The organism is Streptomyces sp. NPDC101165 (assembly GCF_044768135.1).
Taxonomy (GTDB): domain Bacteria; phylum Actinomycetota; class Actinomycetes; order Streptomycetales; family Streptomycetaceae; genus Streptomyces.
Genome location: NZ_JBIWPG010000022.1, coordinates 114,636 through 168,722, shown reverse-complemented (window position 1 = coordinate 168,722; position 54,087 = coordinate 114,636). Strand labels below are relative to the sequence as shown.

Sequence of the window (54,087 nt, the reverse complement as noted above, 5' to 3'; positions counted from 1 at the left end):
CCGAGGCCGAGCCCACCATCATCGCGGCCGAACCGGAGCGGGTCGTGTACGCCACGGTGATCACCGAGGCCCGGCAGGCGGTGACGGGGTTCTTCCCGGCCTACCGCAGCGACGAGCGCGCGCTGCAGCGGTTCACGCAGTCCCAGATGGCCGCGCAGATGGGCCCGGCGTGGGACGAGACGACCACGACGTGGGGCATCCAGGCCATCCGCGCGAACCTGTCCGGGCAGACCGGGCGGGGTGTGAAGGTCGCCGTTCTGGACACGGGTGTGGACACCGACCATCCGGATCTGACCGGGTGTCTGGAAGAGACCGCCTCCTTCGTGGAGGGTCAGACCGTGGAGGACGGGAAGGGGCACGGCACGCACTGCATCGGGACCGTGGCCGGTCCGGCCAGGCCCGCGCAGGGGCCCCGCTACGGCGTCGCCAACGAGGCCCGGGTGCTCGCGGGCAAGGTGCTCAACAACGCCGGCAGAGGCACCGACGGCCAGATCCTGGCGGGCATCGCCTGGGCGGTCTCGCACGGGGCGCGAGTGATCTCCATGTCGTTCGGTTCCCCGGTCGCGCGAGGTGAACTCTTCTCGCAGACCTACGAGAACGTGGCTCAGCGTGCCCTCGACGCGGGCGTCCTGCTGGTCGCTGCGGCCGGCAACGAGAGCCAGCGGCCGGGTGACGTCGAGGCCGTCGACAGTCCCGCCAACTGCCCGTCCATCATCGCCGTGGCGGCAGTCGACCGGGCGCTGGCGACCGCCTGGTTCTCCTGCGGAGCCCTCAACGGCCAGGGCGGCGAGATCAACATCGCCGGGCCCGGCGTGGACGTCCTCTCGGCCGTCCCGAACGGCGGGCTCGGCCTGAAGTCCGGCACCAGCATGGCCACACCCCATGTCGCCGGCACCCTCGCCCTCATCGCCCAGGCACACCCCGAGGCCTCGGCGGCCGACCTGAGAAACCTGCTGCTGTCCGGGGCGTCTCCGCTGTCGCAGGGCGCCGACGAGGTCGGCGCGGGTCTGCTCCAGGCCCCGTGAACAGCCCGTCACCGGGTGCGGAACCGGTCGGGGTCATTCTCTCCGTCGACCCCGGCCGGTTCGCCGACGTGGTGGAGGCGCTGCGGCGGACCGGGCTGACCGTCACCGGCGAGCAGCCGGTCCTCGGGACGCTGTCGGGCACCATCGCCGCGGACCGGATCCCGGAACTGGCACGCCTCGACGGCGTCGAGACCGTCGACCGCGAGCGTACGTACCGTCTCCCGCCGCCGGACTCGCCCGTCGAGTAGCAGGCCGAAACTTGACAAGCCTCGACGCAGGTTCAGCACGTCCGCCGACCCCGGCGTTAGCCTCAGGGCACAGACAAAGGGAGGCAGACATGGCGAAGGTTCCCAGCTCGGTGATCGCCGCGACCGGGCTCGTCGGTGGGTACGGCGTCGCCCGCTGGACCAAGAAGCGACAGCTCGGCGGGGCCGTCCTGGCCGTCGCCGGTGCCGCCGCCGCGCAGCAGTGGCGGCAGCAGGCGGGCGGTAGGGCCGCCGGTGCGCTGACCGCCGCGTACGTCGCCGCGTTCGCCGGATCCCACCCGCTGGCGAAGAAGGTCGGCGCCTGGCCGTCGGTGTTCGGCGTCGCGGGCGCCGTGGCTCTGGCCTCCTGGGCCGTCGCCGACCGCCGGGGCTGAAACATCCCCACGTCGTTCGCCGGCCGCCGGGGCCGAGTCGGCCCGGATCCGAATCAGCCCACCCCGTTCGCCGGACCGCCGGAGCCGGGTCACCCCACCCCGTTCGCCGACCGGAACGACCGCCGGTAAGCCTGCGGACTCGTACCCACCACCCGGCGGAACCGTTCCCGGAAGGCCGTCGGCGACCCGAAGCCCGCCTGGGCCGCGATCCGTTCCACCGGGTACGGCGTCGTCTCCAGCAGGTACTGCGCCCGCCGCACCCGCGCCCGGTGCAGCCACTGCAGCGGTGTCGTACCGGTCTGCTCGCGGAAGCGGCGGTTGAGGGTACGGCTGCTCATGCGGGCCTGTACCGCGATCTCGTCCAGGGTGAGGTCGCGGTCGCAGTTGTCCTCCAGCCAGGCCAGGAGCGGCTCCAGGGTCGCGCCGGCCGGGGCCGGAGGCAGGTCGTGGACGATGAACTGGGCCTGGCCGCCCTCCCGTTCCAGCGGCATCACGGCCGACCGAGCCGCATGCGCGGCGACCGCCGAGCCGTGGTCCCTGCGGATCATGTGCAGGCACATGTCCATCGCCGCGGCCGCGCCCGCCGAGGTGAGGAACTGGCCGTTGTCGACGTAGAGGACGTTCGGGTCGACGGTGATCTTCGGGTACATCGCGGCGAGGTCCCCGGCCGCCCGCCAGTGCGTCGTCGCCCGCCACCCGTCCAGCAGCCCCGTCGCCGCGAACACGAACGCGCCCACGCAGATCGATGCGACGCGTGTCCCGTTCGCCGCCGCCGCGCACACCGCCTGCGCGACCCCCGGCGGCAGCGGCACGGTCGGGTCGGCGACGCCCGGCAGCATGATCGTGTCCGCCTCCGCCAGCGCCTCCAGGCCGTATGGCGCCCGCACCGTGAAGACCCCCGCGCCCGCGCTCACCTCCCCCGCCGGGGAGCAGACCCGCACCCGGTAGGCGGGCCGCCCGTCCGGCAGCCGGGCCCAGCCGAAGGTGTCGATCGGGACGGACAGGTCGAACGGGATCACCTGGTCCAGCGCCAGGACGGCCACGGTGTGCATGGCAGGAAACTAGCCGCACGACGGATTGCCGCCAACCTGGCCGGGCAGGCCCGTCTCCCCTGATACCCGTGAACAGAGAACTGGCGAGAATCCGTCGCCGGGTGGCAATCCCGCCACTTTTCCCGTGATCCGCCGCCCGCCTAGCCTCCCCCCGTGACCAAGTTCCTCCTCGCCGTCCACGTCCTCGCCGCGATCGTCGCCATCGGGCCCGTCACCGTCGCCGCCAGCATGTTCCCGCCCGCCGCCCGCCGGGCCCTGGCCGCCCCGGACGACACCCGGGCCGCGGAGACGGTGCAGCTGCTGCACCGGATCTGCAAGGTCTACGCCGTCGCCGGTGTCGTCGTCCCGGTCTTCGGGTTCGCCACCGCCAGCAACATGGGCGTGCTCGGCAGCGCCTGGCTGATCGTGTCCATCGGACTCACGGCGCTGGCCGCCCTCGTGCTCGCCGCTCTGGTGCTGCCCGCCCAGACCGCGCTCGTGGAGGGCGAGGGGACGCGCGAGAAGACCGTACGACTGGCCATGTTCACAGGGGTGTTCAACCTGCTGTGGGCGGCCGTGACGATCCTGATGATCGTGCGGCCGGGGTCGACGACCGGAGCCTGAGCGGAACAGTGACGGCAGTCCCGGTTCCTACAGCTCCGCCTGCCCCGCGCCCTTGAGCGCGTTCAGGTCGAAGACCTCGCCCATCCTGCCGAAGCCCAGGTCGCTGGGGTGCAGATGGTCCCCGGAGTCGTACTCGTGGCGCAGGCGGCGCGGGTCGTAGGGGTCCCTGAGGGACTTGTCGAAGTCGACGACGGCGTCGTACACCCGGCCCGCCCGGATCTGCGCGTTGACCTGCTGACGCACCGCCTCCCGGGCCGGGGTCCAGCCTTGGTGGCCCTTGAACGGCATGAGCGTGGCGCCGACCACCTTCAGGCCGCGGGCGTGGGCCTGGCGGACCAGGGTGCGCAGGCCGTCGGCGATCCGGTTCGGGTCGGCGAGCTCCGGGTTGCGCAGGATGTCGTTGATGCCGAGGTCGATGACGACGACCTTGACGTTGGTCCGGGAGAGCGCGTCCCGGCCGAAACGGCCTAGGCCGCTCTCGTTCTCGGCGATGGGGGTCCCCCCTGCTCGAGTTTGTTCGAGAGCTTGGGGGAGGCCGAGGCCGTCCGCGAGGACCTGGTTGCCGCTGATGCCCTCGTTGACGATGCCGTAGCGAGGCAGCGCGTCGCCGCTCTCGACGGCCGCGCGCAAGCGGCCGGAGAGGACGTCGGTCCAACGGTGGTTGGCGCCGACGGTGGAGGTTATGCCGTCGGTGATGGAGTCGCCGAACACGACCACCGTGCCGGTGGCCTCGTTGCTCAGGACGTCGAGAGCCGTCAGATAACGCCAGTACGGGGTCTGTTCGGTGTACGGGGTACCGGTCGCGTCCTCCGTGCGGTCGCCCTGGGCGACGTACGACAGCTGCCGCGCGTGCGGATGGTACGTCACCGGGCCGGACGGAGTGGGCGAGTACGTGGTGACCAGGACGTCCGTGCCGTGCGGGATGGCCAGGCGCACGGCGTCGCTGAGCACCTGGCCGCCGGCCGGTATGACGACGCCGGTGCCGCCGTTGAAAGTGAGGCGCCGCATCGTTTCCGCGTCGGCCGCGGCGGTACCGTCACCCGCCGAGAGGGCGAGGGAGGCGTGCGAGATGGTCAGCGGGGACTGGCCGTACAGGTTGGACAGCGTGATCCGGGCGCTCGTCCCTCCGGTGCTCGCATGCACCACGTTCCGCACCGAGCGGCCGGCCAGACCCTCCGCCTCCGTGCCCGGCTCACCGCCCATGGGCGCCGTGGACCAGGCACCGACCCAGGTACCGGTCGAGGCGGGAGCGACGGACGAGTCGTGGTGCGGACGGCCGCCCGCGAAAGTGCCGCGAGAGGTGCCGTCGTCGGCCGCCACGCTGACGTAGATGGCGGCGCACACGACCACGACCAGCGCGACGAGCGCGCTGAGAACGGCATAACCACGACGCTTGGCCACGCTGCTGTTGTTCTCCCCCGGGAAATGGGAGCCCGAGGCTCCGGTCCGAAGAGCCCATGATCGCCCATGGACCCGGGAGAGCTGACAGGGCCCTGCCCAAAACCCCCTTCCAGACAGACGCCGGGAACTCCTGTTCCGTTCCGGGAGTCGGTCAGGAAGGGACAATTGTGTGCGGGATCACCGAACGGGTGGAGCTGATGGAACACACGGAGACGGAAACACCGAGCCGGACCACGTCGTACCGGACCATGACCGCCTTCACCCCGGCCGACGAGGAGCGCCGGCGCGGGGTACGGCGCATGAAGCTGACGGCGGCCGGACTACTGCTGTTCGTCGCGGTCGTCTACGTGCTGGCCACCTGGGCCTCGCACGAGGGCGCCGGCCCCTGGGCGGGCTACGTGGCCGCCGCCGCCGAAGCCGGCATGGTCGGCGCCCTGGCCGACTGGTTCGCGGTCACCGCCCTCTTCCGGCACCCGCTCGGACTGCCCATCCCACACACCGCGATCATCCCGACCAAGAAGGACCAGCTCGGCGTCTCCCTCGGCGAGTTCGTCGGCGAGAACTTCCTCTCCGAGGACGTCGTACGACAGCGACTGCGCGCCGTCGGCATCGGCAGCCGGCTCGGCGCCTGGCTCGCCGAGCCCGCCCACGCCGACCGAGTCACCGCGGAACTGGCCACCGCCGTCAGAGGCGCCCTCACCGTGCTGCGCGACTCCGACGTACAGGCGGTCGTCGGAGAAGCCATCACCCGGCGCGCCGACGCCCAGGAGATCGCACCCGGCATCGGCAAGATGCTGGAGAAGATCGTCGCCGACGGCGGCCACAAACGGGTGGTCGACCTCGTGGTCGCCCGCGCCCACGACTGGCTCGTCATCCACCGGGACGACGTGATGGTCGCCGTCGAAGGCGGCGCACCCGGCTGGACCCCGCGATTCGTGGACCGGAAGGTCGGCGAACGCGTCTACAAGGAGCTGCTGCGCTTCGCCACCGAGATGCGCGACATGCCCTCCCACCCCGCACGCGGCGCCCTCGACCGCTTCCTCACCGACTTCGCCTCCGACCTCCAGTCCGACACGGACACCCGCGCCCGGGTCGAGCGGCTCAAGGGCGAGGTGCTGGGCCGCGGCGAGGTACAGGACCTGATCGCCTCCGCCTGGACGGCCGTCCGCTCCATGATCGTCGCCGCGGCCGAGGACGAACGCAGCGAGCTGCGACTGCGGGTACGGGCCGCCCTGCTCTCCCTGGGCTCCCGGATGGCCGCCGAACCCAAGGTCCAGGAGAAGGTCGACAGCTGGGTCGAGGGCGTGGCCGTGCACATCGTCACGACCTACCGCAAGGAGATCACCTCCCTGATCACCGACACCGTGGCCGGCTGGGACGCCGAACACACCACCCGCAAGATCGAGGCCCACATCGGCCGCGACCTGCAGTTCATCCGGATCAACGGCACCGTGGTCGGCTCACTCGCGGGCCTGCTGATCTACGTGATCTCCCGCAGCCTCGGAGCCTGACCCCCGCCCCCCGAACCCCGGCCACCCAGGAATACTGACCCCCATGACCCGCCTGATCCTCGCCACCCGCAACGCCGGAAAGATCACCGAGCTGAGGGCCATCCTCGCCGAAGCCGGACTCCCCCACGAACTCGTCGGCGCGGACGCCTACCCCGACATCCCCGACGTCAAGGAAACCGGCGTCACCTTCGCCGAGAACGCCCTCCTCAAGGCCCACGCCCTGGCCCGGGCCACCGGCCTCCCCGCCGTCGCCGACGACTCCGGCCTCTGCGTCGACGTCCTGAACGGCGCCCCCGGCATCTTCTCCGCCCGCTGGGCAGGCAGCCACGGCAACGACAAGGCCAACCTGGACCTGCTGCTCGCTCAGCTCGCGGACATCGCGGAGGAACACCGGGGCGCCCACTTCGCCTGCGCGGCGGCACTGGCCCTGCCGGACGGCACGGAGCGGGTCGTCGAGGGCCAGCTGCGGGGTGTACTGCGGCATGCTCCGTCGGGGACGAACGGCTTCGGCTACGACCCGATCCTGCAGCCTGAAGGCGAGACTCGGACTTGCGCCGAGCTGAGCCCGGAGGAGAAGAACGCGATCAGCCATCGGGGGAAGGCGTTCCGGGCGTTGGTGCCGGTTGTGCGGGAGTTGTTGGGCTGAGACAAGGGAGAGGGGCCACCCAGATGGGTGGCCCCTCTCAGCGTGCGGCCGGTGGGACTCGAACCCACACGGGTGTTAACCCACTGGGACCTAAACCCAGCATGACTGCCAAATTCCATCACGGCCGCTCAAAAACGGTCATCCTGCCTGACCGAAGACGTTCAGTGTACGGGGGAACAGGTCACCCCGCGAGAGGCGCCCTCCCCTTCTGGCGACACCACGTCTCCGTCAGAGCATGGCAGTTGGGACACAGGTACCGCAGGTTCTCGCGACGATTGTCGCGCCAGTCTCCGTTGACGTGGTCGATCTGCAAGGTGATCGACTGCCCCAGCCATTCGCCAGTGTTGCCGCAACTTTCACACGCGTACGGCACTCCGATCTCGGCCAGGGCTCGGTGGAGCTGAGTCCTGTTGGCCCGCCCTGCATGGTCGGGTAGGACAATCAGTACTCGGTGGGCGGTGGGTGCGGGTGCCGGGCGCTCCGGTCGCCCCCAACTTCGGCGCTTGAAGTGGCTTGTGTCGAGGTCGAGGCGGGCTGCCGCACGCCGAACGCGCCGATGATTGGTGTCGTTCACCTCCAGGCCGAGGCCACGCATCACGTCGGCGTAACTCATGGAATCTCGTACAAGTTCTCGGATCCTGTCCTCGGGAATCGGTACACGCCGGTGAGAGAAGTGCCCCACGTCGATACCCCGAGCGTGAAGCATTCGACCCAGCGTCGCGCGTGAGCGGCTGTCGTCCGGTACACCCAGCGCGCGGGCCACGCCGCGCACGCCGGTCGCTGACGCCGCAGCTTCCTTCAGCTCCTCGGTTGTGAAGGGCAGGTCCAACTCGGCGCGATCCATACCGGGAAAGTGGCTGACGTCGATGCCCGCCGCATCGATGCGACGTCGAATGTGGGACAGAGTTCCGGTTGCCGGGGTGGCACCTAGCTTCAGAGCTACTTCGCGCAGCGACGACGACGAGGCGGCAGCCTCAGCGATGGCGGCATCCGAGTACTTGCGCCAAGGGCTGCGCTTCACGAAGTGGCTCGTGTCCAGTCCGTGTCCGGCGACTTTGTCCTGAAGCACTCGCCGCTGCCCCCCGCTCGCCTTGAGGCCGAGCCGTCGCATCAGGTCTGTCCAGTTACGGGCTTCAGGGATGATCGACGCGAGTCGTTCCCTGCTGTACGGATCCGGTAGATCCCGCTCTACCGCGCCGTGCTCATGCGTGACTCCCTGTGGCGGGTTCGATACCTGCCGCATACTCACACGCCCCTCCCCTTGCGTTCGCACGTTCGTGACCTCGTACGGAGTAACGAACCGTTTATCGGACAGTCACGCGCGGAATGAGAACGGCCCACGCCGGGGTATCCCGGGGCGGGCCGTTGGGCGGCAGAAGTGTGCCGGCTGGGGCTCAGATCGCCAGGTCCTTGATGATCTTGGCTACGTGGCCGGTCGCCTTGACGTTGTAGAGGGCTCGTTCGACCTTGCCCTCCTCGTCGACGATCACGGTGGAGCGGATGACGCCGACGACGGTCTTGCCGTAGAGCTTCTTCTCGCCGAAGGCGCCGTACGCCTCCAGGACCTTCTTGTCGGGGTCGGCGACCAGCGTGACCTTCAGGGACTCCTTCTCGCGGAACTTGGCCAGCTTCTCCGGCTTGTCGGGGGAGACGCCGATGACGTCGTAGCCGGCGGAGGCCAGGACCTCGAGGTTGTCCGTGAAGTCGCAGGCCTGCTTGGTGCAGCCGGGAGTCAGGGCCGCGGGGTAGAAGTAGACGATGACCTTGCGGCCCTTGTGGTCCGACAGGGACACCTCGTTGCCGTCGGCGTCGGGCAGGGTGAAGGCGGGGGCCACGTCACCGGGCTGGAGTCGCTCGCTCATCGGTCCAGCGTAACGGGGGGCGTTGCGGCGCGGTGGCGGCTGGAGCTGACAGACTGTCCGGGACAGTATCAGGAGACTTCGGAGGCCGTACGGTGGCGGACACGTCGGACACCAGAACCCCGGCGCAGATCGAGGCGGACATCAAGCGCCGTCGCGACGTGCTGGCCGAGACGCTCGACGAGATCGGGGTGCGGGTGCATCCGCAGACGATCGTCGCGGACGCCAGGGCCAAGGTCGTCGCCAATATCGATCACACGGTCGGGCGGGCCTACGTCCAGGTCAACCGGGTGGTGAGTGAGGTGCGGGCGCAGTTCGTGGACGAGGAGGGCGCGGCGCGGCTGGAGCGGGTCGTGCCGGTCGCGCTGGTCGTCGTCGGGGTCGTGGGGCTGCTCGCGGTGGGGTCGCGGCGGCGTAAGCGCTGACCACCCGGGGTCGTACGAGTCCGTCCGAGGCAGGTAGGTTCGAGGCGTGAGCGCCAACAGAAACAGCAACCCTCAGCACGACAAGCTGCCCATCCGGATGCTGCACGACCGGGTTCTCGTGCGGCAGGACGCCGGTGAGGGCGAGCGGCGGTCGGGTGGCGGCATCCTGATTCCCGCGACCGCGGCGGTCGGGCGGCGGCTGGCCTGGGCCGAGGTCGTCGCGGTGGGGCAGAACGTACGGACCGTGGAGCCGGGTGACCGGGTTCTGTTCGATCCGGAGGACCGGGCCGAGGTCGAGGTGCGGGGCGTGGCGTACGTGCTCATGCGGGAGCGTGATCTGCACGCGGTGGCCGCCGACCGGTTCGAGGGCGGCGAGGACTCCACCGGCCTGTACCTCTGATCAGAAGCCGAGAAGGGGCTGGTGACCGTTGTCACCAGCCCCTTTGTCGTTCCTTTGCTATGTTCGAAGGAGCCCGACGAGACGCGCCGTACCGGGATGCAGGCAAAGACGACGCACCGCAGAGAGTCGTCCGTTCGTCTCGGAGGTGTGTTGTCGTGGCCTGGGTGCTGCTTGTCGTGGCCGGTCTGCTCGAGGTCGGCTGGTCGATCGGGATGAAGTACACCGACGGGTTCACGCGGGTCGTGCCCAGTGTGCTCACCGGTGCCGGGATCGTGGCCAGCATGGTGCTGCTGTCGTACGCCGCCAGGTCGCTGCCGATCGGTACCGCCTACGGGGTGTGGGTGGGGATCGGGGCGGCCGGGGCGGCGGTGCTCGGCATGGTGGTGCTGGGTGAGCCGGTCACCGCCGCCCGGATCTTCTTCGTCTGTCTGCTGCTGGTCGCCGTCGTGGGGCTGAAGGCGACCAGCGGTCACTGACCCTTCCTAAGGTTGGCCTCCGGCGTCGCCGGTGGTGCCTGTGGTGCCACCGGGGGTTCCTCCGCCCGTGGTCGTCGTGCCGCCGCCGGGGGTGCCTCCGCCGGTGGTCGTGCCCCCGGCCGTGGTGCCGCCGGCCGTGTCGCCGCCGGTGGTGTCGCCGCCGGTGGTGGTCGTACCGCCGCCGTCCGTGGTGGTGCCGCCGCCGGGGGTGCCGCCGGTGTCCTGGCCGGCCGTGTCCTGGCCGCCGGTGGTGGTGCCGGTGGTCGGGGTCCCGGTCGGGCCGCCGTTGTCCTGGCCGCCGGTGGTGGTGGCGCCGCCGGTGTCCTGGCCGCCGGTGGTGGTGGTGCCGTCGGTCGGGGCCTGCGTGCCGGGTGCCTGGACGTCGGCGCCCTGCTGCAGCTGGAGGTCGAAGTCGGTGGCCGGCTTGCCCTTGAGGGCGTCCTTGGTGAACTGGGCCCAGATCTGGGTGGGTGCGCCGCCGCCGTTGATGCGCGGCAGACCCATCGCGCCGTACAGCGGCTTGTGGGCCGCGGTGACCGGGTCCTGGCCCATGACGGAGACGACGGTGGCGAGGTCGGGGGTGTAGCCCGCGAACCAGGCTGCGGTGTCCTCCTCGGCGGTGCCGGTCTTGCCGGCGGCGGGGCGGCCGGCGGCCTGGGCGGCGGTGGCGGTGCCGGACTGGACCACGCTCTGCAGGACGGAGGTGGTGGTGTCGGCGGCCTCGCGGCTGACGGCCTGCTTGACGGGCTCGTCGGGGAGCTTGATCTCGTCGGTGCCGGCGTTGGTGATCTTCTCGACCATCGTGTACGTGCCGTGCTTGCCGTGGTTGGCGAGGGTCGCGTACGACTCCGCCATGTCCAGGACGCTGGCGGTGGCGGTGCCGAGGGCGATGGACGGGTAGGGCTGGAGGTCCTTGGTGTCGGCGGGGACGCCGAGGGCCACGGCGGTCTGCTTGACCTTGGACGGGCCGACGTCGACGGCCATCTGCGCGTACACGGAGTTCACCGACAGGTCGGTGGCCTTGCGGACGGTGATGTCGCCGTAGGACTTGGAGTCCTCGTTCTCGGGGGCGTAGGGGCCGCCGCTCCAGCCCTGGACGGGCCGCTTGTTGGTGCCGTCGTAGTAGGTGTTCGGGGTGATGGTCTGGCCGTCCTGGGTGGTCGAGCCGTTCTGGACCGCGGAGGTGAACACGAACGGCTTGAAGGTGGAGCCGACCTGGAAGTCACCGCGGGTGGCGCCGTTGGTGTACTGCTTCACGTAGTCGACGCCGCCGTACATGGCGACGACCTTGCCGGTCTTGGGGTCGACGGAGGCGCCGCCGGCGCGGACGGCGTTGTCGACCTTGTTCTTCTTGTTCAGCTTGGACATCAGCTGGTCGTCGACGGCCTTGACGAAGGCGTCCTGCTTGTCCTTCTGGATGGTGGTGGTGATGCGGTAGCCGCCGAGGGCCAGCTTGTCGGGGTCGATGATGTTGTTGGTGGTCAGGTAGTGCTTGACCGCCTCGACGAGGTAGCCGCGCTGGCCGGAGAGGCCGGTGGAGATGGTCTGTTCCTTCGGCATGGGGAACTTCATGCCGGCGCGCTTGGTCTCGCTGAGCCAGCCCTTCGTGACCATGCCGTCCAGGACGTAGTTCCAGCGGGCGAGGGCGGCGGACTTGTTCTCGGGGTGGGCCACGACGTCGTACTCGCTCGGTGCGTTGACGAGCGCGGCGAGGTAGGCGGCGCGGGCCGGGTCGAGGTCGGCGGCGTCCACGCCGTAGTAGGCCTGGGCGGCGGCCTGGATGCCGTAGGCGTTGCGGCCGAAGTAACTGGTGTTGAGGTAGCCCTCGAGGATCTCGGCCTTGGACTTGTTGCGGTCCAGCTTCATCGAGATGAAGAACTCCTTGGCCTTACGGGTGACCGTCTGTTCCTGGGCCAGGTAGTAGTTCTTCACGTACTGCTGGGTGATCGTCGAGCCGGACTGCCTGCCCTTGCCGGTGGCGGTGTTCCAGGCGGCGCGGAGCATGGCCTTGGGGTCGACGGCGGACTCGGTGTAGAAGTCGCGGTCCTCGGCGGCCAGGACGGCGTGCTGGGCGTCCTTGGAGACCTGGGCGAGGTTGACGTTCTCGCGGTTGATCGTGCCGTCGCGGGCGAGCTGGGAGCCGTCGGCGTAGAGGTAGACGTTGCTCTGCTTGGTGGCGAGGGCGTTGGCGGGCGGGATCTTCACGAGCGAGTAGCCGAGGAAGAAGAGGCCGATGAGCAGCAGGACGCCGATCACGAAGGTGCTGAGCACCATCCGCCAGGTGGGGATGATCCGCCGCCAGCCGGTCCGCTTGGGCCGCTTGGGCTTCTTGCCCTTGCCGCCGCCGGGGCCGCCGGGACCGCCGCTGTCCGGGAGGGGGGTGGGGAGCTCGTCGGGGGTCCGGGTGGTGGAGGTGGCGCGGGCGGCGGCTGCGGCGCCGCCGGCAGATGCAGCGCCGGACGCGGCTGCGGCTCCGGCCGCGGCGGCAGCGCCTGCCGCGCCGGCGGGGGACTTCGGGGCAGCGGCGGCGGAGGCCGCGGCGGCCATGGCGGCACCGCTCGCGGAGGCGGCCGTAGCGGCGGCGCTCCCCTTGCCGGGCCGGTTCGACTGGCTCGGCCGGTTCGGCCGGCCTGCCTGGTTCGGCTGGCTCGGCCGGCGCGGCTGGGCCGACTCGGCCGACTGGCTCTGCTGGGTCGACTCGCCGCCGGGAGCCTTGACCCGGCGGAGGACCTGCGTGGTCTCGGCGGGAGCCGGAGCCTCGCCGGAGGCCTGGGAGGTGGCGGCCGCCTGGTTCCCCTCCTGGGAGGCCCGGGGTGCCTTGATACGCCGGAGAACCTGAGTGCTCTCCGCCGCGTTGGGCTGCTCGGACTTCTGAGGCCTGTCGCCCGCCTGGGCCGGCCCGGACTGCTGGGGCACTCCGGCGCGCTGGGACGTCGTGGCCGGGTCGGACTGCTTCTGGGACTCGCCGGACTTCGCCGAGCCCTGCGACTGCCCGGGGAGCCGGGAGCCCACGGACGCCTGGGCTCCCTGGGGCTTGTCGAAGGGACGCGGATCGGCGGAACCCTTGGCCTTACCGGACGCCTGCGCCCTGTCGGACGCCGAAGGCCTCTCGGGCCGACGGGACTCGGCAGAACCCTGCGGCTCCGCGGACGACCGGGGCTTCTCGGGCTTCTGGGCTTCCTCCGCCCCCGTGCCCACTTGGATTCCCCGGCCTTCCGTCCTCCCCGCACGGCTCGCCTGAGCAGCGCGACGAGCCCGCGCGGCCTGGTCGGCACCGGCACCAGCACCGACGTCCGGAAGCGACTCGCCCCCGGACGTCCGGTCCGACCTGCCCGCCTGTCCCTGGGCCGACCCGGCGGCCGAACCCGGACGGTTCTCCCCCGGGCTGCCCTGCTCCCGGTCCGCGCGCTGATCGGCCCGCGCCCCGTCCCCACCCTTCCGGTCCCCGGACCCGCCCTTCTCGGCGGGGGTGTCGCTGTCGGGCGTATTCGGAGTCCGCTCCTCGCGGCTCCGGGCGGTGGACCCCGGCTCTGCGGGCCCTTCAGCCGGCAGCGGTTCTTCTGGTGCCCCGCCCTTGGTGTGCTGCTGCGGCTGCGGCTCGTCGCTCATCTCGTGCACGGACTCCTGTTTCGCGTCGTACGTTTCCCGTACGCCTCGTACGCCTTCTGCGCCCCCAGTTTGAAGACTCTCGCACCTGGCGTTCCGTTCCCGGATTCCGGCACGCTTCCGGGGCGGAAAATGCGTGGCCGGTCGCCGGGCCTCCGGACTAGGCTCCTGCGCTTCGGTGTCGAGCGGTCCAGGGAGGTCGACTGGCGTGGGCGCGGGACGGTTGTACGTGGCCGTCGCGGCGGGGGGATTCAGACGGTACGCGACGTATCGGGCGGCCACTGCGGCAGGGGTGTTCACCAACACGGTCTTCGGACTGATTCTCGTCTACACCTATCTGGCGCTGTGGGACGAGAAACCGCACCTCGGAGGCTATGACCAGGCGCAGGCGGTCACCTTCGTGTGGCTGGGCCAGGCGCTGTACGCGACTTTGGCGATTCAGGGGGGCGGCTTCGAGACCGAGTTCATGGAACGCATCCGTACGGGTGAGGTGGCGATCGATCTGTACCGGCCGGCGGATCTCCAAGTGTGGTGGCTCGCGAACGATTTGGGGCGGGCGCTGTTCCAGCTGCTCGGGCGTGGAGTGATTCCGTTCGCCTTCGGGGCGCTCGTCTTCCCGACGGCACTCCCGGACGATCCGGGCCGGTGGCTGGCGTTCCTGGTGTCCGTCGCGCTCGCGATGATCGTCAGCTTCGGGATCCGCTACCTGGTGGCGCTGACCGGGTTCTGGCTGCTGGACGGCACGGGGGCGCTGCAGACGCTGATGGTCACGGGGATCTTCTGTTCGGGGATGGCCCTGCCGCTGAACGCCTTTCCGGGGACGCTCGGTGAGGTCGTACGGGTGCTGCCGTGGGCGGCGCAGCTCCAGGTGCCCGCGGACGTGCTGATGGGCGAGGCGGACCCGCTGCCCGCCTTCGTCTTCCAGGCTGCGTGGGCGGTGGTGCTGCTGGCGGCCGGGCGGCTGGTGCAGACGGCGGCGGCGCGACGGGTGGTGGTGCAGGGTGGCTGAGTACAACGCCCTGGCCGAGGGGGTGCGCGCCTACCGGCTGATCTCGGGGATGTGGATCCGCTCCACGCTGACCTACCGGGTGTCCTTCGCGATGACCGTGGTCGGCGGTCTGCTGGTGACCGGTCTCGACTTCGTCTCGATCCTGCTGATGTTCTCCCGGGTCGACGTGCTCGGCGGCTGGTCGCTGCCCGAGGTCGCGTTCCTGTACGGGCTGTCGGCGACCTCGTTCGGGTTCGCGGACCTGGCGATCGGCTCGGCGGGCCGGCTGGGCACCCGGGTGCGCGACGGCACGCTCGACACCCTGCTGGTGCGGCCCGCGCCGGTGCTGGCGCAGGTCGCGGCCGACCGGTTCGCGCTGCGCCGGATCAGCCGGATCATGCAGGGGTCGCTGGTGCTGGGCTACGCGCTGGTCGCGTCGGACATCGGCTGGACGCCGGTCAAGGTGCTGATGGTGCCGGGGATGCTGGTCTGCGGCGGGGTGATCTTCGCGGCGGTGTTCGTGGCGGGGGCGGCGTTCCAGTTCGTGGCGCAGGACGCGTCCGAGGTGCAGAACGCGTTCACGTACGGCGGTCAGACGCTGTTGCAGTACCCGCCGACCGTGTTCGGCAAGGAGTTGGTGCGCGGGGTGACGTTCATGCTCCCGCTGGCCTTCGTCAACTGGGTGCCGGCGGCCTACGTGCTGGGGCAGCCCTATCCGCTGGACGGCGTGCCGGAGTGGGCGGCCTTCGCGCCGCCGCTGGTGGCGGTGGTGTGCTGCGCGGCGGCGGGGCTGGTGTGGCGGGTGGGCCTTCGGTCGTATCGGAGTACAGGGAGTTAGCGGTGGACGCGTTCATCGAGGTGGACGGGGTCGAGAAGGTCTTCGAGGTGCGCCGGAAGACGGGGTTCCTGAAGCGGGAGCGGCGCGAGGTGCGGGCGGTGGACTCGATCTCCTTCACCGTGGCGCGCGGTGAGATGGTCGGCTACATCGGCCCGAACGGTGCCGGGAAGTCGACGACGATCAAGATGCTGACCGGCATCCTGATGCCGAGCGCGGGCCGGCTGCGGGTGGCGGGGATCGATCCCTCGCGGGAGCGCACGCGGCTGGCGCACCGGATAGGGGTGGTGTTCGGGCAGCGGACGACGCTGTGGTGGGACCTGCCGCTGATCGACTCCTACCGGCTGGCGCACCGCATGTACCGCATCCCGGACGTCCGTTACCGGGAGAACCTGGACCGCTGCGTGGAACTGCTGCAGCTGGAGGCCCTGTTGGACGTGCCGGTGCGGCAGCTGTCGCTGGGCCAGCGGATGCGCGGGGACATCGCGGCGGCCCTGCTGCACGATCCGGAGGTGCTGTACCTGGACGAGCCGACGATCGGCCTGGATGTGGTGTCGAAGGCGAAGGTGCGGGGTTTCCTGCGGGAGTTGAACGCCGAGCGCGGGACGACGGTGCTGCTGACGACGCACGATCTGCAGGACATCGAGCAGGTGTGCTCGCGGGTGATGGTGATCGACCACGGGCGGCTGATGTACGACGGTCCGCTCGCGGGGCTGCACGAGGCCGGGGAGGGCGAGCGGACGCTGGTGGTGGACCTGGAGCGGGAGCTGCCGCCGATCGAGGTGCCGTCGTGCCGGGTGGTGCGGGTGGAGGGGCCGCGGCAGTGGCTGGCGTTCCCTGCGGGGCAGTCGGCGGCGCCGCTGGTGGCGGCCGTCGCGGCCGAGTATCCGCTGGTGGACCTGTCGGTGCGGGAGCCGGACATCGAGGCCGTCATCGCGAAGATGTACGCCGAGAAGGCGGTCTCGTAGGTGTCTTGTCGTGGGCATCTCTTGGGCATCTCTTCGCGGGCATCTTCTCGTAGGCTTCTGCCATGACCGACGACGCAGTGCCGGAACTCCGTGCCTCCGACGCCGACCGTGAGCGGGTCGCCGAGGTCCTGCGGGACGCCCTCGCCGAGGGGCGGCTGGACATGGAGGAGTTCGAGGAGCGGCTGGAGGCGACGTACAAGGCGCGTACGTACACCGAGCTGACGCCGATCACCCGTGACCTGCCGACCGGCGGGGCCGTGGCGCCCGCTCCGGTCTCCTTCACCAAGGAGCCGGTGGAGAGCGGGAGTTGGGCGGGCCAGGTCGTCGGGGGTGAGGGGTCGTCCACGGGGGCGGTCGCCGTCCTGTCCGGCTTCCAGCGCAAGGGCCGCTGGACGGTGCCGAAGAAGTTCACCGCCTTCGCCTTCTGGGGCGGCGGCGAGATCGATCTGCGGGAGGCGGACTTCGCGGACCGCGAGGTCCACATCAACTGTGTGGCGATCATGGGCGGGATGCAGGTGACCGTGCCGCCGGGCGTCGAGGTCGTCGTGCGCGGGGTCGGCATCATGGGCGGCTTCGAGCACCCGAGGGGCGACGAGCGGGCCGAGCCGGGCGCGCCGCGGGTGGTCATCGGCGGCTTCGCCTTCTGGGGCGGGGTCGGCGTGGAGCGCAAGGTGACCCGGGCGGAGCGGCAGCGGCTGAAGGAGCAGCGGCGTCAGGAGCGGCTGGATCGCAGGGAGCGGCGCAGGCTCGGGGAGTAAGACGCCCGGTGGGTGGGGGCTGAGGTCCCTGGGGCTCCGCCCCGGACCCGGTCCTTGCCCACCCTCCCCCACGCTCGGCTGCGCTCGCGCGGGGGACCCCCATCCCGACTCGGTCGGCTGAGAAGGCGCCTACGACGTGCAGACCTTCGTCAGTTCGCCCGCCGCGTCCGTCACCGGGCTGACGTCCGGCGTGTTGTCGCCGTTCTTGATGGCCGTACGGACGTTGTCCACGGCCTTGTTCAGGTTGTCGACCGCCTTGTTGACGTCGGCGTTGTCGGTCTTGTCGCCGATCTTTTCGAGGTTCTTGTCGATCGAGGCGAGGGACTGGTCGAGCTGCGTCGGGTCGTTCGAGGCGTTCTCCACGGCCTGCTGGAGGTCGGTGACGCTGTCGGCGATGGAGTCGGCGGTCTGCACGCAGTCCAGGGCCTTGTTCACGGCGTCGCAGCCGGTGGTGAGGCCGGCGGTGAGCGCGGCGGTCGCTATGACGGCGGCGACGGCGGTGAGACGGCCTCGGCGTCGGCTGGCGGCCATGGTGGTGTTCCCTCCCCTGGTACGGCTGGCCGGGCGCACTGTGGTGGTCGTGCGCCCGTACCCATACGGACGTCGGGGAGCGGGCGGGGGTTGCCCGTCCGCACCCCCGAGTGTTGGTGCGTCCTTTACTTTTCGAGCGTGGCGGCCAGCGCGGCCTTCTGGATCGCGGTGAGTTCGGTGCAGCCGGTGACGGCGAGGTCGAGCAGGGCGTTGAGTTCCTCGCGGGCGAAGGGCTCGGCCTCGGCGGTGCCCTGGACCTCGACGAAGCGGCCGTCGCCGGTGCAGACGACGTTCATGTCGGTCTCGGCGCGCACGTCCTCCTCGTAGCAGAGGTCGAGGAGGGGAACGCCGCCGACGATGCCGACCGAGACCGCTGACACCGTGCCGGTCAGCGGCTGCCGGCCGGCCCTGATGAGCTTCCTGCCCTGGGCCCAGGAGATCGCGTCGGCGAGGGCGACGTACGCGCCGGTGATGGCCGCCGTGCGCGTGCCGCCGTCGGCCTGGAGGACGTCGCAGTCGAGGACGATGGTGTTCTCGCCGAGCGCCTTGTAGTCGATGACGGCGCGCAGGGAGCGGCCGATGAGCCGGGAGATCTCGTGGGTACGGCCGCCGATCTTGCCCTTGACGGACTCTCGGTCGCCGCGGGTGTTGGTGGCGCGGGGCAGCATGGCGTACTCCGCGGTGACCCAGCCCTCGCCGCTGCCCTTGCGCCAGCGCGGGACGCCTTCGGTGACCGAGGCGGTGCAGAAGACCTTGGTGTCGCCGAAGGAGACGAGGACGGAGCCCTCGGCGTGCTTGCTCCAGCCGCGTTCGATGGTGACCGGGCGGAGCTGTTCGGGGGTGCGGCCGTCGATTCGAGACATGGCCACGAGCCTATCCGGAGTGACGGAAGGGGCTCCTCCCGCGGTGGGAAGAGCCCCTTACAGGTGACCCCGGCTCGAACGGGGTCTCACATCATGTCTTCGATCTCCGCGGCGATCGGGTCGGCGTCGGTGCCGATGACGACCTGGATGGCGGTGCCCATCTTGACGACGCCGTGGGCGCCGGCGGCCTTCAGGGCGGCCTCGTCGACCAGCGAGGGGTCCGTGACCTCGGTGCGCAGCCGGGTGATGCAGCCCTCGATCTCCTCGATGTTGTCGATTCCGCCGAGGCCGGCGACGATCTTCTCAGCCTTGCTGGCCATGTTCCTTCTCCCTGATCCGAACCGCTTTGTCGCAGTAACCCACAGTTGGCCCATCTTTGCGAGCGGTCATGCCGTGCGTGCCGAATGATGGCGATCACGACAGCGGAACCGTCCGTCAACTGGTCTACACCACAGGCGGTACGGTCGCCAAACCGCGTCCGAGTCGAGCGGTCCGGGAGGACGTCCATGAGCGCCGACAGCACGGTCAGCCCCGCGCGCGTCCGCTGGAACACCCTCTTTCAGGGCCTGCAGAAGATGGGCCGCAGTCTCCAACTGCCGATCGCGGTGCTGCCGGCGGCGGGCATCCTCAACCGGCTGGGGCAGCCGGACGTGTTCGGGGCCTACGGCCTGGGCTGGACGAACGTCTCGAAGGTGATGAAGGGCGCGGGCGGCGCGCTGCTCGACGGCTCGATCGGCCTTCCGCTGCTGTTCTGCGTGGGCGTCGCGATCGGCATGGCCCGCAAGTCGGACGGCTCGACGGCGCTCGCGGCGGTGGCGGGCTTCCTCGTCTACTACGGCGTGCTGCACCAGTTCCCGGAACAGTGCCCGGCCGGCTCGAAGACGATCCCGGACGTCGGCTGCCAGGTCGAGGCAGGGACGGTGACCACCTTCACGTTCCAGAACCCGGGTGTCTTCGGCGGCATCGTCCTGGGCCTGCTGACCGCGTTCTTCTGGGCCCGCTTCCACCGCACCAAACTGGTGGACTGGCTGGGCTTCTTCAACGGCCGCCGCCTGGTCCCGATCATCATGTCGTTCGTCGCCATCTTCTTCGCGGCGGTGTGCCTGTGGGTCTGGCCGCCGATCGGCGACGCCCTGGAGAGCTTCAGTCACTGGCTGCGGAACGCGGGGTCGTGGGGTGCGGGCGTCTTCGGCGTCGCGAACCGGGGGCTGCTCGTCATCGGCCTGCACCAGTTCCTGAACGTGCCCATCTGGTTCCAGTTCGGCAGTTACACGACGCCCGACGGCAGGGTCGTGCACGGCGACATCAACATGTTCCTGGCGGGCGACCCGAACGCGGGCCAGTTCACCTCGGGCTTCTTCCCGATCATGATGTTCGCGCTGCCGGCGGCCGCGCTGGCGATGACCCACTGCGCGCGGCCGAACCGCCGCAAGGAGGTGGGCGGTCTGATGCTCTCGGTGGCGCTGACCTCGTTCGTGACCGGCATCACCGAACCGATCGAGTACTCGTTCATGTTCATCGCGCCCCTGCTGTACGTGGTCCACGCGGTGCTCACGGGGGTGTCGATGGCGGTGACCTGGGGGCTCGGGGTGCACGACGGCTTCAGCTTCTCGGCCGGTCTCATCGACTACATCATCAACTGGAACCTGGCCACCAAACCGTGGCTGATCATCCCGATCGGCCTGTGCTTCGCGGCCGTCTACTACGTCATCTTCCGGTTCGCCATCACGAAGTTCGACCTCAGAACGCCCGGCCGCGAACCCGAGGACCAGGTCGAGGACGTCACAAAGGCCTGACGCCCCGTCCGAGTCGGGCCCCCGGAACAGCCGTTCCGGGGGCCTTTCGACGTCCCCGCCGACGGGCCCTGTGACCAGCACAGCGTGTAACCCCACGACAGCGGATTCACGGGTTCCTTATACCGCCTTCATCGTGTACAACAGGTCTACACCACTAAGTGGTGTAGACCACAGACGCTGCCGTCCCCTTCCATGGTTCCCGGGCGGCGCCTTGCCCTCCTGGAGGAACTTGTGACCACGGCCAGCGCCGCTCCCGCGGCGGAGAAGAAGAAGGGTGTCGGGGCGATGGCTGTGCTGCAGCGCATCGGCCGCTCCCTGATGCTGCCGGTGGCGGTCCTGCCCGCCGCCGCCCTCCTGGTGCGTCTGGGCAACACGGACATGCTGGGCGACCCGAACTACCCGGCATTCCTCACGAAGATCGCCTCCTTCATGGCGGCCGGCGGCAACGCGATCCTCGACAACATGGCACTGCTGTTCGCCGTGGGCATCGCGATCGGCTTCGCGAAGAAGTCGGACGGCTCGACGGCGCTCGCCGCGGTGGTCGGCTACCTGGTCTTCAAGAACGTGCTCGGCACGTTCACCGACAAGAACCTGCCGAAGATCGCGACGGTCGTCGACGGCAAGGTCCAGATGGTGAACGCCCCGGTCGACGCGAAGGTCCTCGGCGGCGTGGTGATGGGCATCGTCGTGGCCCTGCTGTACCAGCGCTTCTACCGCACCAAGCTGCCCGACTGGGCGGGCTTCTTCGGCGGCCGCCGCCTCGTCCCGATCCTGTCCGCCTTCGCGGGCCTGCTCATCGGCATCGTCTTCGGCTACATCTGGCCGGTCCTCGGCACGGGCCTGCACAACTTCGGTGAGTGGCTGGTGGGCTCGGGCGCGGTCGGCGCGGGCATCTTCGGTGTCGCCAACCGTGCGCTGATCCCGATCGGCATGCACCACCTGCTGAACTCCTTCCCGTGGTTCCAGGCGGGCGACTACCACGGCAAGAGCGGCGACATCGCGCGCTTCCTGGCCGGTGACCCGCACGCGGGCCAGTTCATGACCGGCTTCTTCCCGATCATGATGTTCGGCCTCCCGGCCGCCTGCCTCGCCATCGTGCACTGCGCCCGCCCGGAGCGCCGCAAGGTGGTCGGCGGCATGATGTTCTCGCTCGCGCTGACCAGCTTCGTCACCGGCGTCACCGAGCCGATCGAGTTCACCTTCATGTTCATCGCGCCGGTCCTGTACGCCATCCACGCGGTTCTCACCGGCGTCTCCATGGCGCTCACCTGGTCGCTGGGCATGCGGGACGGCTTCGGCTTCTCGGCCGGCGCGGTCGACTTCGGTCTGAACTTCGGCATCGCGAGCAACCCCCTGGGGCTGGTCGTGGTCGGCCTGTGCTTCGCGGCCGTCTACTACGTGGTCTTCCGCTTCGCGATCATCAAGTTCAACCTGCCCACGCCGGGCCGCGAGTCCGACGAGGAACTCGCCGAACTGCAGAAGGCCGAGGCCAAGTAGGCCGGCCCCGCACACGCTGAAGGCCCCCGGAGCCAGTACGGCTCCGGGGGCCTTCCCGTGTGTCCGGGGGTGGGGTCAGATCTCGTACGTGACCCGCGGCGCGGCCAGCTCCACCGGCCCCGCGAAGACCTCGCGCGCGTCCGCGAGGTTGACCTGCGGATCCGTCCACGGCGGGATGTGGGTGAGGACCAGGCGGCGGGCGCCCGCGCGGGCCGCCGCCTCACCCGCCTCACGGCCGTTGAGGTGCAGGTCGGGGATGCTCTCCTTGCCGTGCGTGAACGCTGCCTCGCACAGGAACAGGTCGGTGTCCCGGGCCAGCTCGTCCAGCGCCTCACTGACGCCCGAGTCGCCGGAGTACGTCAGGGACCTTCCGCCGTGCTCGATACGGATGGCGTACGCCTCCACGGGGTGGCGGACCCGCTCGGTGTGCACGGTGAACGGGCCGATCTCGAACGTGGACGGCTTGACCGTGTGGAAGTCGAAGACCTCGCTCATGGAGGAGGCGGAGGGGGTGTCGGCGTACGCCGTGGTCAGACGGTGCTCGGTGCCCTCGGGGCCGTAGACCGGGATCGGGTCGCAGCGGCCGCCGTCGTGACGGTAGTAGCGCGCGACGAAGTACGCGCACATGTCGATGCAGTGATCGGCGTGCAGATGGCTCAGGAAGATGGCGTCGAGGTCGTAGAGACCGCAGTGGCGCTGCAACTCGCCGAGGGCGCCATTGCCCATGTCGAGCAGCAGCCGGAAGCCGTCGGCCTCGACGAGGTAGCTCGAGCAGGCCGATTCCGCGGACGGGAACGACCCCGAGCAGCCGACGACGGTGAGCTTCATGAAGCAGAAACCTCCGTTGGCGGAAACCGATGGGCGGGGTGCGGGGAGAGGGGTCGGGAAGAGGACAGAAGGGTGTCGTGCGGTTTGTTGAGCGTAAGGCGCAAAAGGGCCGGTCGCTCCTCCGCCAGGGGCCGTTGTGGGCGAACTCACCTGTGGTGTCACCGGTTCGGCTGGACCGGGGGCGCAGGTAGCTCACAAGAGGGCGCGCGCCGCCGAGCGCACGCCGGTAACGTCGTCCGTATGGACACGTCATGGTGGCTGGCGCTCGCGGCGGTGGTACTGCTCGCGCTGGTCGCCACGCTCGTCGACGGCTGGGGCCGGGGCCGCCGGCCCGGCGGGCGCCGGCTGCGGCCGCCCGGGCGCCCCGGCGGCCGGGCCCGGGTGACGACGCGTCCGCACCCGGGGGACATCTGGTGGGCGAACGTGCCCTACGAGGACCGCGCAGAGTCAAAAGGGGCCGCGCGCAGCGCGTCGGACAGGGCGGTGGCGGGCGACGGGAGGGCGAAGGACCGGCCCTGTCTGGTGCTGTCCGTGCGCGGCAACCGGGCCACGGTCGCGAAGATCACCAGCAAGTACCACGACGAGCGCGCCGGAGTGATCCCGCTGCCGCCCGGCTCGGTCGGCGACGCCCACGGCCGGCCCAGCTTCCTGCAGACGGACGAGCTGCGGGAGGTCCCGGTGTGGGACTTCCGCCGCCGGGTGGGCGTGGTCGACCCGGTCCTGTGGGACCAGGTCAGGCACCTCGCCGGCTAGCTCACCGTCACAGTCACCTTCCACTCCTCGATGCCCTTGCAGGAGACCTGGCCGGGGGCCGTGGGCTCGGGGCACAGCGGGCGGGAGGACGTCAGTTCGGTCTTTCCGGCCGCCACCGCCTGGTAGGCGGCGCTCGCGTCGCCCGGCTGGAGGACGAAGCCCGCGTTGATCGCCTTCAGGGCGGTGCCGCTCGCCGCGACCGGCTTCCAGGGGCGGCTCCTGGTCCCGTCGAGGGTGAGCCGCAGCTCGCCGCCCTTGGCCAGGCAGACGGCACGGCCGTTGTCGGCGGCGGTCAGCTCCACGTGGGTGACACAGCCACGGCCGGACGACGGGGCGGACGCCGAGGGCGACACCTTGCCGTTGTCGCCGCTGCCGCTGCCGGTGTCCCCGCCGCTCTGGGAGCCGCAGCCCGCGAGCAGCAGCGCTGCCGCCGCGAGGGCGACGGTCGTCGTACGGCGCATGGGGTTCCGCCTTTCTGCCGTGGCCGGCCGGCCTGCCGGTCTCCTGGTGCAGATGAGACGTACCACCGGCACGGACGGATCCCGCACCCGGAACGCTTTCTTCCGGGTACGGGATCCGATTGCCGTACGGATCAGCCGGTCGTCAGGGCGGTGTCGTCCACGACGAAGCTGGTCTGCAGGGAGGAGTCCTCCACCCCGCTGAACTTCAGGGTGACCGTCTGGCCCGCGAACGAGGACAGGTCGAAGGTCTTCTGCGCGTACCCGGAGGCGGCGTTGAGGTTCGAGTAGGTCGCCAGGGTCGTCGAACCGGCGGTCACCGTCAGCTTGTCGTACGCGGTGCTGCTGGTGGTCTCCGCGGTGTCGATGTGCAGGTAGAAGGTGAAGCTGGCCTTGCAGCCGGACGGGACGGTCACCGACTGGGACAGCGTGTCGGTGTGCGAGGAGCCGTAACCGTCGAGCCAGGCCTTGTAGGAACCGCCGTGCGCGGCCTCACCGGAGTCGTTGGTGATGACGCCGCTGCTCGCGGTCCAGGTGGTGTTGCCCGACTCGAAGCCCGCGTTGCCGAGCAGCTGGGCCGAGGTGCAGGTGCCGCCGGAGGAGCCGACCGTCCAGGTGAAGGAGGTCGAGCCGGAGGCGCCGGTGGAGTCGGTCGCGGTGACCGTGACCTGGTAGGTGCCCGCGGTGGACGCCGTACCGGAGATCAGGCCGGAGGAGCTGTTGATGGACAGGCCGGTCGGCAGGCCGGAGGCGCTGTAGGTCAGGGTCGCGCCCGCGCTGTCGGTGGCGTGGATCTGCAGGCTGGCCGAGCCGCCGGTGGTGGTCGACTGGCTGCCCGGGTTGGTGACGGACACCGTGTTGCCGGTGCTGGTGCCGGCGGTGAAGGCGGTGGTGCCGTTCGGGGTGCCCCAGCCGGTCGGGCCGTCGTAGCCGGTGCCCGCGGTGCAGAAGTACGAGGTGGAGCAGGAGCCGTTGCTGCCGCTGGTCACGTCGTACAGGTTGCTCGTGTGGGAGTACGGGTACTTCGCCGGGTAGTCGCTGGAGCCCGGGGTGCCCGCGAGGGCGTAGACGCCGGCGACGATCGGGGCGGAGGCGCTGGTGCCGCCGTAGACCGCCCAGCCGGAGCCGCCGTAGGTGTCGTAGACCGCCACGCCGGTGGCCGGGTCGGCGACCGCGGAGACGTCGGCCTCCATGCGCTTGGAGCAGCCGCTGTCGGTCTGCCAGCTCGGCTTCGGGTCGTACGCCGAGCAGCCGGAGCCGGTGCCCTCGGTGGAGCTGGTGTGCCACACCGACTCGCTCCAGCCACGGGAGTTGGAGGCGGTGGTGAGCGCGGTGCCGCCGACGGCGGTCACGTACTGGGAGGTCGCCGGGTACTCGGCGCCGTAGGCGGAGTCACCGGAGGAGACGGTGATGGCGACGCCCGGGTGCTTGAAGTACTGGGTGTCCTCGCTGGTCTGGGAGGAGGACTCGGATCCGCCCCAGCTGTTGGAGACGACCTTGGCGCCCAGCGTGACGGCCTCGTTCTCGGCGATGCCGAGGTCGGTGTCGTTCGCGGAGTCGGCCTCGACCAGGTCGATGCTGCAGTTCGGGCAGACCGCGCTGACCATGTCGAGGTCGAGCGCCTCTTCACCGGCCCAGCCGGTGTCGTTGGTCGGCAGCGAGGTGGTGGAGCCGGTCTGGCTGACCTGCTTGAAGCAGCCGTTGGCCTTGGTGCACGCGGAGAGGCCGTAGGTGGAGCGGTAAGTGGCCAGGTCCGACTCGGCGTTGGGGTCGTTGTAGGCGTCGACGATGGCAACGGTCAGGCCGGAGCCGCCCGTCGAGGGCAGGTTGTAGGCGCTGTGCAGATTGGCCGGGGAGAGGCCGGAGGGCGCGGCGGCGGCGAGCGCCGAGGCGAGCCGCTGCTTGATGTCGGTGCGGCGCTGGGCGAAGCAGGACGCGAGGCCCGGCTTGGCGGTGGCGCACAGATGGGCCGTGGGGACCTTCTGCCCGGCCTTGCCGGTCGAGTGGAAGATCTGGCGCTCAGGGGCGGTCAGAGCCTTGGCGTTCTGCGCGGCCCTGGAGCTGTGGGGCGCGGGAGCGGCGGTGGCCTGGGCCCCGGCCACCGGCGCCGCGGCCAGTCCGGCGACGGTCAGGGCGAGGGTGGGGAGGGCGACGGAGACGAGTCTTCGCAGACTCCTCCGCCCGCTCGGGCGTGACTCACGCATGGGGTACTGCCTCCATGGGGAAGTGGGGTTTCTCGCACTGGGTGGGCAGGCCCGTGACGCGCGTAGCGGCGGCAGTACCGCGCAGTCATGAGCATGACACTTCAGACGCCCCGCATGTCGAATGAGCGTGACATGACAGGGTGCGGGAGGACCGTAGCCCTGGCCCGAGAGTCACCGGCAGTACCGGAGGGAATTCTTTGCCCCTCCATAGGATGGGATTGGCCCCCTCATAGGAGGGGGCTGGCGTGCGCTTGAGGCGGGTTACGCCCAGAGCTGGCCCTGGAGCGTCTCGATGGCCTCCTCGGTGGTGGCCGCCGTGTAGACGCCGGTGGAGAGGTACTTCCAGCCGCCGTCGGCCACGATGAAGACGATGTCGGCGCTCTCGCCGGCCTTCACCGCCTTCCGGCCGACGCCGATCGCCGCGTGCAGGGCGGCGCCGGTGGAGACGCCCGCGAAGATGCCCTCCTGCTGCAGGAGTTCACGGGTGCGGGTGACCGCGTCGGCGGAGCCGACCGAGAAGCGGGTGGTGAGCACGGAGGCGTCGTACAGCTCCGGTACGAAGCCCTCGTCGAGGTTGCGCAGGCCGTAGACCAGGTCGTCGTAGCGCGGTTCGGCGGCGACGATCTTCACGTCCGGCTTGTGCTCGCGCAGGTAGCGGCCGACGCCCATCAGGGTGCCGGTGGTGCCGAGGCCCGCGACGAAGTGGGTGATGGAGGGGAGGTCGGCGAGGATCTCCGGGCCGGTCGTCGCGTAGTGGGCGCCCGCGTTGTCCGGGTTGCCGTACTGGTAGAGCATCACCCAGTCGGGGTGCTCGGCAGCCAGCTCCTTGGCGACGCGCACGGCGGTGTTGGAGCCGCCGGCGGCCGGCGAGGAGATGATCTCGGCGCCCCACATGCCGAGCAGGTCCCGGCGCTCCTGCGAGGTGTTCTCGGGCATCACGCACACCATGCGGTAGCCCTTGAGCTTCGCCGCCATGGCCAGCGAGATGCCCGTGTTGCCGGAGGTCGGCTCCAGGATCGTGCAGCCCGGGGTGAGCCGGCCGTCCTTCTCCGCCTGCTCGATCATGTGCAGGGCCGGGCGGTCCTTGACCGAGCCGGTCGGGTTGCGGTCCTCCAGCTTGGCCCAGATACGGACGTCCGGGGACGGCGACAACCGCGGCAGGCGCACCAGGGGGGTGTTGCCCACCGCGGCCAGCGGGGAGTCGTAGCGCATGCCGGTCTCAGGCCATGCCGCCGGCCACGGCCGGCAGGATCGTCACGGTGTCGCCGTCGGTCAGCTTGGTGTCGATGCCGTCGACGAAGCGGACGTCCTCGTCGTTCAGGTACACGTTGACGAAGCGGCGCAGCTGGCCGTTGTCCACGATGCGGGCCTGGATGCCCGCGTGCCGGGTCTCCAGGTCGGTGAACAGGTCGGCGAGGGTCTCACCGCTGCCCTCCACCGCCTTCTGACCGTCGGTGTACTGGCGGAGGATGGTCGGGATGCGGACCTCGATGGCCATGGTTGCGGGCTCCTGTCGGAAAGGGTTGGTTCGTCGAATCGGTGTGGGCGCGCCTGGGACCCCCAGGCTTTCGGCACCGGGTGAGCGCCGCGGCACGAGCGTACGGCGGCGGGGAACGTCAACAGATGGCGCTGTTCAGCCTGCACAGGTCGACGTGCAGCCGCGCCACGAGCAGGATGCCCGGCGTCTTCTCGCTCACGTCGTTCAGAACCATGGGCTCATCGTATCGATTCCCGGTCCCGCTCCCGGAGTGTGATCTCGCATGGTGGATGAATTCTGACCGAATCGCGGGATCAGTAGGCCTCCACGACCTTGACCTCCTCCTCCGTGACCTCACCTTCCACGATGCGGTAGGAGCGGAACTGGAAGTCGCCGAGGCCGTCGGTGTCGGCGGTGGACACCAGGACGTAGTGGGCGCCGGGCTCGTTCGCGTACGAGATGTCGGTGCGGGACGGGTACGCCTCGGTCGCCGTGTGCGAGTGGTAGATGACCACCGGCTCCTCGTCCCGGTCGTCCAGCTCGCGGTAGAGCTTGAGGAGGTCGCCGGAGTCGAACTCGTAGAACGTGGGCGACATGGCCGCGTTCAGCATCGGGATGAAGCGCTCGGGGCGGTCCGAACCGGCCGGGCCCGCGACGACGCCGCACGCCTCGTCGGGGTGGTCCTTGCGCGCGTGCGCGACGATCTGGTCGACGAGGGCCTGGGTAAGGGTCAGCATGTTCGTCAGGATAAGCAGATGGGCCGCCCCGTACCGAGGGATGGTACGGGGCGGCCCATATGTCGGACGTCCTGAGCGGCAGCCTCCGGGGGTGCCACGAGTACCCCCGGCGGCCGGACGTCCTGGGGACGGTCTCCCCGGTGGTCAGCCCACCTGCTCCAGCTCCGGCTCGCGCCGGTCGGCGACCTCCGGCGTGCGGTTCTTCAGGAACAGCCAGCCGATGCCGAGCGCGACCGCCCAGACCGCCATCACGTACAGGCAGACGCGGGAGTCGGCGTCGTAGGCGATCAGGCCGGTGACGAAGAGCAGGAACGCGATGGCGATGTACGAGCACACCGCACCGCCCGGCGCCGGGAAGGACGAGGCGGGCAGCCGGCCCGCGTCGACCGCGCGGCGGTACAGGACGTGGCTGACCAGGATCATCAGCCAGGTCCAGATGCCGGCCGCGGTGGCGACGGAGGTGACGTAGCCGAACGCCTTCTCCGGGACGACGTAGTTCAGGACCACGCCGATGCCCATGAACAGCACCGAGACGGTGATGCCGAGCGCCGGGGTCTTGGACGCCGACAGCTTCGAGAAGGCCCGCGGGGCCTCGCCGTTGTCGGCCAGGGTGCGCAGCATGCGGCCGGTGGAGTACATGCCCGAGTTGCAGGACGACAGGGCCGCGGTGAGCACCACGAAGTTGACGATGCCTGCGCCGGCCGGGATGCCGATCATGGCGAAGGCCTTCACGAAGGGGCTGACGCCCTCGGTGAACTCGGTCCACTTCACCACGCACAGGATGACGGTGAGGGCACCGACGTAGAACAGGCCGATGCGCCAGGGCAGCGTGTTGATGGCCTTCGGGAGGGTCTTCTCCGGGTTCTCGGACTCGCCCGCGGTGACGCCGACCAGCTCGACGGCGAGGTAGGCGAACATCACGCCCTGCAGGGTCATCAGCGAGGAGCCGATGCCCTTGGGGAAGAAGCCGTCGAACTGCCACAGGTTGGAGACGGACGCGGTGTCGCCGGCGGCGCTGAAGCCGAAGGTGAGCACACCGAGGCCGATCACGATCATGCCGATCAGGGCGGTGACCTTGACCATCGAGAACCAGAACTCCAGCTCACCGAAGAGCTTCACGGAGATCAGGTTCACCCCGAAGAGGATCACCAGGAAGACGAGTGCCGTCACCCACTGCGGGACGGACGGGAACCAGTAGTTGATGTAGATCGCGGCGGCCGTCAGCTCGGCCATGCCGGTGACCACCCACATCAGCCAGTACGTCCAGGCCGTGAAGTAGCCGAAGAACGGGCCGAGGAACTCGCGGGAGTAGTCCGCGAACGAGCCGGAGACCGGGCGGTAGAGCAGCAGCTCGCCCAGGGCTCGCATGATGAAGAAGATGATCACGCCTGCGAGGGCGTACATCAGGATGAGGCTGGGGCCCGCCTTCTCGATGTTGGCCCCGGCCTTGAGGAACAGACCGACGCCGATGGCGCCGCCGATCGCGATCATCTGGACCTGGCGGCTGCCGAGCCCGCGCTCGTAGCCCTCCTCAGGGGCTTCGGTGACCCTCTCAGAGGTCATGTCGTGGTGCGCCTTTCTCCATTGCCGACCCGGGCCTTTCGTCGGCCTCGGATCGGGTTTCGATCCCCCCGGATTGATGGAGCTGAGCGGGTTTCGCGAGCCCGCTCGTGCCTGGCCGGCGGTCGCCGGCTCGGTGGCGCACCCGGCCGGACATGGGTGGTGTCGGCCGGGCGGTCGTGAAGATTTATCACGGCCGCAATATTGATCACTGAAGCACGATGTGACGCACCGCACAGGAAGAAGCGGACAAAGAACGCCCTAAAGCGGCAAACCAGGCCGCAACGGTGACATGATCGTTATCCGGATTTGAGCGTCCTCTGAGCGAACGCCAAGTCCACTCGAAATCGGGACAAGTTACGGCATAAGAGTGGTCACGAGCGTCTCCTGGAGGCCGCCGAGCCACAGATACGCCATCACCATCGGCTTGCGCGGGTCCTCGTCCGGGAGCCGGTAGAGCAGATCGGTGTCGTCCTCGTCGGTGATCTCCAGCCGGGCGCCGATCGCCAGGCGCAGGTCATTGAGGGCACCGAGCCAGTACCTCGACTCCTCGGGGGACAGCTTGAGGACGCCCCCGCCCTCACCCACCGGGGACAGCGCGTCCAGGCTGCGGATCACCGCGAGGGCGTTCTCCCGCTTGCCGGCCCTGAGGTCGTTCTCGGTGTAGCGGCGGAACTCGGCCGAGTGCGCCAGACACTCCTCGGCCTCGGCCGGGGAGTCGGGCGCCCGCTCCGGGTCGCTGTAGGCGTCCGGGAAGAGCCTGCGCAGGACGGGGTCGCTGGGCGGCTCGCTGGGCCCCTCGGCGAACAGCTCGGCCAGCGGGTCGGCGGGGGCGTCCGCGGCGGGCCCCGGGCCGATGAGCTCCAGGAGCTGGACGGCCAGCGACCGGATGATGGAGATCTCGACGTCGTCGAGTGCGACAGCCGCGCCGCCGCCGGGAATGTGTTCGAAGTGTCCGGACATGAAGAGGATTCGCTACTTCCGGTCCTGCTGGAGGGTGGCCCACAGTCCGTAGCCGTGCATCGCCTGCACGTCGCGTTCCATCTCCTCGCGAGTACCGCTGGAGACGATCGCCCGGCCCTTGTGGTGGACGTCGAGCATGAGCTTGGTGGCCTTGTCCTTCGGATAGCCGAAGTACGCCTGGAAGACGTACGTCACATAGCTCATGAGGTTGACCGGGTCGTTGTGGACGATCGTGACCCAGGGGACGTCGGGCTCGGGTACGGCGAAGACCTCCTCCGCCGATTCGGTGCGTTCGATCTCTACGGGCGCGGGTGACGTCACACACCCCATGCTGCCACGCGCCCTACAAATCGTCACACTGACGAAATGGGGGTACGATCCATTGCCATGAACACAGCGGACCTTGGGCTGCCGGTGGACGTTCCCTCGACGGCACTCTTCACGGACCAGTACGAGCTGACGATGCTGCAGGCCGCGCTGCGGGCCGGTACGGCCGAGCGGCGCAGCGTGTTCGAGGTCTTCACCCGGCGGCTGCCGGAGGGGCGACGCTACGGCGTGGTGGCGGGCACCGGGCGTGTCCTGGATGCGGTCGAGAACTTCCGGTTCGACGAGGGTGTCCTCGGCTTCCTGCGGGAGCGGAAGATCGTGGACGAGGAGACCCTGAAGTGGCTCGCCGACTACCGCTTCAGCGGTGACGTCTGGGGCTACCCCGAGGGCGAGGTGTACTTCCCCGGCTCGCCGATCGTCCGGGTCGAGGGCACCTTCGCCGAGTGTGTGCTGCTGGAGACCGTGATCCTCTCCATCCTCAACCACGACTCGGCGATCGCGGCCGCGGCCTCCCGGATGGCCTCCGCCGCGGGCGACCGCCCGCTGATCGAGATGGGCGCCCGCCGCACCCACGAGCTGGCCGCGGTGGCCGCGTCCCGGGCGGCGTACGTCGGCGGCTTCTCGACCACCTCCGACCTCGCGGCCGGCTTCCGGTACGGCATCCCGACCGTCGGCACCTCCGCGCACGCCTTCACCCTGCTGCACGACCACGAGCGGGACGCCTTCCAGGCCCAGGTGGCCACCCTCGGCCGGGGCACCACCCTGCTGGTCGACACCTACGACGTCGCCGAGGCGGTCCGTACGGCGGTGGAGGTGGCCGGGCCCGGTCTCGGCGCGGTCCGCATCGACTCCGGCGACCTGCTCCTGGTGGCCCACCGGGTCCGTCATCAGCTGGACGAGCTGGGGGCGACCGCCACGAAGATCGTCGTGACCTCCGACCTGGACGAGTACGCCATCGCCTCGCTGGCCGCGGCGCCGGTGGACGCGTACGGCGTCGGCACCCAGCTGGTGACCGGCTCCGGGCATCCGACCTGCTCGATGGTCTACAAGCTGGTCGCCCGCGCCGAGTCCGTCGATCCGGCGGCGCCGCTGGTGCCGGTCGCGAAGAAGTCCACCGGGGGCAAGACCTCCGTCGGCGGACGCAAGTGGGCGGCGCGGCGGCTGGACGACGAGGGGGTGGCCGAGGCCGAGGTGATCGGCACCGGACCGGTGCCGGCCGAGCTGGCCCACCAGCAGCTGCTCGTGCAGCTGGTCAAGGGCGGCGAGGTCGTCGCCCGCGAGCCGCTCGACGCGCCCCGTGCGCGGCACATCGCGGCGCGGGCCAACCTGCCGCTGTCCGCTACACAGCTCTCCCGCGGGGAACCCGTCATCCCGACGGAGTACGTCCAGGGGCGCTCGGGTAGCTAGAGCGCGACCGCCGTCCACCCCCTGTCAATGCCCCCTCCCGAACGGGCCGCAAAGTCTCTAGGCTCAGTTACTTAACCCTCAGTCGAAGGACACCCATCATGCGTCGCGCGTTGATCGTCGTAGATGTGCAGAACGACTTCTGCGAAGGGGGCAGCCTCGCGGTGGCCGGGGGCGCCGACGTGGCCGCCGCGATCACCGAGCTGATCGGCCAGGCGGCGGGTACCGGCTACCGCCACGTGGTCGCCACCCGGGACCACCACATCGCGCCCGGCGGCCACTTCGCGGACAACCCCGACTTCGTCCGCTCCTGGCCCGCGCACTGTGTCGCGGGCACGGAGGGGGTGGGCTTCCACCCGAACTTCGCCCCGGCGGTCGCCTCCGGGGCGGTGGACGCGGTCTTCGAGAAGGGCGCGTACTCCGCGGCCTACAGCGGCTTCGAGGGCACCGACGAGAACGGCGTCCGCCTCGCCGAGTGGCTCCGGGAGCGCCACATCGACGAGGTCGACGTGGTCGGCATAGCGACGGACCACTGCGTACGCGCCACGGCCCTGGACGCCGCCCGGGAGGGCTTCCGCACCCAGGTGCTCCTGGACCTGACCGCAGGGGTGGCCCGGGAGACGACCGACCGCGCCCTGGAGGAGCTGCGCGAGGCCGGCGTGGAACTCACGGGCAAGCCGGTCGTCAGCGGCTAGCCGGCGCCGGGTAAGGGCCGACGCCGGGCAGGGCAGCCGGCGTCGCCCGCCCACCCGGCGGAGCCGTCCTCAGCTCTGCTGCACCACCGCCGACCTGCGAAGCAACGCTCGGATGGGATGCCACAGCTCCGTCACGATGACACCGTTGTCGGGTGCGGTGCGCCATATCAGGCCGTCGGGGTGGTGCAGGACCGCGGTGATCTCGTCCGGGGTCGGGGGCGCGGCGTTGCCCCGGAGGTAGACGGCGCGCAGGCCCAGGTTGCGCAGGCGGGTCAGCGCCCGGGCGCGGTTCTGGGCGTGGACCAGTACGCGCACCCCGGTCGAGCCGCCGGCAGGCCCGGGGCTGGGCAGATTCAGCGCCACCACCACCGTGCCGTTCGGCAGTTTGCAGAAGCCTCCTGCGGCCATGCGGTCACATCCCCGTTTCGGTCGGTGTCAATAAGCGAGCCACAGGACGCACCTAAACACGATCGGCGGCGACCCGCCAGGGGGTCACCGCCGATACGCTTCTGACCTGCGGAAATATCCGCTACTTCACCGCGGGGCCGACTTCCAGCTCGATCGTCGAGCCATCCTTGGCCTGCTTCGTGATCTTGATCTTGGTGTTGGTGTCAGTGATCTTGACGCCGCCGGTCGGGTTCGTCTTGTCGTAGTAGGTGCTCGCGTGGTCGTTGAAGACCGAGACCCCCTTCTGCGACTTGATCTTGGTCGCCTTGTCCGCCTTGTGCAGCGTGAAGGCGTCCGTGGCGTCGAGGCCGAACGGCGAGTCGAAGGCCTGGATGCGGTTGCGCAGCAGCGTGCCGTCGGAGTACTTCAGCGCCTTCCAGTGCGCGTCGACCGGCAGGATCAGACCGGTGCCCGGGTGCTCACTGGCGTTGGTGTTGTTGTCCGCCTGGGAGGTGTCCCACTTCCAGATCAACAGACCGTTCTGGTACGGGTAGTGCTCCACCCAGTCCGGACGCGACGCGAAGCCGAAGTTGTACGGGCCGACCTTCAGGGTCTTGTCGTACGACACGTACTGGCGGTTCTCGGCGAGGTAGTACTGCTTGTAGTCCTTGGTGAAGGACGCGCCGATGCGGGAGAACCCGGTCGCGGTCCAACCGGCGTCCGCCGTCTCGGCGTTGTCGGAGAACAGCGCCGTACCGTCCGCGGTCACCGTGATCTCGTCGGCCGCGAAGCCCTTCTGGGCCACACCGCCGTCGGTCTGATAGCGGAAGCGGACGTCGATCTTCTTGCCCGCGTAGGCGTCCAGCGAGTACGACAGCTTCTTGTAGCCGTCGACCGTGCCGGTCAGGGTCGGCTTGCCCGAGCCGTCGCGCGGGATGGCCTGGCCGTCCACCGTGCCGTCCACCGCGGTCCAGTTGGCGCCACCGTCGGTCGACACCTCGGTGTAGAGGTAGTCGTAGCCGTTCTCGATGTCGTACCAGCCGTCGAGGGTGAGCGCGGCCGACGTCTTCCCGGTCAGGTCCACCGAACGGGTCAGCGTGTTCTTGAGGTTGTCACCGCTGCCGCTCCACCACTGGGTCGCGCCCTGCGCCGGGGTGACGATCTCGGTCTTGACCGCCTTGGTGGGCAGCGTGACGACCAGCGCCTGGCGGTACTTGGTGTTGTACTCGGCGACGCCCAGCTTGTGCCAGGAGGAGACGCCGGCCTTGGCGGAGTCGTAGTTCAGCCAGCCCAGCTGCAGCTTGTCCCAGGCGTTCATGTCGCCGGGCAGGTTGCCGATGGCCTCCTTGCCGGTGCCCAGCCAGGAGCCGGAGGACATCAGCGTCCAGAAGCCGGTGGAGTTGTCGCCACCGTTGGTGTCGTACTCGTCCGGCAGGCCGAGGTCGTGGCCGTACTCGTGGGCGAAGACACCGAGGCCGCCGTTCTCCGGCTGGATGGTGTAGTCGCCGACCCAGACGCCGGTGTCGCCGACCTGCGCACCGCCGAGCTTGTTGTCCGCGGGGCCGGTGGCGCCGGCGTCGGTGCCGAAGGCGTACCAGCGGTGGGCCCAGATCGCGTCCTTGCCCTGCGCGCCGCCGCCCGCGGACTCGTCCTCGCCGGCGTGCACGATCTGGAAGTGGTCGACGTAGCCGTCGGGCTCGTTGAAGTTGCCGTCGCCGTCGTAGTCGTAGCGGTCCCACTGGTCGTACTTGGCCAGGTCCGCCTTGATGGCGGCGTCGGTCTTGCCGGCCGCCTTCTGCTGGGCGACCCAGGCGTTCAGACCGTCGCTGACGACGTTCCACACGCTCGGGCAGTTGGTGGAGCCGCAGGCGTTGTTGCCGTAACGGGCCTCGTTGTAGGGGACCTTGACCCAGTCGGAGACCTCACCGGCGACCGAGTAGCGGCCCGAGGACTGCTTCTCGTAGTACTTCTTCAGCGACTCGGTCTTCTTACCGGTGCCGAAGTAGAGGTTCTGGTAGTGCTTCTGGTTGTAGTCCTTCTGCCAGGCCGTCGAGTTGTCCTTCTTACGGTCCGGCGCGGCGATCTTGTTGTGCAGCGGGCCGGGAGTGCCGCCGAACTTGGGGTCGGTCTGGTCCCCGAACTCCACCAGGATGGTGAAGATCTTGTCGGTCTTCTCGCGGCTCAGCTCGACGTACTTGCTGTCGCCCTTCTTGCTCTTGAGCTGGACGACCTTCGAGCCGTTGCGGTCCTTGGCCTTGACCTTGCCCGATATGAGCTGGTTCAGGGCCTCCTGACGCTGGGCCTTCTGCGTCTTGCTCATGGGGCCGTCGAGGTCGTGCGTCTGCTGCTTCACCGGGGCCGGGTCGTGCCGGTTCGCGGCAGCCGGGCGGGCCGTGGTGCTCGCCTCCGCGACGGCGAACGTCGCGAAGGTGGCGGAGGCCGTGGCGAGTGCCACACCGATGGCGGCAGCTCTGAACGTCCAGGGTCTACTGGTCACTTGAGTTCCTCCCCCGCGCCGCACACACGGACAGGGGGGTCCTCGGTCATGGGAAGGGGTCCGTGCGCGCACGATCAACGCGTGTAATCAAGTGACGACATTTGACTAGAGGTTTAGAAGAAAAGACAGACCTTGACTTGGACAGGACAAGTGCACTATGCGGAGCGGACGTTCGCTTTACGAACAGGTCTGCCTGTCGGTCAACGGGCGCGCGCGCCCGTCCACTTCCCGGACCCCATGACTCCGTGCGCCCCCCGTGCACCGGTACCGTGGGTTAGGTCACGCTTACCACGCGTCCGGCTCGGGCATGCACGCGATGAGAGTCGAATGGCGCCCCCACCTTTCTTCCGAGGACACGATTGCCATGCCTCGTCCGACCGCCGCACAGCTCGCCTACGGTTCGTGCACCGTGATCTTCTCGACGCTCGCCATGCTGCTGCTGTCCCAGACGAGTTCGGGCCTCGGGGTCACCGTCATCGCCCTGGCCGCGCTCGGGCTGGGGCTGCTCGTCGCGATGACGGTGCCACTGCCCAGGCCCCGCACGATCGCGCCGCCGGCCGAGACCGCGCCCGAGAGCGAACGGGTCCCGACCAGGTTGTGAACGACGCGCCCGCACGGCGCACACGAGAGCGGCGGGTCCGTGGGAGCTCGGACCCGCCGCTCTCGTGTGTGCCGTGCGCCGTACCTTTCACACCGCACGTCTCACACCGCACGTTTCACACCGCGGTGCTCACTCGGTGCTGACCTCCACGGTCTTGGCGGCCTTGTCGTGCAGGCCCTGCTTGTAGGGCTTGTCGAAGTAACTCCAGCCACCGCAGATCACCGTCCAGATGCAGGCGCAGCAGAAGGCGAACGGCAGCCACAGCACCAGGGCGCGGATCAGCGAGGTCTGCATCGAGGGCGTGGCACCGTCGTTCAGGTTGGCCACCCGCATCTTGAACCACTTCTTGCCGAGGGTCTGCCCCGTCCTGGCGATCATGATCGTGTCGTAGGCGACGTAGAGGACGGCTGCCACGAAGGACTGCCACAGGGACCGGCTGACCTCGACCCGCTCTCCGTTCATGGAGTACTGGTGGACCCCGAGGGGCCAGGTGACCAGCCAGACGACGATGCCCACGAGGATCATGTCGATGATGCGCGCGATGGTCCGCTTGGCGCTGTCGGCGAGCGGGGGCATGCCGGCGAGCGGGTCGGCCGGGTAGCCCGGACCGCCCGGACCACCGGGACCGCCGGGACCGCCGTACGGGCCGCCGCCGTAGGGTCCGCCACCGCCGTAGGGGGGTGGCTGCTGGCCGCCGTAGGGCGGGGGTTGCCGGCCTCCCCAGGGCGGAGGCTGCTGCCCTCCAGGGGGCGGTTGCTCGCCGCCCGGAGGCGGGGGCGGGCCGCCGGGCGGTGGGGGCTGCTGGGCTCCGGACGGGGTGTCGTACGGCGAGCCCGACCCCTGGTCCGAGGGGGGCCGCTTCCTGAACGGGTCGTCCTCGGGGGGCTGCTCTCCGGAGCCGGGGGGCGGTTCGCTGCTCATGGCCCGAGTTGACCGCGAACACCCCGGCTCCGCATCCGGCGGGCGGCCGTACGGGGTACGGGGCCGCCCGTCGGGTCAGCTCGCGACGAAGGTGTGGGCCGCCTTGTCGTGCCAGCACTGGTGCCAGGGCCGGTCGAACAGGCACCACAGCACTCCGACGATCCCGATGCCGAGCAGGCCCGGGATGCTGTAGACCAGCCAGCGGCGCAGGGCCGCGCCGAACGTCGGGGGCTCGTGCGCCTCGATGTCCCGGACCTCCAGGCCGCACAGCTTCTTGCCGAGGGTGCGGCCCCACTTGGCGGTGGGCAGCACCTCGTACAGGACGCCGAAGACCAGGAGGACGGCGAGGACGATGCCGAGGGCGGTGCCGGTGGTGCCGTCGAGCAGCCAGACCGTGACGGTACGGCCGGACAGCTTGGCCTCGTCGATCTTCTGCTGGACGTGGTCGACCGCCTGTGCGCCGAACGGGACCGCAGCGGCGGCGGTGACGGCGCCGACGACCAGGCTGTCGATCAGACGGGCGGCGAACCGCTTGCCGAGGCCGGCCGGACGGGCCTCGGCCTGCCGGCGGGCGGCCGCCTGGAAGATGTCCTCCACCGGCGGCTTCCACGGCGCGACCTGCTCGTCCGCGCCCCCGGCCAGCCGGTGCACCTGCTGGGCCCAGGAAGCCTGTCCACCGCCCGCCCCCGAGGCCATCGGGGTGCCGGAACCGGCCTGTTGCGGCACCGAGGGGGCCACGGCGGCGGAGGCCTGGGGCGACTGAGGGGGCTGTGCGCCCGTGGCACGAGCGGCGGCGGCCTTCCCGGCACCGAACCCTGGACCGGCGGGCGCCCCCGGCCGTGCGCCGGGCGCCCCGATCGGGCCCTGCGCACCGGGACCGCCAAGTCCGCCCGCAGCACCACCACTTGGGCCACCGGGCCCCGCGTGCGGCGCCCCGACCGGCCCCTGGGCCGCGAAGCCACCGGCAGCCGCCGAGCCGGACGCCTGCGCGGCAGGGCCCGCGGTACCGGACCCACCGGAGGCCGGCGCACCGAAGCCCGCACCCGCACCGGGCCCCGTCGGCCCCGGGCCGAAGCCGGGCGTGCCGGAGGAGCCCGAGGCCGCCGGGCCCGAGGAGCCCGGGCCGGCCTGCCGGCCCCGACCCGGTCCGAACGTCATCGTGCCGTCGTCCGTGACCGCCGCGGGGCCGGGGACCGGGCGGCGGAAGATGAAGGTGCCGGGATCGGGAGCGCCGTCGTCCGCGGGCGGGATCGACGCCGTGCCGTCGGTGCGGGCGGCGTGGCCGGACGGCTGGGAGGGGTTGTCGGCGGGGACGCGGGGGTCGGTGCCCCAGGCGGACGGCTGGTCGTGCCCGGAGGGTTCCGGCTGCGGGTCCTCGTCGAAGAAGTGCGGGCCCGTCTCCTCGACGGACGGCGCCGCCGGGCGGGCGCCTGGCGGCGGGGTGAGCGGTTCGCCGTCCTTCGGCGCAGGCCGGCTGGTGCCCGGCACCCAGGAGGCGCCGTTCCAGTACCGGACGTAGCCGGGGATGGACGGGTCCGGGTAGTAGCCCTCGCGGGGCCTGTCGTCACCGGGGGCCGGGGTTGGGGCGCTCATGTCCGTCGTCCCGTATCTGCTCGGGGGTGGAATCGGGTCCCCCACATCTATCAGACCGGGGCACGCCACACCGCCAGTCCCGCCGTACCCACCCCTTTCCGGGCAACGCCGTGCACCGGTCCCACACCTGAGCCGAAAAAGTTTCCCGAACCCGCGTAATGCCCGCGCCCCTGCCCCCTCTCCCCTGGTACGGGCCCGGTCCGAAGGGCCCCGGCACAGAGGAGGAGCAGGTCATGCATCACACCGAGGTGGAGCGGGAGCTGGAGTTGAGGCTCGTCCTGTCGCCCGAGCGGAGCATCCCGGTCCCGGCCCGGCTCAGCTACCGCTGCGACGACCCGTACGCGATCCACATCACCTTCCACATCAACTCCGAGCACCCCGTCGACTGGACCTTCGCCCGGGAACTCCTGGTGGAGGGGGTGTTCCGGCCGTGCGGGCAGGGGGACGTGCGGGTGTGGCCGACCAAGGTCGACGGGCGCAGCGTGGTCCTCATGGCGCTGAGTTCGCCGGACGGGGACGCCCTGCTGGAGGCGCCGTCCGCCCAGGTGTCGGCGTGGCTGGAGCGGACGCTGCGCGTGGTGCCCCCGGGAACCGAGGGCGGACAGCTGGGCATCGACGACGCGCTCGACCAACTGCTCGCCCGGTGAACGCACGGTCTGAGAAGGCAGGGTCAGAAGAGCTTGCCGGGGTTGAGGATGCCCAGCGGGTCGAAGACCTGTTTCACCGCCCGCTGCATCTCCACGCCGACCGGGCCGATCTCCCGCGCCAGCCACTCCTTCTTCAGGACGCCCACCCCGTGTTCGCCCGTGATGGTGCCGCCGAGCTCCAGGCCGAGGGCCATGATCTCGTCGAAGGACTCGCGGGCCCGCCCGGACTCGTCGGGGTCCTGGGCGTCGAAGCAGACGGTGGGGTGCGTGTTGCCGTCCCCGGCGTGTGCGCAGACCCCGATGGTGAGCCCGTACTTGGCGGCGATCTGCTCGACGCCGGCGAGCATCGCGCCGAGTTTCGAGCGGGGCACGCACACGTCGTCGATCATCGTCGTGCCCTTCACCGCCTCCAGCGCGGTCAGCGAGAGCCGCCGGGCCTGGAGGAGGAGTTCGGACTCGGCGGCGTCCTCGGCCGGGACGACCTGGGTGGCGCCGGCGGCCTCGCACAGCGCGCCCACGGCGGCGAGGTCGGCGGTGGGGTCCGGGGTGTCGAAGGCGGCCAGCAGCAGCGCCTCGGTGGTCTCCGGGAGACCCATGTGGGCAAGGTCGTTGACCGCTTTGACGGTCGTACGGTCCATCAGTTCGAGGAGGGAGGGTACGTGCCCGCCCTCCATGATCCGGCACACGGCTGCGCAGGCGGCGGCCGCCGAGCCGAACTCCGCGGCCAGGACGAGCTGCTGGGGCGGCTTGGGCCGCAGTCCGAGGACCGCGCGGACGACAATGCCGAGCGAGCCCTCGGAGCCGACGAAGAGCCGGGTGAGGTCGTAGCCCGCCACGCCCTTCGCGGTGCGCCGGCCGGTGGACATCAGGCGGCCGTCGGCGAGGACGACCTCCAGGCCGAGGACGTACTCGGCGGTCACGCCGTACTTCACACAGCACAGGCCGCCCGAGCCCGTACCGATGTTGCCGCCGATGGTGCACATCTCCCAGCTGGAGGGGTCGGGCGGGTAGTACAGGCCGTGTTCCTCGACGGCGCGGGAGAGGGTGGCGTTGATGACGCCCGGTTCGACGACGGCGATCCGGTCGACGGGGCTGATCTCCAGGATGCGGTCCATCCTGGTGAGGGACAGCACGATGCAGCCTTCCGTGGCGTTGGCGCCCCCGGACAGACCGGAGCGGGCGCCCTGCGGGACCACCGGGACGCGCAGCTCGGTGGCGGTGCGCATGACGTGCTGGACCTGTTCGACGGTGCGCGGCAGGACGACCACGGCGGGGGCGCCGGCCGGGCAGAAGCTCGCCATGTCGTTGGCGTAGGAGGAGGTGACGTCGGGGTCGGTGAGGACGGCCTCGGCGGGCAGGCCGGCCAGGAGCCGGTCGGTGAGGTTACCGGTGTGTGCTGCGTCTTCGTCGCGACGCGCTTCGATACGGCTCATGATCACAGCGTCGCACCCGGGGCCATCGGTGTGAACCCCGTCCGTGCCGCACTTGGGCCACCCGGACGTGCCGGTCGTACTGCCGCACAGTGAGCGGCATGGAGATCCGACAGTATGGCCACTCCGCCCCCGGTACGTCCCTGGTGGCCGACCCGCCTCCGCCGCGCCGCCCCCGGCGGTGGCTGCGGCGCATGCTGGTCACCGCGTGTGTCTGCGGGGTCGCCGCGGGCACGGCCCTGATCCTGCTGCCGGCCGAGCCGCACCACCGGACCGCACCGGCCGCGCCGGGCCCGCGGGCCCAGGCCCGGGTGCAGACACAGACGCTGGCCGCGGTCACCTCCGGGATGCCGGCCGCGCTACCGGAGCTGGCGGCGCTGATCGGGCAGCAGGAGAGCCGGGTGCGGGCGCAGCCGCGGGACGCCCGGGCCTGGGCGGTGCTGGGCAACGCGTACCTGGAGCAGGGGCGGCACAGCGCCGACGCGGCGAGCTATCCGAAGGCCGAGCGGGCGCTACAGACCTCGATGGAGCTGCGGGGCTCGGGCAACGCCCAGGCGCTCGGCGGGCTGTCCGCGCTGGCGAACGCGCGACGGGACTTCACGACGGCCAAGCGGTACGGCGAGCAGGCGCTGAAGCTGGCGCCGAAGCGGTGGACGTCGTACGCACCGCTGATCGAGGCCGACAACGGGCTCGGCGACTACAAGGCGGCCCGCAGCGCCCTGGACAAGCTGATGGGGCTGCGCACCGGCGCGGCCGAGCGGCCCGCGGTGATGGCGCGGGCCTCGGCGGTCTACCGGGACCGGGGCTGGCGCGAGGACGCCGCGGCCCAGCTGACGGACGCGGCGTCGGCCGCCCGCAGCCCCGCCGAGCAGGCCGCCTATCTGACCGGGGTCGGGCAGCTGGCCTGGGAGCGGGGCGACCGTGAGGACGCGCTGCGGCACTTCCAGGCGGCCGTACGCCTGGACCCGGACCAGCGGGCGGCGCTCGCCGGGCAGGGGCGGGCGCTGGCCGCGCTGGGCCGCACCCAAGCGGCACTCGCCGCCTACCGGACGGCCCTGGCCAAGCGGGCGGACCCGCAGGTCGCGCTGGAACTCGGCGAGCTGTACGAGTCGCGGGGACAGTTCGGAGCGGCCCGGGAGCAGTACGGGGTGCTGCACGAGCGGGTAGGGCAGGCGGTCGCGGGCGGGGTCGACGAGGAGCTGCTGATCGGGCAGTTCGAGGCCGACCACGGGGACCCGGAGGACGCGGTGGTGCGGCTGGAGGAGGAGTGGCAGCGCCAGCCCGGGATCGAGGTGGCCGACGCCCTCGGCTGGGCGCTGCACCGGGCCGGCGACGACGACGAGGCGCTGGACTACGCCACGACGGCGACGGACAAGACGAAGGGCGGCGGGGTGCGCAGTGCGCTGTACACGTACCACCGGGGCATGATCGAGCGCGAGCTGGAGCTGTACGGGCCGGCCCGGCGGCACCTCGAGGAGGCGCTGCGGATCAACCCGTACTTCTCGCCGCTGCAGGTCCCGGCGGCACAGACGGCGTTGCAGGGGCTCGACGAATTGCCCGAGGAGCCCCTGCCCGCCGACCTGTCCTAGGGGCGGGCTGCCGGGTTACAGGTTGCCGCGCTTCTCCTGCTCGCGCTCGATCGCCTCGAACAGGGCCTTGAAGTTGCCCTTGCCGAAGCCCATCGAGCCGTGCCGTTCGATGAGTTCGAAGAAGACGGTCGGCTTGTCCTGGACCGGCTTGGTGAAGATCTGCAGCAGGTAGCCGTCCTCGTCGCGGTCGGCGAGGATCTTCAGTTCGCGCAGGGTCTCGATCGGCACGCGGGTGTCGCCCACCCACTCGCCGAGGGTGTCGTAGTACGAGTCCGGGGTGTCGAGGAACTGGACTCCGGCCGCGCGCATGGTGCGGACGGTCGCGACGATGTCGTTGGTGTTCAGCGCGATGTGCTGGACGCCGGCGCCGCCGTAGAACTCCAGGTACTCGTCGATCTGGGACTTCTTCTTGGCGATCGCGGGCTCGTTGATCGGGAACTTCACCTTGAGGGTGCCGTCCGCGACGACCTTCGACATCAGCGCGCTGTACTCGGTGGCGATGTCGTCGCCCACGAACTCCTTCATGTTCGTGAAGCCCATGACCTTGTTGTAGAAGCCGACCCACTCGTTCATGCGGCCGAGCTCGACGTTGCCGACGCAGTGGTCGACGGCCTGGAAGGTGCGCTGGGCGGGCGGCGCGACGATCGGCGTGGCGGCCGCGAACCCGGGCAGGTACGGGCCGTCGTAGCCGGAGCGGTCGACGAGGGTGTGGCGGGTCTCGCCGTAGGTGGCGATCGCCGCGAGGACGACGGTGCCGTGCTCGTCCTTCAGCTCGTACGGCTCGGCGACCGAGCGGGCGCCGTGCTCGATGGCGTAGGCGTAGGCACGGCGGGCGTCCGGGACCTCGATGGCCAGGTCGATGACGCCGTCGCCGTGCTCGGCCACATGCCGGGCGAGGAACTCGCCCCAGGCGGTGCTCGCCTTGATCACCGAGGTGAACACGAAGCGGGCGGAGCCGTTCTCGAGCACGTAGCTCGCGGTCTCGCGGCTGCCGTTCTCCGGTCCGGAGTAGGCGACCAGCTTCATGCCGAAGGCGGTGGAGTAGTAGTGCGCCGCCTGCTTGGCGTTGCCCACGGCGAAGACGACCGCGTCCATTCCCTTGACCGGGAAGGGGTCGGCCTGCCGCGCGGTGTCGGGAGTGTGGTGTGTGGTCTGCGTCATGCCGGAAGGGTGGCCCTGCCCTGCAAGGTGCGCAATAGTTTCTTTGTTCACTGGGCATTATGCCCAGTGGGGTGACCGTTTCTGCGGTCCTTCTGTACAGGATGACCACCCCGGGAGGCGCCGTGGCGATCGATCATCTGGACGGCCGGATCATCGTGCTGCTGGCCCGGGAGCCGCGCATCGGCGTGCTGGAGATGTCCCGGCGGCTGGGGGTCGCCCGGGGGACGGTGCAGGCGCGGCTGGACCGGCTTCAGTCGAATGGAGTGATCCGCGGATTCGGGCCCCAGGTGGACCCGGCGGCCCTCGGCTACCCGGTCACCGCGTTCGCCACGCTGCAGATCCGGCAGGGGCAAGGGCCCGATGTCCGGGCACACTTGGCGACCGTGCCCGAGGTGCTGGAACTGCTCACCACCACCGGCAGCGGGGACATGCTGTGCCGCCTGGTGGCCCGCTCGAACGCCGATCTTCAGCGGGTGATCGACCGGGTCGTCGGTTTTGATGGCATCGTCCGGGCCTCCACTGCGATCGTCATGGAGAACCCCGTTCCGCTGCGGATCATCCCGCTCGTGGAGCAGGCAGCCGAGGACAGTCGGGAAGGGACCTAGCCGACCTGGAGCACCGTTGAGCTTCTGGGAGTACCTGAGCAGCCGCCGCCGACAGCTGCTCACGGACGCCCACGAGCACGGTGTGAGCACCGCCCGGCGCCCCGGCGGCGAACACGAGGTCCGGCCGGCCCGCCGTGACGGGGGCAGGCGTGAGGCCACGGTGACCCGCCGCAGCGAGGGCAAGGCTGAGGCCGGGACCACCCGCCGCGACGAGGGCAAGGCTGAGGCCAGGACCACCCGCCGCGACGAGGACGAGCACGAGGCCGGGATCACGCTCCGCGCCGAGGGCGAGCACGGAGCTGGGTTCTCCCTCCGCGACCAGGGAAAGCACGCGGCCGGGTCCCCCCTCCGCGACCAGGGCAGGCACAAGGCCAGGTCCAGCCTCAGCAACGAGGGCGAGCGCAAGGCGGGAGCCGCCCTGCGCGACGCGGGCGAGCACAAGGCGGGAGCCGCCCTGCGCGACGCGGGCGAGCACAAGGCGGGAGCCGCCCTGCGCGACGCGGGCGAGCGCAAGGCGGGGGCCGCCCTGCGCGACGCGGGCGGCGTGGAGCAGGAGGCCCCGTCGCCCCGGCCGGAGTCGCCCGCGCCCCGCCTGACCTGGCAGCGGCTGACCCTGCTGCCCGCGTTCCTGGTCGCCCTGCTGCTGGGCACCTGGCTGTGGTTCCGGCAGGCCGACCTCGACCCCGTCTCCGCGAACGCGCTGTCCGGTGGGCGGGTCTCCGGGGCGCTGTGGCAGCACGTGCGGCTGACGGCGCTCTCGACCTTCCTCGTCCTGGCCGTCGCGATCCCGCTGGGCGTCCTGCTGACCCGCCGGGCGTTCCGGAGGGTCGCCCCGGTGGCGACGACGGTCGCCGGCCCGGGCCGGGCGACCCCGGCGATCGGTCTGCTCGCCCTGCTGGTGATCACGCTCGGCTCGGGCACGAGGGCGGTCCTGATCGGCATCGCCGTCTACGCGGTCCTGCCCGTCCTCGCCCACACCGTCGCGGGCCTGAAGGCCAACGACCCGAGCCTGCTGGAGGCGGCCCGCGGCATCGGCATGTCCCCGCTCGCCGTCCTCACCCGCGTCGAACTCCCCCTCGCCGCCCCGCTGATCCTCGCGGGCGTCCGTACGGCCCTGGTCCTCAACGTCGGTACGGCCGCCCTGGCGGCGTTCGGCGGAGGCGGCGGCCTGGGCGTGCTGATCACCACGGGCATCGCCGACCACCGGATGCCGGTGCTGGTGCTCGGCTCGGTCCTCACTTTCGCCCTCGCCCTGCTGGTCGACTGGCTGGCCTCGCTGGCGGAGGCGCTGCTACGGCCGCGCGGGCCCGATTCGATGCAAAGAAGTCCTTGCAAAGGACTCTTTGCATAGCTATCTTTGTACGCATGACGGAGCACGAGGAACGGAAACAGCGCCGACTGGATCCGCGCTCGCTGCGGGGGCTCGCACACCCGCTGCGGATGCAGCTGCTGGACACGCTGCGCCAGCGCGGACCCGCCACCGCCTCCCAACTGGCGGAACGGCTCGGCGAGTCCAGCGGCGCAACCAGCTACCACCTGCGCCAGCTCGCCGCCCACGGCTTCGTCGAGGACGCACCCGAGCACGGCAAGGGCCGGGAGCGCTGGTGGCGGGCCGTGGACCAGGGGATCGTCTTCGACACCGACGAGTTCGAGGGCGCCGGCCCCGAGGTCAGAGGACTGGCCGAGGTGTTCCTGCGCGAGGTCGCCGGCACCCACGCCCGCGAGCTGGCCACCTGGCTCAACACCCGGGACCGGTGGTCCACGGACTGGTCCCGCGGCTCCGACATGAGCGACGCGACGCTACGGCTCACACCCGAGCTGGCCGCCGAACTCATCGCGAAGATGCACGCCCTGATCGACGACTACCGCAGCCGCGGCACCGGCACGGACACGCCCGGCTCCGAGCAAGTACGCATCCACACGCACCTGTTCCCCATCGAGACCGACTGAGACGGACTGAGAGGCCCCGCCATGCAGCTCTCCACCCAGCTCGCCCAGCAGCACGTCGCCGACCTGAACGCCGAGGCCGCCGCCCACCGCCTCGCCGCCGCGGCGAAGCCCCCGGTCGAACTGCGCACCCGCGTCGGCTGGACCCTCGTGGAGGTCGGCCTGCGGCTCGCGGCCGCCCCGAAGCCGCGTCCCGCCGTCGTCTGACAGCTCGGAACGACGACCGGCAACCCGGAGTGTCGCCTAACAGCTCGGAACCGAGCCCTTCCCCTTCTCCAGCGCCACCAGGGAGTCCACCGCGCTCTTGAGCGTGGTCACCGGGACCAGCCGCAGCCCCTCGGGCAGCTCGGACTTGGCATCGCGGCACTCGGCCTTCGGCACCAGGAAGACGGTGGCCCCGTCCCGCCGGGCGGCCTGCGTCTTCAGGGCCACCCCGCCGACCGCGCCGACCTGCCCGGCGGCGTCGATCGTCCCCGTACCGGCGATGGTGCGGCCACCCGTGAGGTCGCCGCCGCTGCCGTCGCCGTTCAGCTTGTCGATGATCCCCAGAGTGAACAGCAGCCCCGCGCTGGGCCCGCCCACGTCGGCGAGCTTCAGGTCGACCTTGACCTTGTCGGCGCTCACATTCAGGTACTTCAGCGCCGCCCGGGTCGCCGCGTCCTGGGACTGCTGCATCTGCTCCGCGTTGTGCTTCTCGATCTCCTTGACGCTGTTGCCGCTCGGGTAGACCGAGTCGCGGGGCATCACGGCCCGGTCCGTGCGGAACCAGTTGCCGATCACGTCCTTGAGGGACACCCGGGCGTCCGGGCCGGTCGCCTCGATGGTCGTCATCCGCAGCTGCCCGCCGGTCGTCCGGGTGGGCGCACCGGAGACGGTGATCACCGGGGCGCCCTGGTTCTTCCCGAGCACGTTCGCCGTCATCCCGGGCTGCGCCACCGAGAACGGCAGCGGCGCGAAGACCGCCGTGGCGAGCAGGGCCACGACGGGCACGGCGCAGACGGCGACGGCCTGGGAACGCGTGAGACGTGAGAGCACGTAATCAATCTACGGGACGGCCACCCGCCTCCCCCCGTCTCCTATGCGGCGTACAGGTCCCGGCGCTCCCGGGTGAACCGGCGCAGCGCGTCCGGGAGCGGCTCGACGCCGATGCCGGGCGTCGTCGGCACCGGGAGGTGGCCGTCCGCCAGGACGAACGGCTCGGTGATGTCCTCGGCGAAGTAGCGCGAGGAGGCCGAGGTGTCGCCGGGCAGGGTGAAGCCGGGGAGGGCGGCCAGGGCCAGGTTGGGGGCGCGTCCGATGCCCGTCTCCAGCATCCCGCCGCACCACACCGGGATCCCGTGCGCGTGGGCCACGTCGTGGACGCGGCGGGCCTCCAGGTAGCCGCCGACCCGGGCGGGCTTGACGTTCACCACCCGGCAGGCGTCCATGGCGATCGCGGCGGCGGTGTCCCGGGCGTGGTGCAGGGACTCGTCCAGGCAGACCGGGGTCGCCAGACGCTTCTGGAGCTGCGCGTGGGCGTGGAGGTTGTTCTCCTCCAGCGGCTCCTCGATCAGCAGCAGCCCGAACTCGTCGAGGCGCCGCAGGTGCTCAACGTCCCCCAGGGTGTAGGCGGTGTTGGCGTCGACCTGGAGGGGCAGCCCGGCGCCGAAGCGCTCGCGGACCGCCCGGACCGGCTCGACGTCCCAGCCGGGCTCGATCTTCAGCTTGATGCGGACGTACCCCTCGGCGAGGTAACGCTCGACGTCGTCCAGCAGCTCGGGCACGGAGTTCTTGATGCCGACGGAGACCCCGGCGGGCACCCGGTCCCGTACGGCGCCGAGGTAGGTCGCGAGCGGCATGCCGTACGCCCGCAGCTCGGCGTCGAGCACCGCGGTCTCCAGGGCCGCCTTCGCCAGCTCGTGCCCCTTGATCTTCGCCATGGCGGGGGCCGACGCGGCCGTCGTGAGGTGCGGCAGGGCGGCCACCCGGGGCAGCAGGAAGTCGCGCAGCACGATCTCGGCGCCGGCCACGAACTCCGAGCAGTACAGGGGCTCGGGGTCGGCGGCGAACTCCGACCAGCCCTCGGCCTCGTCCGTGACGACGTGCAGGAGGAAGGTGTCCTTCGTCGTCATCGTGCCGAAGGACGTACGGAAGGGCGTGACCAGCGGGATCGCCACGTGCACGATCTCCACGCGCTCCAGCTTCACGCGGCCTCCTCCGTCCGGGTGAGCGTGTACCAGCCGTCGCGGGACATGCCCGTCGCCCGGAATCCCGCCACGAACGCCTCAAGGAACACCTCGCGCACGGCGTGCCGCCAGCGCAGGGCGAGCGTGGGATCGGCCGCGCGGAGCTCGACGATGTCGTCGGGGACCCGGCACCAGACGTACCGGTCGGCGAGGTCGCGGCGGGCGAGCGGGCCGCCGTCGGGGGCGGTCCGGATGACCGGGCCGTGGGCCTCCGCCTCGTACGGCGGTCTCGGCGCCGTCAGATCCCAGGTGACCGTCAGCCGGTCGCTCTCGTCGCCGTCGTTCACGCCGTCCGTCATGGGGCCGTAGAAGTCGACCAGGTACTCCGTGCCGACGGCGCCCAGCTTGGCCAGGTTGAAGCGGGCGTTGCGGCCGACCAGCGGGTCGAAGGTCCAGCGCATGGTGCGGGCGCCGAGCCCGACGGCCCAGTCGCGCTGCGCCTGCTTCACGGCGTACCCGAGGCCCCGGTCGGCGGCCGCCACCAGCGAGTACGTGCTGCGTTCCGCTCCGAGCACGGCCACGGCGGCCCCGGCCAGCCGCTGCCCGTCGTACACGGCGTGCACGGCGCCACCGGCGTGCACCAGGCTGTGCAGCACCTCGGCCGGGTAGGGCGGGGCGGTACGCGGGGTGTGCCAGACGTCGCTGAAGTGGTCGGACACGGCCGCAAGCCCGGCGACGTCGTGGACCGTGCGGACGGTGACTCCTGTGGTCATGACTCCTGCTGTCATGGGACGAGTCTCGGAGGCCGCGCAGAGCCGTGTGTTGTGCGAGCGGCCAAGGGATGCGTACGTTCGTTTCAGCATCAGCCAAGCCGACCCCGCGAGGACTCCCATGGACGCATGCACCCTCGGCGACCTCCTGGACGTCGTCGGCGGCCCCGCCCTGCACCTGCACACCGCCCCCGCCGGGCAGGGCGTACCGGTCACCGAGGCGGTGCTCCACGACGGACAGGCCCCGCTCCCCCGGCTGCCCGGCGGGCTGCTGCTGGCGGTCGGGGTGCGGGCGGCGCAGGCGGGGCCCCTGGTGCGGGCGGCGGCGGAGGCCGGGATGACCGGGGTGGTGGTGCGGGGCCCGGACGGGCCGGTCGGGGAGGCGGCGGCGCACGGTGTGGCACTGCTGTCGGTCGCCGAGGACGCGGCCTGGCACCAGGTGCATCTGCTGCTGGCCTCGGCCATCGGCGCGCGGCCCGCCACCGCCTCCGACACCGGCCTCGGTGACCTGTTCGCGCTGGCCGACGCGATCGCGGCGGGGACCGGCGGGGCCACGGCGATCGAGGACCCGCGGCAGCGGATCCTGGCCTACTCGACCGTCCCCGGGCAGCCGGTGGACGAGGACCGGCGGCAGGGCATCCTCGGCCTGCAGGTGCCGCCCAGCGCGGAGAACACCGAGCAGTACCGGCGGCTGTTCGCGGCCGACCGGCCGGTGCGGCTGCCCGCACTGACCGGCTCGGGCCTGCCCCGGCTCGCGATGCCGGTGCGGGCCGGCGGGGAGACGCTCGGCTCCGTCTGGGTGATCGACGGCGGCTCGCTCGCCCCCGACGCCGAGGACACCCTCGTCCAGGGCGCCTCCACGGCCGCGCTGCTCCTGCTCCGGGCCCGCGCGGCCCGCGAACTGGCCCGGCACCGGGGCAGCGACCTGCTGCGCCGCCTGCTGGAGGGCACGACGGACGCGCCGACGGCCGCCCAGCGGCTCGGTGTCACGGGTCCGGCCCGGGTGGCCGCGTTCGTGCTGGACTCCGCCGCGAGCATCCCGGACGCCGAACGGACCGCGCTGCGCCTGCTGGACGTCGTACGCCTGCAGTGCGAGGCGCGCTACGGGCGGCACGCGTGCGTGCTGGTGGACGGGGTGGTGTACGCCGTGCTCCCGGCTCCCGGTGAGCGGCATCGGACGCTGGCCGAGGACATCGTCGGGCGGGCCGGGCAGGCGCTGCGGGTGCCGGTGCGGGCGGCGCTGGGCGAGGTGGTGCCGGACGCGGCCGGCCTCGCGGACTCCCGGGCGGACGCGGACCTGGTGCTGCGGGTGCTGGACGGGGAGTTGCCGGTCGCCACGGTGGACGAGGTGCGCCCGCGCGTGACCCTGCTGCGGCTGGCCGAAGTGATGGGCGAGCGACGGGAGTTGACCGCGGGCGCATGGCAGCGGGTGCTGGCGTACGACGCCGCGAACGGCACGGAGTACGCCCGCACGCTGGTGTGCTGGTTCGACGCGGGCTGCGACATGGCGGGCGCGGCCAAGCTCCTCGCCGTGCACCCCAACACCTGCCGCTACCGGCTCAAGCAACTCCAGCAGCACGCCGGGGTCGACCTGGACGACCCCGACGAACGGCTGGTGCTGTGGCTTCAGTTGAGGGTGCTGGCCGGGCTCACCGGAGCCACCGCCTGAGCCGCTCCTCGCACTGCTGCAGGTGCTCGACGGGCACGTACTCGCCCGCCGTGTGGGCCAGCGACGGGTCGCCGGGGCCGTAGTTGAGCGCGGGCACGCCGAGCGCGGCGAACCGGGCCACGTCCGTCCAGCCGAGCTTGGGCCGGGACTCGGCGCCGAGCGCGGCGATCAGGTCGCCGACCCGGTCCAGGCGGGGCAGGGCCCCCGCGACGACCTCGGTGACCCGGACCTCGTACTCCGGGAACAGCCCGCGCACGTACGCCTCCGCCTCCTCGGGCGAACGACTCGGCGCAAACCGGCAGTTGACGGTCACCACACACTCGTCCGGTACGACGTTTCCGGCGACCCCGGCGCGCACCGCGACCGCGCTCAGGCCCTCCCGGTACTCCAGCCCGTCCACGACGACCCGCTCGGGTGTGTGCTCGTCGAGCCGCTGGAGCACCCGGGCGGCCTTGTGGGCGGCGTTGACGCCCTGCCAGGCGCGGGCGGTGTGGGCGCGGGCGCCCTCGACGACGACGTCGGCGGTGAGGATGCCCTGGCAGCCGGCCTCGACACCGGCGTCGGAGGGTTCCATGAGGATGGCCAGACCGGCCTCCTCCAGCAGCTCCGGGTGCGCGGCGCCGATCCGGGCGAGCCCGTTGCGCTCCCCCTCGACCTCCTCGCACTCGTAGAAGACGTAGGTGAGGTCGCGGACGGGCTCGGTGACGGTCGCCGCGATCCGCAGCGCCACCGCCACCCCGCCCTTCATGTCGCAGGCGCCGAGCCCGTGGACGCGCCCGCCGTCGAGCCGGGAGGGCAGGTTCCCGGCGGCGGGGACGGTGTCCAGGTGACCGGCCAGCAGGGCGCGTTCGGACCGGCCGAGGGTGGTGCGGGCGACGACGGAGTTGCCGATCCGGTCGACGGTGAGGTGGGGCAGGGCGCGCAGGGCCGTCTCCACGGCGTCCGCGATCCGCTGCTCCGCTCCGCTCTCGGAGGGAAGGTCGACGAGGGCCCGGGTGAGCGTGACGACGTCGGTGGTGAGATCGAGGGCGGTCATGCGGGGTCCTCGTACGGTGCGTTGAGCTTGGAGTGCCGGATGCCGTAGAGGCCGTAGATCACGAGCCCGGCCGCCATCCACGCCCCGAAGGCGATCCAGGTGGCGGCGCCCAGGCTGAACAGCATGTAGACGCAGAACCCGACACCGAGCAGGGGCGTGAGGGGCGAGAGCGGGACCCGGAAGGAGCGCGGGGCGCCCGGGCTGCGCCGGCGCAGGATGACGACGGCCAGGTTGACCAGCATGAACGCGAAGAGCGTGCCGATGCTGGTGGCGTCGGCGAGGCTGCCGAGCGGGACGAGGGCGGCGAGTACGGCGATGAAGCCGGAGACGATGACGGTGTTGGCACGCGGCACCCCGGTGCGCGGGTGGACCTTGGCGAACAGCGGGGGCACCAGTCCGTCCCGGGCCATCGCGAACAGGATGCGGATCTGCCCGTACTGCACGGTGAGCACCACGCTGGTGGTGGCGACGACGGCCCCGATCGACAGCAGGATCGGCCACAGGTTCCCGCCCCCGACGGACCGCACGAGGACCTGGCTCAGGGTCGCCTCGGTCCCCGCGAACTGCTTCCACGGCATGGCACCGAGCGCGGCGACGGCGACGAGGACGTAGAGGGCGGTGACGAGGACGAGGGAGAGGATGATCGCGCGCGGCAGGTCCCGCTGGGGGTTCCTGGCCTCCTCACCGGCCGTGGAGGCGGCGTCGAAGCCGATGTAGGAGAAGAAGAGGGAGGCCGCCCCGGCACTCATGCCGGCGGCGCCGAGCGGGAAGAGGGGGTGGAAGTTCCCGGCGCGGAAGGCGGTGAACGCGACGGCGCAGAACATCATCAGCGCGGCGATCTTGACGCCGACCATGACGGTGTTGGCGACCGCGCTCTCCTTGGACCCGCGCAGCAGCACGACCATGGCGAGCAGCACGATGAGGGCGGCCGGAATGTTGAGGGTGCCCCCGAGGCCGGGCGGGGCGCTGAGCGAGTCGGGCAGGGTGACGCCGAAGGCCAGGTCGAGCAGCTCGTTGACGTACTGCCCCCAGCCCACGGCCACGGCGGCCACGGACACCCCGTACTCCAGGATCAGACACCAGCCGCACACCCAGGCGACCAGCTCGCCGAGGGTGGCGTAGGCGTAGCTGTACGACGATCCCGACCCGGGGATCATGCCGGCCAGTTCGGCGTAGGAGAGCGCCGAGAACAGGGCGGTGACTCCGGCGAGCACGAAGGACACGACGATCGCGGGACCGGCCTCCGGCACGGCCTCCCCGAGGACGACGAAGATCCCGGTACCGAGTGTGGCCCCCACGCTGAGCAGCGTGAGCTGGGCGACTCCCATGGTCCGCTTGAGCGGACTGGCAGCGGCCTCGCCGACGAGCGTCCCCACGGCTTGCCGCCGTGTGAGCCTGCCCGTCCCTGTCCGTCCCTCGACTCGTGGCCGAGTCCCGACTCTCTCCACCATGCCGCTCCCTCCGCATCCGGGCTTGTATGGCCCTTGATGATGCGGAGGGGGACCCGGCAGAGGGTGAGGGGAACGGCCAAAGGTTGAGGGGACGGATTGGAGCGACGGCCAAAGCATCTGTGCGTACGATGCCATGGCAGCTAGCGGTGCGCCTAGCAAGGGGCGCGGGTCTGTGCCGATATGCGGCTCCGCCGCGCGGGCGCGGCCAGCCCCCACGCACCGGCACTCGAAAACGGACGCCCCCCGCGGCTAGCGCAGTGCTTCGGCGACTTCCCGCGCCGCATCGACCACCCGCGGCCCCACCCTCTCCGGGACGGAGTCCGCGAGCATCA

General features: G+C 70.9%; 56 protein-coding genes, 1 tRNA gene and 1 riboswitch (2 of these 58 running past the window's edge). Of the genes, 26 read left to right on the top strand and 31 right to left on the bottom strand.

Features of this window, described 5'->3' with window-relative positions:
* The 3 genes from ACIRVH_RS37160 to ACIRVH_RS37150 all read left to right on the top strand — a co-directional run.
* Positions 1-1,025 carry the 3' portion of a S8 family serine peptidase gene (locus ACIRVH_RS37160; RefSeq protein ID WP_403963052.1) on the top strand. The gene continues 328 nt to the left of window position 1, outside the view, so only the last 1,025 of its 1,353 coding nucleotides appear in the window; its start codon lies off the left edge, out of view; the stop codon is at positions 1,023-1,025.
* A complete protein-coding gene (locus ACIRVH_RS37155; RefSeq protein WP_403963049.1) occupies positions 1,022-1,273 on the top strand; it encodes a hypothetical protein in 252 nt (83 codons plus the stop codon). The genes ACIRVH_RS37160 and ACIRVH_RS37155 overlap by 4 nt, the downstream gene beginning before the upstream one ends.
* 89 nt (positions 1,274-1,362) lie before the next feature.
* Positions 1,363-1,665, top strand: coding sequence for a hypothetical protein (locus tag ACIRVH_RS37150; RefSeq protein ID WP_403963046.1), 303 nt, complete (start codon positions 1,363-1,365; stop codon positions 1,663-1,665).
* A gap of 89 nt (positions 1,666-1,754) precedes the next feature.
* Here the strand turns inward: ACIRVH_RS37150 and ACIRVH_RS37145 are convergent, their stop codons facing one another.
* A complete protein-coding gene (locus tag ACIRVH_RS37145) occupies positions 1,755-2,717 on the bottom strand; it encodes a GlxA family transcriptional regulator (protein WP_403963043.1) in 963 nt (320 codons plus the stop codon).
* A gap of 153 nt (positions 2,718-2,870) precedes the next feature.
* On the opposite strand from ACIRVH_RS37145, the gene ACIRVH_RS37140 reads away from it, so the two are divergent.
* Positions 2,871-3,320, top strand: coding sequence for a hypothetical protein (locus ACIRVH_RS37140; RefSeq protein WP_403963040.1), 450 nt, complete (start codon positions 2,871-2,873; stop codon positions 3,318-3,320).
* A gap of 27 nt (positions 3,321-3,347) precedes the next feature.
* Here ACIRVH_RS37140 and ACIRVH_RS37135 read toward each other — a convergent pair whose 3' ends face one another.
* Complete coding sequence (locus ACIRVH_RS37135) at positions 3,348-4,721, bottom strand: SGNH/GDSL hydrolase family protein (protein ID WP_403963037.1); 1,374 nt, start codon at positions 4,719-4,721, stop codon at positions 3,348-3,350.
* 197 nt (positions 4,722-4,918) lie between these two features.
* Between ACIRVH_RS37135 and ACIRVH_RS37130 the strand changes: the two genes are divergently transcribed.
* Together ACIRVH_RS37130 and rdgB are read left to right on the top strand one after the other, a co-directional pair.
* Complete coding sequence (locus ACIRVH_RS37130; protein WP_403963034.1) at positions 4,919-6,232, top strand: DUF445 domain-containing protein; 1,314 nt, start codon at positions 4,919-4,921, stop codon at positions 6,230-6,232.
* Between the two features lie 43 nt (positions 6,233-6,275).
* Positions 6,276-6,878, top strand: a complete 603-nt coding sequence (gene rdgB / locus ACIRVH_RS37125; protein WP_403963031.1) for an RdgB/HAM1 family non-canonical purine NTP pyrophosphatase — start codon at positions 6,276-6,278, stop codon at positions 6,876-6,878.
* 43 nt (positions 6,879-6,921) lie between these two features.
* Here the strand turns inward: rdgB and ACIRVH_RS37120 are convergent.
* From ACIRVH_RS37120 to bcp, 3 genes are all read right to left on the bottom strand, one after another.
* Positions 6,922-7,006 (bottom strand) — tRNA-Leu (locus tag ACIRVH_RS37120).
* A 53-nt stretch (positions 7,007-7,059) separates the two neighbouring features.
* Entirely contained in the window at positions 7,060-8,121 is a 1,062-nt protein-coding gene (locus tag ACIRVH_RS37115) for an HNH endonuclease signature motif containing protein (RefSeq protein WP_403963083.1), read from the bottom strand.
* Positions 8,122-8,272: 151 nt separating this feature from the next.
* Positions 8,273-8,740, bottom strand: a complete 468-nt coding sequence (gene bcp, locus ACIRVH_RS37110) for a thioredoxin-dependent thiol peroxidase (RefSeq protein ID WP_403963027.1) — start codon at positions 8,738-8,740, stop codon at positions 8,273-8,275.
* Between the two features lie 92 nt (positions 8,741-8,832).
* Between bcp and ACIRVH_RS37105 the strand changes: the two genes are divergently transcribed.
* The 3 genes from ACIRVH_RS37105 (at position 8,833) to ACIRVH_RS37095 (ending at position 10,038) form a co-directional block, all read left to right on the top strand.
* Positions 8,833-9,162 carry a DUF3618 domain-containing protein gene (locus ACIRVH_RS37105; protein WP_403963024.1) on the top strand — a complete coding sequence of 110 codons (330 nt, stop codon included), beginning with the start codon at positions 8,833-8,835 and terminating at the stop codon, positions 9,160-9,162.
* Positions 9,163-9,259: 97 nt separating this feature from the next.
* Positions 9,260-9,562, top strand: coding sequence for a GroES family chaperonin (locus ACIRVH_RS37100; protein ID WP_385165896.1), 303 nt, complete (start codon positions 9,260-9,262; stop codon positions 9,560-9,562).
* A 46-nt stretch (positions 9,563-9,608) separates the two neighbouring features.
* A riboswitch (guanidine-III (ykkC-III) riboswitch) is annotated at positions 9,609-9,680 on the top strand.
* Between the two features lie 37 nt (positions 9,681-9,717).
* Positions 9,718-10,038, top strand: coding sequence for a multidrug efflux SMR transporter (locus ACIRVH_RS37095; protein WP_336116338.1), 321 nt, complete (start codon positions 9,718-9,720; stop codon positions 10,036-10,038).
* Between the two features lie 6 nt (positions 10,039-10,044).
* Here ACIRVH_RS37095 and ACIRVH_RS37090 read toward each other — a convergent pair whose 3' ends face one another.
* Positions 10,045-12,585 (bottom strand): transglycosylase domain-containing protein, encoded by a 2,541-nt coding sequence (locus tag ACIRVH_RS37090; RefSeq protein ID WP_403963080.1) that lies wholly within the window; start codon positions 12,583-12,585, stop codon positions 10,045-10,047.
* A 1,267-nt stretch (positions 12,586-13,852) separates the two neighbouring features.
* On the opposite strand from ACIRVH_RS37090, the gene ACIRVH_RS37085 reads away from it, so the two are divergent.
* From ACIRVH_RS37085 to ACIRVH_RS37070, 4 genes are all read left to right on the top strand, one after another.
* Entirely contained in the window at positions 13,853-14,653 is an 801-nt protein-coding gene (locus ACIRVH_RS37085) for an ABC transporter permease (protein ID WP_403963021.1), read from the top strand.
* A gap of 49 nt (positions 14,654-14,702) precedes the next feature.
* Positions 14,703-15,470 carry an ABC transporter permease gene (locus ACIRVH_RS37080; RefSeq protein WP_403963077.1) on the top strand — a complete coding sequence of 256 codons (768 nt, stop codon included), beginning with the start codon at positions 14,703-14,705 and terminating at the stop codon, positions 15,468-15,470.
* Complete coding sequence (locus tag ACIRVH_RS37075; protein WP_403963018.1) at positions 15,428-16,435, top strand: ATP-binding cassette domain-containing protein; 1,008 nt, start codon at positions 15,428-15,430, stop codon at positions 16,433-16,435. Before ACIRVH_RS37080 ends, ACIRVH_RS37075 begins: the two co-directional genes overlap by 43 nt.
* A gap of 62 nt (positions 16,436-16,497) precedes the next feature.
* Complete coding sequence (locus tag ACIRVH_RS37070; RefSeq protein ID WP_403963015.1) at positions 16,498-17,193, top strand: DUF1707 domain-containing protein; 696 nt, start codon at positions 16,498-16,500, stop codon at positions 17,191-17,193.
* A 129-nt stretch (positions 17,194-17,322) separates the two neighbouring features.
* Here ACIRVH_RS37070 and ACIRVH_RS37065 read toward each other — a convergent pair whose 3' ends face one another.
* The 3 genes from ACIRVH_RS37065 to ACIRVH_RS37055 form a co-directional block, all read right to left on the bottom strand.
* Positions 17,323-17,724 (bottom strand): hypothetical protein, encoded by a 402-nt coding sequence (locus ACIRVH_RS37065; protein WP_403963012.1) that lies wholly within the window; start codon positions 17,722-17,724, stop codon positions 17,323-17,325.
* 125 nt (positions 17,725-17,849) lie between these two features.
* Positions 17,850-18,587, bottom strand: coding sequence for a ribonuclease PH (gene rph, locus ACIRVH_RS37060; RefSeq protein WP_403963009.1), 738 nt, complete (start codon positions 18,585-18,587; stop codon positions 17,850-17,852).
* A gap of 86 nt (positions 18,588-18,673) precedes the next feature.
* The gene (locus ACIRVH_RS37055; RefSeq protein WP_403963006.1) at positions 18,674-18,907 is read right to left on the bottom strand and encodes a glucose PTS transporter subunit EIIB; all 234 of its coding nucleotides are present in this window, start codon (positions 18,905-18,907) and stop codon (positions 18,674-18,676) included.
* A 186-nt stretch (positions 18,908-19,093) separates the two neighbouring features.
* Here ACIRVH_RS37055 and ACIRVH_RS37050 point away from each other — a divergent pair, with 186 nt between their 5' ends.
* Together ACIRVH_RS37050 and ACIRVH_RS37045 are read left to right on the top strand one after the other, a co-directional pair.
* Positions 19,094-20,383 (top strand): PTS transporter subunit EIIC, encoded by a 1,290-nt coding sequence (locus ACIRVH_RS37050; RefSeq protein WP_403963003.1) that lies wholly within the window; start codon positions 19,094-19,096, stop codon positions 20,381-20,383.
* Positions 20,384-20,614: 231 nt separating this feature from the next.
* Entirely contained in the window at positions 20,615-21,880 is a 1,266-nt protein-coding gene (locus ACIRVH_RS37045) for a PTS transporter subunit EIIC (RefSeq protein WP_403963001.1), read from the top strand.
* 75 nt (positions 21,881-21,955) lie between these two features.
* Here the strand turns inward: ACIRVH_RS37045 and ACIRVH_RS37040 are convergent, their stop codons facing one another.
* Entirely contained in the window at positions 21,956-22,708 is a 753-nt protein-coding gene (locus ACIRVH_RS37040) for an MBL fold metallo-hydrolase (protein ID WP_403962999.1), read from the bottom strand.
* Positions 22,709-22,948: 240 nt separating this feature from the next.
* Between ACIRVH_RS37040 and ACIRVH_RS37035 the strand changes: the two genes are divergently transcribed.
* Positions 22,949-23,461, top strand: coding sequence for a type II toxin-antitoxin system PemK/MazF family toxin (locus ACIRVH_RS37035; protein WP_403962996.1), 513 nt, complete (start codon positions 22,949-22,951; stop codon positions 23,459-23,461).
* Here ACIRVH_RS37035 and ACIRVH_RS37030 read toward each other — a convergent pair.
* From ACIRVH_RS37030 to clpS, 9 genes are all read right to left on the bottom strand, one after another.
* Positions 23,458-23,922 (bottom strand): hypothetical protein, encoded by a 465-nt coding sequence (locus ACIRVH_RS37030; RefSeq protein ID WP_403962994.1) that lies wholly within the window; start codon positions 23,920-23,922, stop codon positions 23,458-23,460. The two genes, ACIRVH_RS37035 and ACIRVH_RS37030, sit on opposite strands and share 4 nt — an antisense overlap.
* 131 nt (positions 23,923-24,053) lie before the next feature.
* On the bottom strand, positions 24,054-26,123 hold the full coding sequence (locus tag ACIRVH_RS37025; RefSeq protein WP_403962991.1) for a putative Ig domain-containing protein: 2,070 nt from the start codon (positions 26,121-26,123) through the stop codon (positions 24,054-24,056).
* A 261-nt stretch (positions 26,124-26,384) separates the two neighbouring features.
* Entirely contained in the window at positions 26,385-27,335 is a 951-nt protein-coding gene (locus ACIRVH_RS37020) for a PLP-dependent cysteine synthase family protein (protein WP_386580928.1), read from the bottom strand.
* A gap of 7 nt (positions 27,336-27,342) precedes the next feature.
* The gene (locus ACIRVH_RS37015) at positions 27,343-27,621 is read right to left on the bottom strand and encodes a MoaD/ThiS family protein (RefSeq protein WP_145882527.1); all 279 of its coding nucleotides are present in this window, start codon (positions 27,619-27,621) and stop codon (positions 27,343-27,345) included.
* A 118-nt stretch (positions 27,622-27,739) separates the two neighbouring features.
* Entirely contained in the window at positions 27,740-27,835 is a 96-nt protein-coding gene (locus ACIRVH_RS37010; RefSeq protein ID WP_020940333.1) for a putative leader peptide, read from the bottom strand.
* 79 nt (positions 27,836-27,914) lie between these two features.
* On the bottom strand, positions 27,915-28,337 hold the full coding sequence (locus ACIRVH_RS37005; protein ID WP_403962986.1) for a Mov34/MPN/PAD-1 family protein: 423 nt from the start codon (positions 28,335-28,337) through the stop codon (positions 27,915-27,917).
* Positions 28,338-28,481: 144 nt separating this feature from the next.
* Positions 28,482-29,900 carry an amino acid permease gene (locus tag ACIRVH_RS37000; protein ID WP_403962983.1) on the bottom strand — a complete coding sequence of 473 codons (1,419 nt, stop codon included), beginning with the start codon at positions 29,898-29,900 and terminating at the stop codon, positions 28,482-28,484.
* Between the two features lie 354 nt (positions 29,901-30,254).
* Positions 30,255-30,860: a DUF2017 domain-containing protein gene (locus tag ACIRVH_RS36995; RefSeq protein ID WP_403962980.1), complete on the bottom strand. Its 606-nt coding sequence runs from the start codon at positions 30,858-30,860 to the stop codon at positions 30,255-30,257.
* A 12-nt stretch (positions 30,861-30,872) separates the two neighbouring features.
* Positions 30,873-31,190 carry an ATP-dependent Clp protease adapter ClpS gene (clpS, locus tag ACIRVH_RS36990; RefSeq protein WP_403962977.1) on the bottom strand — a complete coding sequence of 106 codons (318 nt, stop codon included), beginning with the start codon at positions 31,188-31,190 and terminating at the stop codon, positions 30,873-30,875.
* Between the two features lie 57 nt (positions 31,191-31,247).
* Here clpS and ACIRVH_RS36985 point away from each other — a divergent pair, with 57 nt between their 5' ends.
* Positions 31,248-32,594, top strand: a complete 1,347-nt coding sequence (locus tag ACIRVH_RS36985; protein WP_403962975.1) for a nicotinate phosphoribosyltransferase — start codon at positions 31,248-31,250, stop codon at positions 32,592-32,594.
* Between the two features lie 98 nt (positions 32,595-32,692).
* On the top strand, positions 32,693-33,286 hold the full coding sequence (locus tag ACIRVH_RS36980; protein WP_403962972.1) for a nicotinamidase: 594 nt from the start codon (positions 32,693-32,695) through the stop codon (positions 33,284-33,286).
* Between the two features lie 69 nt (positions 33,287-33,355).
* On the opposite strand, the gene ACIRVH_RS36975 is transcribed toward ACIRVH_RS36980, so the two are convergent.
* Both ACIRVH_RS36975 and ACIRVH_RS36970 read right to left on the bottom strand, forming a co-directional pair.
* Positions 33,356-33,694, bottom strand: coding sequence for a hypothetical protein (locus ACIRVH_RS36975; RefSeq protein ID WP_403962969.1), 339 nt, complete (start codon positions 33,692-33,694; stop codon positions 33,356-33,358).
* Positions 33,695-33,815: 121 nt separating this feature from the next.
* Positions 33,816-36,170 carry an immune inhibitor A domain-containing protein gene (locus ACIRVH_RS36970; protein ID WP_403962966.1) on the bottom strand — a complete coding sequence of 785 codons (2,355 nt, stop codon included), beginning with the start codon at positions 36,168-36,170 and terminating at the stop codon, positions 33,816-33,818.
* Between the two features lie 364 nt (positions 36,171-36,534).
* Here ACIRVH_RS36970 and ACIRVH_RS36965 point away from each other — a divergent pair, with 364 nt between their 5' ends.
* Positions 36,535-36,771, top strand: a complete 237-nt coding sequence (locus ACIRVH_RS36965) for a hypothetical protein (RefSeq protein WP_403962963.1) — start codon at positions 36,535-36,537, stop codon at positions 36,769-36,771.
* 129 nt (positions 36,772-36,900) lie between these two features.
* Here the strand turns inward: ACIRVH_RS36965 and ACIRVH_RS36960 are convergent, their stop codons facing one another.
* Both ACIRVH_RS36960 and ACIRVH_RS36955 read right to left on the bottom strand, forming a co-directional pair.
* Positions 36,901-37,692 (bottom strand): RDD family protein, encoded by a 792-nt coding sequence (locus ACIRVH_RS36960; RefSeq protein WP_403962960.1) that lies wholly within the window; start codon positions 37,690-37,692, stop codon positions 36,901-36,903.
* Between the two features lie 75 nt (positions 37,693-37,767).
* A complete protein-coding gene (locus ACIRVH_RS36955) occupies positions 37,768-39,285 on the bottom strand; it encodes an RDD family protein (protein WP_403962958.1) in 1,518 nt (505 codons plus the stop codon).
* A gap of 233 nt (positions 39,286-39,518) precedes the next feature.
* Here ACIRVH_RS36955 and ACIRVH_RS36950 point away from each other — a divergent pair, with 233 nt between their 5' ends.
* Entirely contained in the window at positions 39,519-39,932 is a 414-nt protein-coding gene (locus ACIRVH_RS36950; RefSeq protein WP_403962955.1) for an SsgA family sporulation/cell division regulator, read from the top strand.
* 23 nt (positions 39,933-39,955) lie between these two features.
* Here the strand turns inward: ACIRVH_RS36950 and ACIRVH_RS36945 are convergent, their stop codons facing one another.
* Positions 39,956-41,371: an FAD-binding oxidoreductase gene (locus ACIRVH_RS36945; RefSeq protein ID WP_403962953.1), complete on the bottom strand. Its 1,416-nt coding sequence runs from the start codon at positions 41,369-41,371 to the stop codon at positions 39,956-39,958.
* A 92-nt stretch (positions 41,372-41,463) separates the two neighbouring features.
* On the opposite strand from ACIRVH_RS36945, the gene ACIRVH_RS36940 reads away from it, so the two are divergent.
* On the top strand, positions 41,464-42,951 hold the full coding sequence (locus ACIRVH_RS36940; protein ID WP_403962950.1) for a tetratricopeptide repeat protein: 1,488 nt from the start codon (positions 41,464-41,466) through the stop codon (positions 42,949-42,951).
* Positions 42,952-42,966: 15 nt separating this feature from the next.
* Here the strand turns inward: ACIRVH_RS36940 and hppD are convergent, their stop codons facing one another.
* The gene (gene hppD / locus ACIRVH_RS36935) at positions 42,967-44,112 is read right to left on the bottom strand and encodes a 4-hydroxyphenylpyruvate dioxygenase (protein ID WP_403962947.1); all 1,146 of its coding nucleotides are present in this window, start codon (positions 44,110-44,112) and stop codon (positions 42,967-42,969) included.
* A 122-nt stretch (positions 44,113-44,234) separates the two neighbouring features.
* On the opposite strand from hppD, the gene ACIRVH_RS36930 reads away from it, so the two are divergent.
* From ACIRVH_RS36930 to ACIRVH_RS36915, 4 genes are all read left to right on the top strand, one after another.
* A complete protein-coding gene (locus ACIRVH_RS36930) occupies positions 44,235-44,717 on the top strand; it encodes an Lrp/AsnC family transcriptional regulator (RefSeq protein ID WP_179851671.1) in 483 nt (160 codons plus the stop codon).
* Between the two features lie 454 nt (positions 44,718-45,171).
* Entirely contained in the window at positions 45,172-46,068 is an 897-nt protein-coding gene (locus tag ACIRVH_RS36925; protein WP_403963074.1) for an ABC transporter permease, read from the top strand.
* A 14-nt stretch (positions 46,069-46,082) separates the two neighbouring features.
* Positions 46,083-46,667: an ArsR/SmtB family transcription factor gene (locus ACIRVH_RS36920; protein ID WP_403962943.1), complete on the top strand. Its 585-nt coding sequence runs from the start codon at positions 46,083-46,085 to the stop codon at positions 46,665-46,667.
* A 21-nt stretch (positions 46,668-46,688) separates the two neighbouring features.
* Complete coding sequence (locus tag ACIRVH_RS36915; protein ID WP_403962940.1) at positions 46,689-46,871, top strand: hypothetical protein; 183 nt, start codon at positions 46,689-46,691, stop codon at positions 46,869-46,871.
* A gap of 36 nt (positions 46,872-46,907) precedes the next feature.
* Here the strand turns inward: ACIRVH_RS36915 and ACIRVH_RS36910 are convergent, their stop codons facing one another.
* Genes ACIRVH_RS36910 through ACIRVH_RS36900 form a run of 3 tightly spaced genes read right to left on the bottom strand, consistent with a single transcriptional unit; the run spans position 46,908 to position 49,602 of the window.
* A complete protein-coding gene (locus ACIRVH_RS36910; protein WP_403962937.1) occupies positions 46,908-47,699 on the bottom strand; it encodes a S16 family serine protease in 792 nt (263 codons plus the stop codon).
* 41 nt (positions 47,700-47,740) lie between these two features.
* Positions 47,741-48,850: an o-succinylbenzoate synthase gene (menC, locus tag ACIRVH_RS36905; RefSeq protein WP_403962933.1), complete on the bottom strand. Its 1,110-nt coding sequence runs from the start codon at positions 48,848-48,850 to the stop codon at positions 47,741-47,743.
* The gene (locus tag ACIRVH_RS36900; RefSeq protein ID WP_403962930.1) at positions 48,847-49,602 is read right to left on the bottom strand and encodes a chorismate synthase; all 756 of its coding nucleotides are present in this window, start codon (positions 49,600-49,602) and stop codon (positions 48,847-48,849) included. Before ACIRVH_RS36900 ends, menC begins: the two co-directional genes overlap by 4 nt.
* A gap of 118 nt (positions 49,603-49,720) precedes the next feature.
* Here ACIRVH_RS36900 and ACIRVH_RS36895 point away from each other — a divergent pair, with 118 nt between their 5' ends.
* Entirely contained in the window at positions 49,721-51,268 is a 1,548-nt protein-coding gene (locus ACIRVH_RS36895) for a PucR family transcriptional regulator (RefSeq protein WP_403962927.1), read from the top strand.
* Here ACIRVH_RS36895 and dapE read toward each other — a convergent pair.
* The 3 genes from dapE to ACIRVH_RS36880 all read right to left on the bottom strand — a co-directional run.
* Complete coding sequence (gene dapE / locus ACIRVH_RS36890) at positions 51,249-52,304, bottom strand: succinyl-diaminopimelate desuccinylase (protein ID WP_403962924.1); 1,056 nt, start codon at positions 52,302-52,304, stop codon at positions 51,249-51,251. The two genes, ACIRVH_RS36895 and dapE, sit on opposite strands and share 20 nt — an antisense overlap.
* Positions 52,301-53,755 (bottom strand): amino acid permease, encoded by a 1,455-nt coding sequence (locus tag ACIRVH_RS36885; protein WP_403962922.1) that lies wholly within the window; start codon positions 53,753-53,755, stop codon positions 52,301-52,303. Before ACIRVH_RS36885 ends, dapE begins: the two co-directional genes overlap by 4 nt.
* Before the next feature lie 249 nt (positions 53,756-54,004).
* On the bottom strand, positions 54,005-54,087 hold the end of the coding sequence (locus ACIRVH_RS36880) for an IclR family transcriptional regulator (RefSeq protein ID WP_403962920.1). It continues 559 nt past the right edge of the window; only the last 83 of its 642 coding nucleotides appear in the window; its start codon lies off the right edge, out of view; it ends in the stop codon at positions 54,005-54,007.

What these genes read in the sequence shown, in the direction of transcription:
- ACIRVH_RS36885 (WP_403962922.1), bottom strand. Translation starts at nt 53,755, where the DNA reads ATGGTGGAGAGAGTCGGGACTCGGCCACGAGTCGAGGGACGGACAGGG.
- ACIRVH_RS37005 (WP_403962986.1), bottom strand. Translation starts at nt 28,337, where the DNA reads ATGCTGACCCTTACCCAGGCCCTCGTCGACCAGATCGTCGCGCACGCG.
- ACIRVH_RS36920 (WP_403962943.1), top strand. Translation starts at nt 46,083, where the DNA reads ATGACGGAGCACGAGGAACGGAAACAGCGCCGACTGGATCCGCGCTCG.
- ACIRVH_RS37010 (WP_020940333.1), bottom strand. Translation starts at nt 27,835, where the DNA reads ATGGTTCTGAACGACGTGAGCGAGAAGACGCCGGGCATCCTGCTCGTG.
- ACIRVH_RS37020 (WP_386580928.1), bottom strand. Translation starts at nt 27,335, where the DNA reads ATGCGCTACGACTCCCCGCTGGCCGCGGTGGGCAACACCCCCCTGGTG.
- rph (WP_403963009.1), bottom strand. Translation starts at nt 18,587, where the DNA reads ATGTCTCGAATCGACGGCCGCACCCCCGAACAGCTCCGCCCGGTCACC.
- ACIRVH_RS37040 (WP_403962999.1), bottom strand. Translation starts at nt 22,708, where the DNA reads ATGAAGCTCACCGTCGTCGGCTGCTCGGGGTCGTTCCCGTCCGCGGAA.
- ACIRVH_RS37130 (WP_403963034.1), top strand. Translation starts at nt 4,919, where the DNA reads ATGGAACACACGGAGACGGAAACACCGAGCCGGACCACGTCGTACCGG.
- ACIRVH_RS37115 (WP_403963083.1), bottom strand. Translation starts at nt 8,121, where the DNA reads ATGCGGCAGGTATCGAACCCGCCACAGGGAGTCACGCATGAGCACGGC.
- ACIRVH_RS36960 (WP_403962960.1), bottom strand. Translation starts at nt 37,692, where the DNA reads ATGAGCAGCGAACCGCCCCCCGGCTCCGGAGAGCAGCCCCCCGAGGAC.
- ACIRVH_RS36965 (WP_403962963.1), top strand. Translation starts at nt 36,535, where the DNA reads ATGCCTCGTCCGACCGCCGCACAGCTCGCCTACGGTTCGTGCACCGTG.
- ACIRVH_RS37000 (WP_403962983.1), bottom strand. Translation starts at nt 29,900, where the DNA reads ATGACCTCTGAGAGGGTCACCGAAGCCCCTGAGGAGGGCTACGAGCGC.
- ACIRVH_RS37070 (WP_403963015.1), top strand. Translation starts at nt 16,498, where the DNA reads ATGACCGACGACGCAGTGCCGGAACTCCGTGCCTCCGACGCCGACCGT.
- ACIRVH_RS36975 (WP_403962969.1), bottom strand. Translation starts at nt 33,694, where the DNA reads ATGGCCGCAGGAGGCTTCTGCAAACTGCCGAACGGCACGGTGGTGGTG.
- ACIRVH_RS37050 (WP_403963003.1), top strand. Translation starts at nt 19,094, where the DNA reads ATGAGCGCCGACAGCACGGTCAGCCCCGCGCGCGTCCGCTGGAACACC.
- ACIRVH_RS36995 (WP_403962980.1), bottom strand. Translation starts at nt 30,860, where the DNA reads ATGTCCGGACACTTCGAACACATTCCCGGCGGCGGCGCGGCTGTCGCA.
- ACIRVH_RS36985 (WP_403962975.1), top strand. Translation starts at nt 31,248, where the DNA reads ATGAACACAGCGGACCTTGGGCTGCCGGTGGACGTTCCCTCGACGGCA.
- bcp (WP_403963027.1), bottom strand. Translation starts at nt 8,740, where the DNA reads ATGAGCGAGCGACTCCAGCCCGGTGACGTGGCCCCCGCCTTCACCCTG.
- clpS (WP_403962977.1), bottom strand. Translation starts at nt 31,190, where the DNA reads ATGGGGTGTGTGACGTCACCCGCGCCCGTAGAGATCGAACGCACCGAA.
- ACIRVH_RS37150 (WP_403963046.1), top strand. Translation starts at nt 1,363, where the DNA reads ATGGCGAAGGTTCCCAGCTCGGTGATCGCCGCGACCGGGCTCGTCGGT.
- rdgB (WP_403963031.1), top strand. Translation starts at nt 6,276, where the DNA reads ATGACCCGCCTGATCCTCGCCACCCGCAACGCCGGAAAGATCACCGAG.
- ACIRVH_RS36895 (WP_403962927.1), top strand. Translation starts at nt 49,721, where the DNA reads ATGGACGCATGCACCCTCGGCGACCTCCTGGACGTCGTCGGCGGCCCC.
- ACIRVH_RS37055 (WP_403963006.1), bottom strand. Translation starts at nt 18,907, where the DNA reads ATGGCCAGCAAGGCTGAGAAGATCGTCGCCGGCCTCGGCGGAATCGAC.
- ACIRVH_RS36955 (WP_403962958.1), bottom strand. Translation starts at nt 39,285, where the DNA reads ATGAGCGCCCCAACCCCGGCCCCCGGTGACGACAGGCCCCGCGAGGGC.
- ACIRVH_RS37015 (WP_145882527.1), bottom strand. Translation starts at nt 27,621, where the DNA reads ATGGCCATCGAGGTCCGCATCCCGACCATCCTCCGCCAGTACACCGAC.
- ACIRVH_RS37035 (WP_403962996.1), top strand. Translation starts at nt 22,949, where the DNA reads ATGGACACGTCATGGTGGCTGGCGCTCGCGGCGGTGGTACTGCTCGCG.
- ACIRVH_RS36950 (WP_403962955.1), top strand. Translation starts at nt 39,519, where the DNA reads ATGCATCACACCGAGGTGGAGCGGGAGCTGGAGTTGAGGCTCGTCCTG.
- ACIRVH_RS37080 (WP_403963077.1), top strand. Translation starts at nt 14,703, where the DNA reads ATGTGGATCCGCTCCACGCTGACCTACCGGGTGTCCTTCGCGATGACC.
- ACIRVH_RS37145 (WP_403963043.1), bottom strand. Translation starts at nt 2,717, where the DNA reads ATGCACACCGTGGCCGTCCTGGCGCTGGACCAGGTGATCCCGTTCGAC.
- ACIRVH_RS37065 (WP_403963012.1), bottom strand. Translation starts at nt 17,724, where the DNA reads ATGGCCGCCAGCCGACGCCGAGGCCGTCTCACCGCCGTCGCCGCCGTC.
- ACIRVH_RS36980 (WP_403962972.1), top strand. Translation starts at nt 32,693, where the DNA reads ATGCGTCGCGCGTTGATCGTCGTAGATGTGCAGAACGACTTCTGCGAA.
- hppD (WP_403962947.1), bottom strand. Translation starts at nt 44,112, where the DNA reads ATGACGCAGACCACACACCACACTCCCGACACCGCGCGGCAGGCCGAC.
- dapE (WP_403962924.1), bottom strand. Translation starts at nt 52,304, where the DNA reads ATGACCGCCCTCGATCTCACCACCGACGTCGTCACGCTCACCCGGGCC.
- ACIRVH_RS37100 (WP_385165896.1), top strand. Translation starts at nt 9,260, where the DNA reads ATGCTGCACGACCGGGTTCTCGTGCGGCAGGACGCCGGTGAGGGCGAG.
- ACIRVH_RS37030 (WP_403962994.1), bottom strand. Translation starts at nt 23,922, where the DNA reads ATGCGCCGTACGACGACCGTCGCCCTCGCGGCGGCAGCGCTGCTGCTC.
- ACIRVH_RS36915 (WP_403962940.1), top strand. Translation starts at nt 46,689, where the DNA reads ATGCAGCTCTCCACCCAGCTCGCCCAGCAGCACGTCGCCGACCTGAAC.
- ACIRVH_RS37090 (WP_403963080.1), bottom strand. Translation starts at nt 12,585, where the DNA reads ATGGCCGCCGCGGCCTCCGCCGCCGCTGCCCCGAAGTCCCCCGCCGGC.
- ACIRVH_RS36940 (WP_403962950.1), top strand. Translation starts at nt 41,464, where the DNA reads ATGGAGATCCGACAGTATGGCCACTCCGCCCCCGGTACGTCCCTGGTG.
- ACIRVH_RS37025 (WP_403962991.1), bottom strand. Translation starts at nt 26,123, where the DNA reads ATGCGTGAGTCACGCCCGAGCGGGCGGAGGAGTCTGCGAAGACTCGTC.
- ACIRVH_RS36900 (WP_403962930.1), bottom strand. Translation starts at nt 49,602, where the DNA reads ATGACCACAGGAGTCACCGTCCGCACGGTCCACGACGTCGCCGGGCTT.